This is a genomic window from Mesorhizobium sp. ESP-6-4, assembly GCF_020164735.1.
Lineage (GTDB): Bacteria > Pseudomonadota > Alphaproteobacteria > Rhizobiales > Rhizobiaceae > Mesorhizobium.
The window spans coordinates 1-55,888 of the sequence record NZ_JAIUGS010000016.1 but is presented as its reverse complement, the minus strand read 5'-3'; the positions used below and the strand labels follow the sequence as shown (position 1 = coordinate 55,888).

Below are 55,888 nucleotides of genomic sequence, written 5' to 3'. Positions count from 1 at the left end.
GACGCCGGGTCGCTCGGTCGCGGTCGACCGCCTGTTGCACACATTCGGCACGCCCTTCTATATCGACGCGCCGACGCTCACCGCCTTTGACGAAAAACCGTTCCGGCGGCTGATGATCGCGCAGGACACCGGCTCGGCCATCACCGGTCCGGCGCGCGGCGACCTCTTCGCCGGCTCAGGCGACGCTGCCGGCGAGATCGCCGGCGTGGTCCGCAACGCGGCCGATTTCTATGCGCTGGTGCCGCGTGCGCTTCTGCATGGAGCGACCCGGTGAGCCGCCGCGACGATCATCTCAGCGACGACGACCGCATCCTGTGGAACCTGGTGGCGCGCTCTGCCCGGCCGCTGAAGGGCAAAACGGCCGTCAAGATCCCCGACATCGTCGAGCCCAAGCCTGAGACGCCCCGGCCTGCCGCCAATGGCGTAGCGGCCGTGGCCGCCAAGCCGAAGGCGCCGCATGTGGCGCATTCGCTCGACGACCAGACGCTGCACAAGCTGAAAAAAGGCCGGCTGCCGATCGAAGGCCGCGTCGACCTGCACGGCATGACGCAGGACGAGGCCTATTCGCTGCTGCTCACCTTCCTCAACCGCGCGCATGCCAGCGGAATCCGTTACGTGCTGATCATCACCGGCAAGGGGTCGTCCTCGGGCGGCGACGGCATATTGCGCCGCGCCGTGCCGGCCTGGCTGTCGACGCCCGCTTTCCGGCACCTCGTCTCCAGCCACGACCATGCCGCCCGCAATCATGGCGGCTCGGGCGCGCTCTATGTGCGGCTGCGGCGGATAAGGCCATGAGGATTCGCCAATGAGCCAGCCGACATGACCCCGTTCGGCGAGAAGCTCAGGACGCTGCGCGCCGAGCGCGGCGTCAGCCAGAAGGCGATGGCCAAGGCCATCGGCGTCAGCGCCGCCTATCTTTCGGCGCTCGAGCACGGCCGCCGCGGCGCGCCGACCTGGACACTGATCCAGAAGATCATCGGCTATTTCAACATCATCTGGGACGACGCCGAGGATCTTGCCCGCCTCGCCGAAAGCTCGCATCCGAGGGTCAGGATCGACACATCGGGCCTGTCGCCGGCGGCAACCGAGCTGGCCAATCTGCTCGCCGAGAGCATCGAGAGGCTCGATGAGGCGGAGCTGCGCCGCCTCAGCGCATCGATCCGTGCGGCTCTTGATCGGCGTTAATAATTCAGGCGTCTGGCGCCAGCGGATCGCCATGTCCGCTGGCGCTTGATTCGACTCTGTCTGAAGTCTTGAGATCAGAGCTTGCCGGTGCCGTTGGCGCTGCCGCCATTGGTGCTGCCCCGGCCCTCCTTGCCTTGATGGCCCTGATGATCGCGGCCATTTCCGCCGCCAAGGCAGTTCGCGGAGCTGACGCTGCAGCAACGGCCGCTCCACAGATCGTTGAGATTGGTCTTGGCACAGCTTTTGGTGGTCTCGTCCGCCAGGGCCGATCCGGTCAAGGCCGACACCGCGATGGCGGCAAGCAAGGTGTTTCGCAGGAAAGCAGTCATTGAAATTCTCCATGGTTGGGTTTGTCGTCCACGGCTATGTGTCGCCGACCGGACGCAAAAGGTTCATGGAGTTGCGTGAAAATTTTCGGCAAGGCGATCGGCCGGGCTTTTTTGTTGTCATCGCCCATTGCAATGTGCGGCTACGACTGCTCGGTCGTCATTCCAGGGCGGAGCAAGGAGCGGAGCGACGCGCGCAGACCCTGGAATCCATGCCGTTACGCCAAGGCGTTCCAACGGTTACAGAATTCTGCACCGTTGCACTCTGCGGCAAGGGTCACGGCATGGATACTCGGGTCAAGCCCGAGTATGACGACGTCACGTGGGTTTCGGCCAATCTCCAAGGTTGGCACCAGAAGCGCCCCGCTCAACCCACCGCCAGCCACAGAGCCTTTTCGCCGGCCGTCGAAACCAGCTTGGCATGCGCCGCTCGGTGCACCCACAGCAGAGGGGTAGAGCGCCTTGCGAAGAAAAGCGGGTGTTCGAGGCCTACTGCACCGAGCCCACAAGCACAGGCTGGCCGTCGCGGATCGAGACCCAGCGCCCGGTGTTGTCGATCGCCTGCCGCTTGAGGAAGCGGTAGCCGGTCGCGTCCCAGGCTTTGACCTTGTCGGTCAGGTTGTCGAGCACATAGTCGCCCTTGTCGGTGCGCACCGTCAGCACCGAATGGCCTTCGCCGTCCGGCTTGCGCACGACGGTGATCAAAAGGTCGGCCAGCGACATGCCCAGGCGGTAGAGCTGGCGGCGCTTTTCCAGCACATAGTCCTCGCAGTCGCCATAGCCGTCGTCCGGATAGGCCCAGACTTCGTCCTTGCCGTAGTGATCGAGATCGCTCAACGGCTTGACGGCGGCGTTGACCTTGGCGCTGACGCTGACCAGCCTGCGCCACAGCCCGTCCGTCATGGTGGCCGGCCCGAGAGTGACCGGGCGGATGTTGCATTCGCTTGGATGCGATTTGCAGAAATCATAGTGGCCGATCGGTTGCGAGGTCAGGCCGCCCGTGGCCATCGCGCCAGCCGCCCAGGCCGGCACCGCCCAATGCGCAGAGATCGCCAGTCCTGCGGCTGCGCACAAGCGCAGAATCCGCGTCATCGCTGAGGAAGTCATTGCCCCCGCCCTGTTCTTTATTAACGAAACGTTAAGGGCGATTTACAGTCCGTGTCAATTGGAGACGACGGTCAGTTTGGCGGCATGGTTACCTGCGCGATCCCGTAGCGGCACTTTCGCAACAGAAGCGCGGGTGCAACACCGCTGGCCGCCAGGTGGCGGCTAGGCTGATGCGGGCTCCGGAGCTCAGCTTTTGGCGGAACGGACCAGTTTCGGCTTCGCCGCCACGCGGTGCTGGCGGCCATAGCTGGAAATGAAATCGACGATGCGCGGCACGATCTCCGAGCGGAAGCGCGAGCCGTTGAAGACGCCGTAATGGCCGACGGCCGGCTGCATGTAGTGCGCCTGCCTGTCGGCCGGGATGTTGACGCACAAATCATGCGCGGCCTGGGTCTGGCCGAGGCCGGAAATATCGTCGTTCTCGCCCTCGATGGTCAGCAGCGCGACGTTGCGGATCGCCTTCGGATCGACCGCCTCGCCGCGATGCGTCATCTCGCCCTTCGGCAGAGCGTGGCGCACGAACACGGTGTCGACCGTCTGCAGGTAGAATTCCGCCGTCAGGTCCATCACCGCCAGATATTCGTCGTAGAAGTCGCGGTGCTTTTCGGCGCTGTCGCCGTCATGCTTCACAAGGTGCATGAAGAAGTCCTTGTGCGCGATGATGTGGCGGTCGAGGTTCATGCTCATGAAGCCCGAGAGCTGCAGGAAGCCCGGATAGACCGGACGCCCGAAGCCCGGCACCGGCCATGGCGCCGGCATGATGACATTATCGCGGAACCAGTCGATGCCCTTTTCCTTGGCCAGAAGATTGACCGCGGTCGGGTTGCGGCGCGTGTCGACCGGTCCGCCCATCAGCGTCATGGTGGAGGGCACGAAGGGATCGCCGCGCTTTTCCATCAGCGCCACCGCCGCCAGCACCGGCACGGAGGGCTGGCATACGGCCATCACATGCGTGTCGGGGCCGAGCGCGTGGAACATCTCGATGATGTAGTCGACATAGTCGTCGAGATCGAAGCTTCCTAGCGCCGCCGGCACCATGCGGGCATCGACCCAGTCGGTGATGTGCACGTCGGCATGGGGCAGCATCGCCTCGACCGTGCCGCGCAGCAGTGTCGCGTAATGGCCCGACATCGGCGCCACGATCAAAAGCTTCGGGTCGGGCTTGCGGCCGGCGGGCAGCGCGCGCTCGAAGCGGATCAGGTCGCAGAACGGCTTCGACCATACCGTCTTTTCGGTGACGCCGACGCTTTTCCAGTCGACCACGGCCTTTTCCAGGCCGAACTGCGGCTTGCCGTAGCGACGGGTGGTCCGCTCGAAGAGCTCCGCGGTCGCCGCGACCGAGCGGCCGAAGGGGGTGTGGGAAACCGGATTGAGTGGGTTGGAGTAGAAGAGCCGCACCGCGTCGGCATAGAAGCGGGCCGGCTGCAGCGCCGCATGGTTCATTTCGTAGAGCTGGTAGAACATCGCGAACCCCGCTGCCGTCCGACGACCAAAAGGACGACGAACTGCGCCGAGCCTTGAATGTCTCCCGGCGAGGTTAGCAAGATATTGTTGCGATGCAATACGTCATTTTGTCTGACGAATGCATCTTTCGTTCAACCTGTTGAAAACCGGACCTAAGCGGGCGAGCCGGCTCAATGTGCGCTGCCGAAATGTGAAGGATATGTGTCCGGCCCCTCATGCCGGACACGACCAATGCATATCGCCCTGAAGTGGGCAGCGCTTTGGATGACGACATGCATCAAAAAAAGGCGGCTCAGACGCGCGCCATACAGACGGCGGTATGGCCCGAACCGATGAAGCCCAACTGGCCGGCGGCGCCGCGGGAGAGATCGAGCATACGTCCCTTCACGAACGGACCGCGATCGTTGATGCGCACGACGACGCTGCGGCCGTTGTTCTTGTTGGTGACTCGAAGCTTGGTGCCGAAGGGCAAGGAGCGATGGGCTGCAGTCAGTGCCGAGGGGTTCATGCGCTCCCCTGAGGCGGTTCTGGAATGCAGCGCATACCAGGAAGCGCGGCCGCACTGCGCGGCGGCGGAGGAGGCGGATGAGGCGCCGGCCATCAGGCCAGCCGCGATCGTTACCGCGACAAGCGCAGTCTGGTTAGTTTTCTTCATGCTTTGGGGATGGCTCCGTTAGAGATATGCCCCGCCGATATGTGCCGAATGAGGCGGGAAATGCGGCATTGATCTGGCGGTTCCATGGCGACAGCACACGTTTGGAGTCACCGCGAAACAGTTTGTCATGATATTCACGGCCCCGTTAAGGCGTATTCTCAATGAATATCGGGCCGGTATACGGGACATTCGGGGCAAGATCGGCCCACAAGATTTTAAGTACTGAGGACGGAACTGCTTCGATTCCTCGACGTCTTTTGTTGCGTCCCCATTGCCGTTCAGGATCGACTTCCGGAGGGGGTCCAGCCGATGCGATTGATCAGGTTTGTGCTGGCGCTGATTGTGCTGGGGCTGGGTGCGCTGTGGTCGCTGCAAGGCCTCGGTCTCGTCAAGGGCAGTTTCATGACCGGGCAGACGCAATGGCTCTATATCGGCCTCGTCACCATGCTGGTCGGCATGGTCGGCCTGCGCTGGGCGACCCGCTCGCGCATATGACCTTGCCGGTCGGGGCGGAGACGGCTGCAACCGCTCACTGCAACCGGTACTGCCCGAGTCAGTAGAAGCTCTCGTCGCGCGGCGGCAGCGGTCGCGTTCGCGGAAAGCAGCATCCTTGCGCATTGGCTGAGCGTCTCTTCGTCATTCTAGGGCGGAGCAAGGAGCGAAGCGACGCGCGCAGACCCTAGAATCCATTCCGTGACATAGAAGCGATGCGGCGGTGCAGACTATCCGGTGTCGCGAGGCCTTCGTCTGCACCGGCGTGCCTATCATGGATGTAACGGCATGGATTCTAGGGTCTTCGCTCCGCTTCGCGTCGCTCCGCCCTAGAATGACGAAGGAAGATGGTCGCCGCCCTTCCAAACACCCCAGCGAACAAAAAATCCGCTCGTCCCGCCATTCAGGAAAATCTATGCCACAAAGGGCGGGCGAATTGGAACCATGGTTTCGTGCTTGGTACGGTTAGTATAGTAATCTTATCAACATTGGGAGTGAGAGAACGATGCGCGACCTTCAAAAAACCGCTCCGGCGATCGTTCGTGGCTTGCGGCTGAGGCCGTCCGCGGCGCTCGCCCAGCGCTGATCGCTCGAGTCACGTTCGGCTAGCAGTCATGGTTGGACGCGGCAACTCCATCATCATCGTCGGCGGCGGCGCCAGCGGCGTCGTGCTGGCCGCGCACCTGTTGAAGTCGCCCAATCCGGACCTGCGCGTCACGCTGATCGAGAAGCGGCCGCATTTCGGCCAGGGCATGGCTTACTCGACGCTGCTCTCGGCGCATGTGCTCAACGTCAACGCCTCCGGCATGAGCGCTTACGCCGACGACCCGACCCATTTCGCGCGCTGGGTGCTGGAACGCGGCCTCGCCAGGCCGGACCAGGGACCGTTCTATGCGCCGCGCAGCCTTTACGCCCGCTATCTGCAGGATGTGCTCGAGGGCCTCGAGGAGCGCGAGCGCGAGACCGGGCGTCTCAGGCTGATCCGCGAGGAGAGCCTGTCGATCGCGCCGACGCCGTCGGGCGTGGAGGTCGCGCTTGCTAACGGCACCAGCGTCGTGGCGCATCTCGCCGTCCTGGCCACCGGTCACGACGAGCAGCCCGGCGCCTTCCAAGGTCATGCCGTCCGCATGGGGACGGAGGCCGACACCGCGCTCGATCCTGAAGCCCAGGTGCTGCTGCTCGGCACCGGCCTGAGCATGATCGACGCTTTCCTGTCGCTGGAGCAGCGCGGCCATCGCGGCGCCATCGTCGCGGTGTCGCGTCGCGGCCTGCTGCCGTCGCCGCACCGCAAGGGCAATCCGATCAAGCTCGATATCGCCGATATTCCGCTCGGCACCCAGCTTTCCTATTTCGTCGGCTGGTTCCGCAACCTGATCCGCGAGACCCAGAAAGCCGGCGGCGACTGGCGCGACGTCGTCGACGGTCTCAGACCCTTCAACCAGACGATCTGGCAGAATTGGCCGTCCTCGGCCAAGCGCCGCTTCGTCGAGCACACCAAGGCCTGGTGGGATATCCACCGCCACCGCATGGCGCCGGAAGTCTATGCGCGCGTCACCGAGGCGGTCGCCTCAGGCCGCATCCGTCTCGTCGCCGGCAGGGTGGTGGCCATAGAACCGAACGGCGGCTTCGTGGTGAAAATCCAGCCGCGCGGCACGCAGGATGTCGAGACCCTGGATGTCGCCCGTCTCTATGATTGCATGGGCATCGCCCGCGACATATCGCGGACGTCGAACGGTGTGGTGCGTTCGCTGGTCGAGCGCGGGCTGGCGCGTCCCGATCCGCTGCGCCTCGGTCTCGATGTCACGGCGAAATGCGAGCTGATCGCGGCCGACGGCACGGTGTCGTCGAAGCTGCTCGCCGTCGGACCGCTGACGCGCGGCACCTTCTTCGAGATCGACGCCATTCCCGACATCCGCGTGCAATGCGCGAAGCTGGGCAAGCAGTTGTTGGGATAGCATGGCTTCTCGCTGGCAACAGGAATTCTGACATGCTGGCGGGACAGCACCCCCCCTCTGCCCTGCCGGGCATCTCCCCCGCAAGAGGGGAGATCGGACTTCATCACCGCTTTCGCCAATCGCCAACGTCGAAGGGGAAGCGCCGGCGACGGAACTGTCAATCTCCCCCCTTGCGGGGGAGATGTCCGGCAGGACAGAGGGGGGTGCCTCGCGCTGGCTTCAACAATGAGAGACTGCGAAGCAATCCGCTAGAATTCCATTCCTCCACTCGCCGCCGGATTGGCACGATCTATCTTCTTTCCTGATGAAAAGGGCTGGAAAAGACAGGGCGCGCGATCCGCGAAACCGGAATGGATTCCCGCGGCCTCCCGCGCGTGATTGCCGACATCCGCCTCGAACTGCTTCGATGGAGCACTCAAGATGAGCGAGCAGACAAAAGCGGCGCCGCAGCGCGCGCACATCAACCTGTCGAGATTGCGTCCGCCTTACGCTTCGGTGCTCGACCTGATCGGCCAGACGCCGATCGTCGAGCTGACCAAATTCGACACCGGCAAGTGCCGCCTGTTCATCAAGCTCGAAAGCCAGAATCCCGGCGGCTCGATCAAGGACCGCATCGCGCTGTCGATGATCGCGGCGGCGGAGAAGGAGGGGCGGCTGAAGCGCGGCGGCACCATCGTCGAGGCGACCGCCGGCAATACCGGCCTCGGCCTCGCCCAGGTCGGCATCCCGAAAGGCTACCGCATCATCCTCGTCGTGCCCGACAAGATGTCGCGCGAAAAGATCCAGCATCTGCGCGCTTTGGGCGCCGAGGTGCGCATGACGCGATCCGATGTCGGCAAGGGCCATTCCGAATATTACCAGGACATGGCCGAGAAGATCGCCGCCGAGACCCCCGGCGCCTTCTATGCCAACCAGTTTGCCAACCCGGCGAACCCACTCGCGCATGAGACGACGACCGGGCCGGAGATCTTTTCGCAGCTCGAAGGCGATGTCGACGCGGTAGTGGTCGGCGTCGGCTCCGGCGGCACGCTCACCGGCCTCGGCCGCTTTTTCGCGAAACATTCGCCCAAGACCGAGATGGTGCTGGCCGACCCGGTCGGCTCGGTGCTGGCGCCGCTGATCAAGACCGGCAAGATGGAGGAGGCCGGCAGCTGGACCGTCGAAGGCATCGGCGAGGATTTCGTGCCGCCCAATGCCGATCTGTCGCTGGTGAAAAAGGCCTATTCCATTCCCGACAAGCAGAGCATGCTGGCGGTGCGCGATCTGTTGTCCAGGGAAGGCATCCTGGCGGGCTCGTCCTCCGGCACGCTGCTGTCGGCAGCGCTTCGCTACTGCCGCGAGCAGACGACGTCAAAACGCGTCGTCACCTTGGTCTGCGACAGCGGCAACAAGTATCTGTCGAAAGTCTTCGACGACATCTGGCTGGCCGAGCAGGGCCTTGCCGACCAGGAACAGCATGGCGATTTGCGCGACCTGGTCATGCGCTCGCCGCGCACCGGCGACATTGTGACCGTTGGCCCGGAGGAAACCCTGCTCAACGCCTATGGCCGCATGCGCCGCTCCGACGTTTCGCAGCTTCCGGTGCTGGACGAAGGCAGGCTGGTCGGCATCGTCGACGAGAGCGATATTTTAGCCAAGGTCGACGGCCCCTATGACGGCCGCTGGGACCGTTTCAACGCGCCGGTGCGCACGGCCATGACGTCGAACCTGCACACGCTGCAGGCCAATCAGACGCTGGACGCGCTGCTGCCTGTCTTCGACCGCAACGAGGTCGCCATCATCTTCGATGGCGAAGAGTTCATCGGCCTGATAACCCGTATCGACCTGATCAACCATCTGAGGCGCCGCGCCAAATGACTTCGAACGGCAAGAACCGCCTGGCCTTTTCCACCCGCGCCATCCATGGCGGCCAGAGCCACGACCCGCTGACCGGCGCCGTGATGGTGCCGATCTATGCCACCTCCACCTACGGCCAGCAGTCGCCCGGCGTGCACAAGGGTTTTGAGTACGCCCGCAGCCAGAACCCGACGCGCTTCGCCTTCGAGCGCGCGGTCGCGGACCTCGAAAGCGGCTCGGCCGCCTTCGCCTTCGCCTCCGGCCTGGCGGCGATCGGCACGGTGCTCGAGCTGCTCGATTCCGGCGCCCATATCGTCGCCACCGACGACATCTATGGCGGCTCGTTCCGCTTGATGGAGCGGGTGCGCAAGCGCTCCGCCGGGCTGCAGGTGAGCTTCGCCGACCTCACCGACCTCGCCGCGGTCGAGGCCGCGATCCGGCCGGAGACTAAACTGCTCTGGGTCGAGACGCCGACCAACCCGCTGCTGCGCATCGTCGATCTCGAAGCGGTCGCCGCCCTGGCCAAACGCAAGGGGCTGCTCACCGTCGCCGACAACACCTTCTGCAGCCCCTATATCCAGCGCCCGCTGGAACTCGGCATCGACATCGTCGTGCATTCGACGACGAAATATCTCAACGGCCATTCCGACATGGTCGGAGGCGTGGCGGTCGTCGGCGACAACAAGGACCTCGCCGCCCAGCTGAAATTTCTGCAGAACGCCGTCGGCGCCATTTCCGGCCCGTTCGACAGTTTTCTGGCGCTGCGCGGTATAAAAACCCTGGCGCTCAGGATGGAGCGTCATTCGGCCAACGGCCTGAAAATAGCGCAATGGCTGGAAACGCGAAAAGACGTCCGCCGGGTCATCTATCCCGGCCTCGCCAGCCACCCGCAGCATTCCATCGCCGTCCAGCAAATGCACGCCTTCGGCGGCATGATCTCGGTCGACCTCGACCGCGACCTGGCGGGAACAAAACGCTTCCTCGAACGCACGCAGCTCTTCACTTTGGCTGAGAGCCTCGGCGGCGTCGAAAGCCTGATCGAGCACCCGGCGCTGATGACGCACGGCTCGATCCCGGCCGAAAAGCGCGGTGCGATCGGGATATCGGACTCGCTGGTGCGGCTGTCCTGCGGGATCGAGGACGGGGACGATCTGATCGCGGATCTGGAGCAGGCGTTGCAGACCTGAGAACTCGTAGATACCACGTCATCGTGGTAATCCTTCGCGCCCCCTCTGGCCTGCCAGCCCTTGTCCTTCGTCATTCTAGGGCGGAGCAAGGAGCGAAGCGACGCGCGAAGACCCTAGAATCCATGCCGTGACGCCTGAGCGCCGCCACGGTGCAGAACGGTTCACCAGCCAATCCCGCGGAAGAGCTCGAACCATTCCGGGTTGGCATTCTCTATCAGCTCGACCTTCCATCGGCGAGGCCACCGCTTCAATGACGTCTCACGCTGAATGGCATCGGTGATGTCGAAATATTCTTCGTACCAGACCAGACGCTGCACGCCGTAGCGGCTGGTAAAGCCGGAGCCTTGGCCGGACTTATGCTCAGGCATCCGGCGAGCAAGGTCGTTGGTGACGCCGATATAGATCGTGCCGCCTTTCTGGCTTGCGGTCATGTAGACGTAGCCTGTCATGTGGCGATCTTAGCTGGCGCCATTACCACCGCTATTCTGGACCGTTGCATTCTATGGCCAAGGTCACGGCATGGATTCTAGGGTCTACGCGCGTCGCTTCGCTCCTTGCTCCGCCCTAGAATGACGAAGCGCCATTTGCAATCGCCCTGACTACGAGGCGCGCTGTCCCGCCGACATCTCTCCATGTGTGCCATTGCAGGCTGCAGCCTACACCTTACAGTGAGCCAACTTGCGATCTCCGGAGGCGCCATGCGCGTGATCGTGTTGGGTGGCGGCGTGGTCGGTGTCACCACGGCCTATCAGCTGCAGAAGGACGGGCACGAGGTCGTCATCCTCGAGCGGCGCGCCGAAGTCGCCGCCGAAACCAGCTGGGGCAATGCCGGCATGATCGCGCCGGGGCATTCCTTCGTCTGGTCGTCGCCCAAGGCGCCGATGATCCTGTTGAAATCGCTGGTGCTGAAAGACCAGGCGCTGCGCTTCAAGCTTTCGGCCGATCCTCGGCTCTACAGCTGGTCCTGGCTGTTCCTGATGGAATGCACGGCCGAGAAAGCCAGGCGCAACACGCTGCTCAAGCATCGGCTCGCCGCCTATTCGCAATCCGTCCTGCACGAGGTCGTCGCCGACGAGGCGATCGAATACGACCGCAACGATCGCGGCATCCTTTATTTCTATCGCAGCCAGCAGGCGCTCGACAAAGGCGTCGAGCATATGAAGCTGCTGGAATCCGACGGCCAGCTGATCAAGGTGCTCGACCGCGACGCCATCGTCGCCCTCGATCCGGCGCTGGCTTCCACCAAGGAAAAAATCGCCGGCGGCATCCATTGTCCGACCGACGAGACCGGCGATCCGGCGAAATTCACCCGCGCGCTGGCGGCAAAAGTGGTCGCGCGCGGCGGCGAGATCCGCACCGGCACGACCATCACCGGCATCGAGACGTCCGGCGACGATGTCGCCCGGGTGCTGACCGACAAGGGAAGCGTCAAGGGCGACGCCTATGTGCTGGCGCTCGGCTCCTATAGCCCGCTGGTCGCGAGCACCGTCGGCATCAGCTTGCCGATCTATCCGATCAAAGGCTATTCGCTGACCATTCCGATCGGCAACCGTCCGGCGCCGCCGACCATCGCCGCGATCGACGAGCACAATCTGGTCGCCGTGTCGCGCTTCGGCGACCGGCTGCGCGTCACCGCCACGGCCGAGTTCGCCGGCTACGACACCAGCCACAAACCGGCCGATTTCGCCTTCATGAAAGGGGTGACCGAGGAGCTCTATCCCGAAGGTGCCGACTACGACCGCGCCGAGATGTGGGCGGGCCTGCGGCCGATGACGCCCAACAATCTCCCCGAATTCGGCCGGCGCCGTCTCAGCAATCTCTATCTCAATACCGGGCACGGCCATATCGGCTGGACCATGTCGCATGGCTCGGCCCGCATTACCGCCGACCTGATCGCCGGCCGCAAGCCGGCGATCTCGATGGACGGACTTTTGAACTGAGAGCATGATCCCGGAGGGGATCGAGCAGGAAAGGGAATGCCATGTCTGTCAGCGCGGCCGCTACCCGCCCGCAATCGCCAGGGCCAATCGATTTGGGCGTCCTTCCGTCGGAGATCGACGGCGGCCTCGCCTCGCGCGCGGCGATCGGCTTGGCGATCCTTGCCACCGACCAGACGCTGGAGCACGAGTTTCGCGCGCTGATCCGCATTCCGGGCGTCGCCTTCTACGAGGCGCGCCTGTTCAACGACAACGACATCACGCCCGACACCCTGCGCGCCATCGGCCCGCGCATCGCGCCGACCGTCGATCTGATCCTGCCCAGCATCCCGCTCGACGTCGTCGGCTTCGGCTGCACCTCGGCCACCATGACGCTCGGCGAGGAAGCCGTCTTCGCCGAGATCCGCAAGGCGCGGCCGGGCGTCGCCTGCACCACCCCGGTCACCGGCGCGTTGGCCGCCTTCAAGGCGCTCGGCGCCAGGGGCATCGGCCTGCTGACCCCTTATGCACCCGAGATCAACCAGGGCCTTGTCCGCTATTTCACCGGCCGCGGCCTCGACATATCAGCCGTCGCCACTTTCGACCGGCGCGACGACCGCGAGGCGGCTCGCATCTCGCTTGCCTCGATCGAGGCGGCGGCTGAGACCATGGCCGCCGTGCCGGGGGTGGAAGCGATCTTCATCTCCTGCACCAGCCTGCGCGTGGCGGAAGCGGTCGCCGAGCTGGAGCGGCGCATCGGCATTCCCGTCACCTCCTCCAACCACGCCATGGCCTGGCACTGCCTGCGGCTTGCCGGCATCGATGACGTCGTGCCGGCCGGCGGCCGGGTGTTTGCGCTACCGGCTGTTTGATTGGTGCTTGGCGCATGCATTGTCCAATGTAGCGCTGGTCGACCCCCACTCCGTCTCGGCTTCGCCGAGCCACCTCTCCCCCGATCGACGGGGTAGAGGAAAGGCGCCAAGCCTTTTGCCGTCAACGCCCGTCCGGCAAGGCTCCCTTCCTTTCCCTCCGGAGGGGGGAAAGGTGGCGCTGCGAAGCAGCGACGGATTGGGGGAACCACCTGGCAATCAAGCCTCGGCCTGCAGTCGCGCCAGTCACAGAAGATGTGTGCATAGCGTAGCCACATTCTGGAGGGAGGAAACGCCAACCGCCGAGATTGCGGCCTCGAAAAGCCTGGCTTTCCTCTCCGCCATGAACATGGGTGAGAGGTGAACGCGCAGCGGCCGGAGTGGGGGCTGGCGCTGCCATATGCGATTTACCCTGCCCACTTGGGGGTGCTATCCGCTCACCTTGAAGAAATCCACGAACGCCCTGAGCGCCGGGCGCATTTGCCGGCGGCTCGGATAATAGACGAAGAAGCCGTCGAAGGACGGGCACCAGTCCTCCAGCACGCGGATCAACCTGCCCTCGGCGAGCGGTGCCCGCACATAGGGCTCGAAGACGAAGGCAAGCCCGGCGCCGTCGACTGCCGCCTGGGCGATAAGATGGTCCTCGTCGAGGATCAGCGGTCCTTCCACCGCGATCTCGATTTCCTCGCCGTCCTTCTCGAACTCCCAGCGATAGAGAATGCCGCTGGAAAAACGGAAGCGGATGCAGCGATGGCCTGCGAGATCGCGCGGATGGTCGGGCTTGGGCATGGAAGCGAAATAGGACGGCGCTGCGACCACCGCGCCGCGGATGTCGGGCCCGATCCGCACCGCGATCATGTCACGCTGCAGGCTTTCACCGAGCCTGACGCCGGCGTCGAAGCCGCCCTCGACCACATCGGTGAAGCGATCCTCGATGACGATCTCCAGCACGATGTCGGGATAGGCGGTGGCAAAGGCGCCGAGCCGCGGCGTCAGCACCAGATGCGCGGCGGTGCGCGGTACGCTGAGCCTGAGATTGCCGGCCGGCCGGTCGCGCGCCTCGACCGCCGTTTCCAGCGCGAGGTCGATCTCGGACAGGGCCGGCCGCAGCCGTTCCAGAAGCTGCGCGCCTTCCTCGGTCGGCGCGACGCTGCGCGTGCTGCGCGCCAGCAGCCGCACGCCGAGCCGTGCTTCCAGGCTCGACACCGCATGGCTCACCGCCGACGGCGCGATGCCGAGCTCGCGGGCGGCGCCGCGGAAGCTGGCGCATTGGGCGACCGCGGCCAGCACGGCGAGTTGCGAGAGGTTCGTCCGATTCATCGTTCTATTTTATAGAGCAACCCGTACAAAAGAGAAAGAATTATCGAACGCATCGCGAGGCGCTATCTCTCCCCCATCGCAACAAGGAGATGCGCCATGAAAACCCGCAAACTTGGAACTGAACTCGAAGTCTTCCCCGTCGGCCTCGGCTGCATGGGCATGAGCTTCGGCTATGGCGGCCAGCCGGAGGCGGAAGCGATCGCCACGCTGCGCCGCGCCGTCGAGATCGGCGTGACCTTCTTCGATACGGCCGAAGTCTATGGTCCATACGAGAACGAGATCCTGCTCGGCAAGGCGCTGAAGCCGGTGCGCGACAAGGTGACGATCGCCACCAAATTCGGCTTCAAGATTTCCGAGCACGGCGAGGGCACCGACCGCATGGTCGGCGTCGACAGCCGCCCCGAGCACGTCAAGGCGGTGGCCGAGGCCTCGTTGAAGCGGCTGAACACCGACGTGATCGACCTCTATTACCAGCACCGCGTCGATCCGAACGTGCCGATCGAGGACACGGTCGGCGCCATGGCGGAATTGGTGCGCGAAGGCAAGGTCCGGGCGCTGGGCCTGTCGGAGGTGAGCGGCGCGACGCTGCGCCGGGCGCATGCCGTGCACGCGATCGCCGCGGTGCAGAGCGAATATTCGCTGTGGAGTCGCGATCCCGAGGATGAGGTGTTCGACGTCTGCCGCGAGCTCGGCATCGGCTTCGTCCCCTACAGCCCGCTCGGCCGCGGCCTGCTCACCGGCGCGATCGCCAAGCCGGACGCGCTCGGCGCCGGCGACTGGCGCCTCACTCTGCCGCGCTTCCAGGCCGAGGCGATGGAAGCCAACAACGCGGTCATCGCAGTGCTGGAGAAGATGGCGGCGCAGAAGGGCGTGACAGCGGCGCAGCTGGCGCTCGCCTGGGTGCTGCATCAGGGCGATTTCATCGTCCCGATCCCCGGCGCAAGGAAGATACGCCACCTTGAGCAGAACACGGCGGCGGCGAATATCGGGCTGAGCGCGGCCGAGGTCGCGGCGATCGGTGATGCGCTGTCGCCCGACAAGGTGGTCGGCAAGCGCTATACGGAGGAACTGCTGGCGCTGGTGAACGGGTGAGCGACAATGGAAGGGGCGCTTCGGCGCCCCCCTACCACGGCACCACCTCGATCTCCGGCCAATACTCCTGCGCCCTTCTCCCCTTCGCCTCGTGCGTCCGCTGGTTGTCCAGCACCCGGTTCGGCGTGATGCGAAACGAAAAAAGATCGTCGAGCCCGAACGGTGCCACCAGCTCCAAAGCTCCGTCGGCGTCGTACCGCACCCCGACCGCATGCGTCTTCGACGCGAAATAGCTCACCGACTCGCTGGCGCTCGCATAACGCGGGCACTCCTGCCCGAACTTCACCGGATACCACAAATGCACCCGCGCCTGGTTGCGCACCTCGACCGGCAGCGCCATCCCCGCGAAATGCCCTGCCGCCCGGCGGATCACGGCATCCTCGGCCTCGTAGGACAAGTCGGCGTCGTCGAAATAGAACAGGTCGACGTCCTTGATGCCGTAGCCCGGCGGCTTGCCGGTCAGGTGGTTCCAGACGCTGTTGTAGAGCGCGCCGGAAACCACCAGCCAGTCGGGAAGCGCAAGCTCGCGCACACGCGCCAGCGTTTCATCCTGCAGCGGATCGGCCGCGATGATGGCCAGGAAGGCAGCGCGCTGTTCCTCGAAGGGAAGGCCGGAATAGCGGAGATGGTGCATCGCCCTTTGGAGAGCGATTCGCCACGCTCCGGCAATCCCAAACTACGCCCTCAGCACGCCGCCCGTCTGTTTGTTGACGTTCTCAACGATACGTCTTGCGAGCGCCTCGAAATCCTCGTCGGTCAACGTCTTTTCGACCGGCTGGATCGACACCTCGATGGCGATCGACTTCTTGGCCGTCCCCAGCGAGGCGCCTTCGAAGACGTCGAACACCGAAACGCCGGTGACCAGCTTCTTGTCGGCGGCCAAAGCTGCCCGCACCAGCGTGCCGGCCTCGACCGTCTTGTCGACGACGAAGGCGAAGTCGCGCTTCACCGCCTGGAACGGCGAGAGCTCCAGCTTCGGCTTGGTGCGCGTCGGCTTGGCCTTCGGCTCCGGCACGGCGTCGACGAAAACCTCGAAGCCGCAGATCGGACCTGACGCGTCCAAGCCGTCCAGCGTCCTCGGATGGAACTCGCCGAAAGTGCCGAGCACCGTCTTTGGCCCGAGCTTGATCGTGCCGGAGCGTCCCGGATGATACCAAGCCGGGCCGCCGGGCTCGATCTGCAGCCGGTCGACCGGCGCGCCGCAGGCTTCGAGCGCCGCGAGCGCGTCCGCCTTGGCGTCGAACACGCCCACCGGCCCGGCATTGCCGGACCAGCTGCGGCCCGAGCCGTCGAGCTTGGCCGTGCCGCGCCGCACGCCGGCGGCGACGCGCCGCTGCTGGTCGGCGCCATCGCCTTCATAGGTGCCCGAAACCTCGAACAGCGCCACATCGCCGATGCCCTTGTCGGCATTGCGCTGCGCGGCCGCGATCAGCCCCGGCAGCAGCGACGGCCGCATGTCGGACATGTCTGCGGCGATCGGGTTGGCGAGCTTGAGCGCCGTCTGGCCGCCGCCGAACAGCTCTGCATGTCTGGCGGGAATGAACGACCAGGTGACGGCCTCCATCATGCCGCGCACGGCGAGCGCGCGCTTGGCGGCGCGGGTGCGCACCTGCAGCGTGGTCAGGATCTTGCCGTTGACCGCGTCATGCGAGGTAAGCGGCTGGGCCAAGATGTTGTCGACGCCATGTATGCGCATCACCTCCTCGACCAGGTCGGCCTTGCCGTCGACATCCGGCCGCCAGGACGGCACCTCCACCTTGACGACGTCGCTCAATCCTTTCGGCTCGAAGCCGAGCCGGGTCAGGATGCCAAGGGCTTCCTCCCTAGGCACCTCTATGCCGGTCAGCCGCTTCACTTCCGACAGCGGGAAGGAGACGATTTTCGGCTTGTGGCCGGCATAGCCGGCAACCTCGATTTCAGAAGGCGTGCCGCCGCAGAAATCGAGCACCAGCTTGATCGCCAGCTCGACGCCCGGCACCATGAATTCGGGATCGACGCCGCGCTCGAAGCGGTAGCGCGCGTCGGTGATGATGCCGAGCGCGCGGCCGGTGCGGGCCGTGGCGATCGGATCCCAGAGCGCCGATTCGATCAGCACGTCGGTGGTGTTCTCGTCGCAGCCCGAACGCTCGCCGCCCATGATGCCGGCGATCGATTCCACGCCATTGTCGTCGGCGATCACGCACATCTCCGGCGTCAGCGTGTATTCGCGCCCGTCAAGCGCCAGCACCTTCTCGCCGTCCTTGGCGCGCCGCACCACGAGATTGCCGCCGACCTTGGCGGCGTCGAAGACATGCAGAGGCCGCCCGCGGTCGAAGGTGACATAGTTGGTGATGTCGACAAGCGCGCTGATCGGCCTGAGCCCGATGGCGATCAGCCGCTGCTGCAGCCATTTCGGCGACGGGCCGTTCTTGACGCCCTTCACCAGCGCCAGCGCGAAGCCGGGGCAGAGTTCCGGCGCCTCGATCTTCACCTTGACCGGGCACAGGCCTTCGCCGGCATGCGGCATGATCCCGCCGCCGGTGAGCCGGCCAAGCCCGCTCGCCGCAAGGTCGCGCGCGACGCCGTAGACGCTGGTCGCATCCGGCCGGTTCGGTGTCAGATTGATTTCGATGACCGGATCGTCGAGATGCGCGTAGGCGGCGAAGCTGGTGCCGACCGGCGCATCCTCAGGCAAATCGATGATGCCGTTATGCTCGTCTGAGATTTCCAGCTCACGCTCCGAGCACATCATGCCGTGGCTCTCGACGCCGCGGATCTTGCCGACCGAGAGCGTCACGTCGATGCCGGGAACATAAGTGCCGGGCGCGGCGAAAGCGCCGATCATGCCCGCGCGGGCATTGGGCGCCCCGCATACCACCTGAACCGGCGCGTTGCCGTCGCCGGTGTCGACGGTCAGCACGCGCAGCCGGTCGGCATCGGGATGCTGCACAGCGGTTAGCACTTTCGCGATGACGAAGGGCTTCAGGCCGGCCTTGTCATCGACATGCTCGACTTCGAGACCGATCGCGGTCAGCCGCTCGACGATCTCGGCAAGCGAGGCGTCGGTCTCGAGATGGTCCTTAAGCCAGGAGAGGGTGAATTTCATGACTGTGTTTCCGAGGGTCTTTGTTCTTCGGGCCGGGGCACGCTGGTCTTCAGCTCGCGCGGCAGCGCGTCGGGCATGTGCAGGAAGGGCAATTGCTCGCGCACATGCGCATGCACTGTCGGCCTGAAATAGGCCGGCATGTCCATGGCGCCGAGCATGAAATAGATCTGGTTGTCGAGCCGCTGATCGAGATAGGCGATCGGCGAGCCGCAGATGCCGCAGAACGTGCGCTCCACCGGGCCGTTGCGATAGCTTTTCAGCGATTTGCCGTTGAGCGCGACCTGATCGGCCATGAAGCCGACAAAGGCCGACACCGGCGCGCCGCTGGCGCGCCGGCAATCGCCGCAATGGCAATAGCTGATGTGGTGCGGCTCGGCCGAGGCCTCGAACCGCACCGCGCCGCAGCGACAGCCCCCGGTGTGGGGTGCGGTCATGTCGATAGCCCCCCGAACAGCGTCGGCAGGTCGAGCGGCCGGAAGCCGTAATGCGACAGCCAGCGCACGTCGGCGTCGAAGAAGGCGCGCAGGTCCGGCATGCCGTATTTCAGCATGGCGATGCGGTCGATGCCCATGCCCCAGGCAAAGCCCTGATATTCGTCAGGATCGAGCCCGCCGGCGCGCAGCACGTTGGGATGCACCATGCCGCAGCCCAGTATCTCCATCCAGTCGGAGCCTTCGCCGAAGCGCACTTCACCGGGACGCGAGCGGTCGCACTGGATATCGACCTCGAGACTGGGCTCGGTGAACGGGAAGAAGGACGGACGGAAGCGCATCTTGACCGACGGCACCTCGAAGAAGGCCTTGCAGAACTCCTCCAGCACCCACTTCATGTTGGCGACGTTGGCTGATTTGTCGACCACCAACCCCTCGACCTGATGGAACATCGGCGAGTGCGTGGCGTCGGAATCCTGCCGGTAGGTCTTGCCGGGGATGACGATGCGGATCGGCGGCTTCTGCTTCTCCATGGTGCGGATCTGCACGGGCGAGGTGTGGGTGCGCAACAGCTTGCGCTCACCCTTCTCGTCCGGCTGGAAGAAGAAGGTGTCGTGCATCTCGCGCGCCGGATGTCCCTCGGGAAAATTCAGCGCGGTGAAATTGTAATAGTCGGTCTCGATATCGGGGCCTTCGGCGATGGCGAAGCCGAGATCGCCGAAGATCGCCGCGATCTCGTCGATCACCTGGCTGATCGGATGAATGCGGCCGCGCTCGGCCGGCGATTGGCGAACGGGGAGCGTGACGTCGACCTTCTCAGCCGCGAGCCGGGCCGCGATCGCCACATCCTTCAGTTCCGCCTTGCGCTGGGTGAGCGCTTCGGTGACGCGGTTCTTCAGGCCGTTGATCGCCGGCCCCTTCACCTGGCGCTCCTCGGCGCTCATTGCGCCCAGCGTCTTCAGCATTTCGGAGACGGAACCCTTCTTGCCCAGCGCCGAGACGCGCACCGCCTCGATCGCGGCCTCGTCCGCCGCCGCCGCGATTTCGGCGAGCAACGAGCCTTCCAGGGCTTCAAGATTTCCAGCAGTGGCGTTCACGGCGAAGCTCTCTCGGTCGGGCGACTGTCACCATTTTGGTTTCGTCGTCGCCATTTTGGTTACATCAGGCATAAGAAAAACCCGCGCCAGCCGTGCCAGCGCGGGTTCCCCAAATCAGAATTGCGTATGCTTGGGAAGCGCTGGCTTAGGCGACAGCGCTCTCAAAAGCATTCGGCGTGGTGTTCTTCAGATATTCGAGCGCGACCTTGGCCTTGGCGACCAGCGCAGCGAAAGCCTGCGGCTCGTGGATGGCCATGTCCGAAAGGACCTTGCGATCGATTTCGATGCCGGCCTTGTTGAGGCCGTCGATGAAACGGCCATAGGTCAGGCCATGCTCGTGGGTCGCGGCGTTGATGCGCTGGATCCACAGCGCGCGGAACGAGCGCTTGCGGTTCTTGCGGTCGCGGTAGGCGTATTGCAGCGACTTCTCCACCGCCTGCTTGGCGATGCGGATGGTGTTCTTGCGGCGGCCGTAGAAACCCTTGGCGGCCTTCAAAACCTTCTTGTGCTTGGCGTGGGCGGTAACGCCTCTCTTTACGCGTGCCATGTCATGATCTCCTTAAAACGTTGTCCAAGCCGAGGGATTAGAGGCCGTTCGGCAGAAAATTCTTGATGACCTTCTTGCCGTCCGGTTCAGCCAGAACCATCGTGCCGCGGGCATCGCGAATGAACTTGTTGGAACGCTTGATCATGCCGTGGCGCTTGCCGGCGGCAGCCGACAGCACCTTGCCGGTGGCAGTAATCTTGAACCGCTTCTTGGCGGCCGATTTGGTCTTCATCTTGGGCATTTTGCTACTCCGTATTGGTGGCGCACCATCGCGCTTCTTGTCTCGCTTCGGGCCGACCAAAGCCCGAAAAGCAAATGAAACCGCCACGGCATGCCCTGCCGGGCGGTTTTCTTGGAACGGCGGTCCTATAGATCAAAGATGGCCGGCGTGCAACACCTCGCCGTGCGACGCGCTGTCCCGCTGGGTAGGGTGGTTGAGATTCAGGTCAGGCCGAGTCGAAAATGGTGGCTTCCGAGAACCGGAGCGGAGCGTACTTAAAGTACGTGAGCACCGGAAGCGCAGGAAGCCGCCATTTTCGACTCGGCCTGACCTGAAGATCACCGTTCCTAAGGCAACGTGAACCACACCGGCAGCATCCCCGACTGCTGCATGCCGTCGATCAGCTCAAAGGCGGGCAGCGCCACCAGGAAAACCAGGCCGTCGAGCAGCGTGTTCAAGAGCAGGCGCGGCCTGAAGCTGCCGGTATCGCCTTCCTGGTAGAGCGCAAGGTTCGGGAAGAACCGCGGCACTTTGGCCAGATACGCCTGGTAGGGCGCGCCGAGCAGTTCCTTCAGATAACGCTCCTCCCGCAGGATGACGATGTGGAAGGCGCCGGCGCAGAGCAGCGAGAACAGGATGATGCCGCTGAACGAGCCGATCTGCGCCCCGACCCCGGCGGCAGCCAGGGTCGAAAACAAATAGAGCGGGTTGCGGGTGATCGAATAGGGTCCGCCGGTGACCACCTCGGCCGATTTGCGCCCGCCGATATAAAGCGTCGACCACAGCCGCCCGACAATGCCGAGAAAGATCAAAAGCACGCCGAACATCTCGATCGACTCGTGCACGGACGTGTCCGGGGGAAAGGAAGACTGGCCGAACAGAAGCGCGCAGAACAGCGCCACGATCAGCACCGCCAGCACGATCCGGCGCATGTGCTGGTAGCCGCCCAACCCCTCAGTCTGGTTGTCGGCTGAGACCTTCACTTCATCGACCATGACCCATCCGATCGTCGATTGGTTCGCGATCGGCAAAAGCCGATCGTCGATTGCTCGCGATCGCGAAGGGATCGTCGAGGTGGCTGGCGATCGGGCTGAAAACAGGCGCCCCGCCGATCGTCGGGACGCCGTGCCCGGCAATTCGGGCGGATTTTAGAGCGGGATACAAAGAGCCCGGCAACTCTCGAAACCGTGATGGACGCGACGCTTTGGCGGCCGCGCCATCCCTGGTCAGCGCGGCGCCAGAACCATCATCATCTGGCGGCCTTCGAGCTTCGGCTCCGCCTCGACCTTGGCGATCGTCGCAACTTCCTCGCGCACCTTGTTCAGAAGCTGCATGCCAAGTTCCATATGCGCCATCTCGCGGCCGCGGAAGCGCAGCGTCAGCTTGACCTTGTCGCCTTCCTCGAAGAAGCGCCGCACGGCCTTCATCTTGGTCTCGTAGTCATGGCTGTCGATGTTCGGGCGCATCTTGATCTCCTTGATCTCGATGACCTTCTGGTTCTTGCGCGCTTCGGCCGCCTTCTTCTGGTTGGCGTATTTCAGCTTGCCGAGATCGAGGATCTTGACGACGGGCGGCACCGCATTGGGCGAAATCTCGACGAGATCGAGCCCGGCCTCTTCGGCCAGCAGCAACGCGTCGTTGATGGAAACATCGCCTCGGTTCTGGCCGTCGGCGTCGATAAGCTGGACCCGGGGCACCCGGATGTCTCGGTTGGAGCGCGGCCCGTCCTTGGTGGGTGCCGCTGCTTTGAAAGGTCTGCGAATGGTCGTGGTCTCCTCGGCCGTTTCGTTCTGGGTTCTTTAGACAAAAGTAGGTGGACGCGCCTATGTGGGAAGCGCGGGGCGTGAGTCAATAGCATAGCCGCGCCGCAAAATCACCTGCTGCCTGGTAATTGTCTGCACCAAGCAAAGAAACGCCGCGAGCACTTTTCGTTGAACCACCGCCTGTGCCAAAAGACCGGCGGGAAGGACAAGCTCATGGCCGCCAGCGCTCCGGTTTTCATCGATGTGGACGGGTCGGGCATCGCCGTCAGGCAGGTGCCGGGCGCGGCGCCCGGCGTGGTCTGGCTCGGCGGCTACAAGTCCGACATGCAGGGCACGAAGGCGCAGACGCTTGCCGCCTGGGCTGCGAGCGAAGGCCACGCCTGTCTGCGCCACGACTATTCTGGCCATGGCGAGTCGGGCGGCGAATTCGCCGACGGCACGATCTCGAAGTGGTTGGCCGAGAGCCTCGCCGTCTTTCGCCGGTTCAGCAAGGGCAAGCAGGTATTGGTCGGCTCCTCGATGGGGGCGTGGATCGCGTTGCGCATGGCGCAGGAACTGCGCAAGGCGGGCGACATGAGGGTTGCCGGCCTGGTGCTGCTCGCCCCGGCGCCTGATTTCACCGTCGAGCTGATCGAGCCGGTGCTGACTGACGCGCAGCGGCAGGATCTGAGGGAAAAAGGCTTCTTCGCCGAGCCGTCCGACTATTCGGACGAACCTTATATCTACACGCGCGCGCTGATCGAGGACGGCCGCGCCAATCGGGTGATGACCGGGCCGATCGACACCCATTGCCCGGTGCACATCCTGCAGGGCCTGGCCGATCCGGACGTGCCGTCCGGCCATGCCTTGAAGCTCGCATCCATGCTGCCGGCCGACGATGTGACGCTGTCGCTGATCCCGGACGGCGATCATCGCCTGTCCCGCCCCGAGGATCTCGACATGCTCAAACGGGCCGTCGGCGACATGGTCAGGCGGGCGGCCGAATAATGCGCGTCTCCATCCCGATATCCGCCTTCGTCGCGGCGATCGTCGGCTTCGGCGGCACTCTGGCCCTGGTCATTGCCGCCGCCGAGGCGGTCGGCGCCACGCAGATCGAGACCGCGAGCGGCGTGACGGCGATCTGCCTGGCCATGGTCGTTGAGTGTCTGTGGTTGTCCTGGCGCACCAAGATGCCGGTCATCACCGCCTGGTCGACGCCCGGCTTGGCGCTGATCGCGGCCTCCAGCGGATTTACGATGCCGCAGGCCGTCGGCGCCTTCATGGTCACCGGCGTCCTTCTGGTCGCCACCGGCCTGTTCAAGCCGTTGACCAGACTGATCGCGAAAATCCCGGCCTCGGTCGCGTCCGGCATGCTGGCAGGCATTCTGGTCAGCTTCGCCGTCAATGCGGTGAAGGCCATTCCCGCCGACCCTTGGCTGATCCTGCCGCTGATCGCCGCCTTCTTCGTCATCCGCCTGTTCAATCCGGCTCTGTCGGTGCTGGTGGTGCTGATCGGCGGCGGCCTCGCCGCTTTCCTCACCGGCCGCGTCGGCAGCCTGCCGGCGCCGGAACTGTCGACATTGACATTGATTGCGCCGCAATTCACCGCATCGGCGATCATCGGCCTCGCCCTGCCTCTCTATCTGGTCACCATGGCCTCGCAGAACCTTTCCGGTCTCGCGGTGCTGCGCGCCGCGGGCTATCATCCGGAGCCTGGTCCGCTGATCGGCGTCACCGGTCTGTTTTCGCTGCTCTCGGCGCCGTTTGGCGCCGCGACCACCAATCTTGCAGCCATCTCGGCCGCAATCTGCACCGGCCCCGATGTCCATCCCGACCCGGCCGAACGCTGGAAGACCGGCCCGTTCTACGCGCTCGCCTATCTCATCTTCGCGATCTTCGGCGCCTCGCTGGTGGCGATCTTCGCCGTCCTGCCGCAAAGCCTGATCGTGCTGGTCGCGGGGCTCGCCTTGACGGCGCCCTTGGCCAACGCGCTGTCGATCGCGCTGAAGGACGAGGCCGAACGCATGCCGGCCACCGTCACCTTCGCCGCGACGGCTTCGGGGCTCACGCTCTTCGGCGTCGGCGCGGCATTTTGGGGGCTGGTCGCCGGAATGGCGGTGCTTTTCCTGGAGAAACTCAAAAAGCGATAATCATTTCAGGTGCTTCGCCGGTTTTGGCGGGGTTTGTCTTGAATCGCCGATTTCGCCTTCCCATTTCGATTCCACGCAGCCGGTTTGGCTGTCTCCAATGGAAGGATTGGGAGAAAATGAACACAAGTGCATTGATCCGTCCGGCCTGGACGCCGGCCACCATCGCGCTGATGGTCATCGGCTTCATGGTGTTCTGGCCGCTCGGCTTCGCCATGCTCGCCTACATCATCTGGGGCGATCGGTTGGAAGGCTTCAAGCGCGACGTCAACCGCGCCACGGACGGCATCTTCGCCGGTTGCCGTCGTCGCTCCGAGAAGGCGGCCCGCTGGGGCCACGGTTCGGCCCGCACCGGCAACGTCGCCTTCGACGATTGGCGCGAGAAGGAGCTGGAGCGCCTCGCCGAGGAGCGCCGCAAGCTCGACGAGATGCTCTCCGAGTTCGACGAGTACGCCCGCGAACTGCGCCGCGCCAAGGACCAGGAAGAGTTCGACCGCTTCATGGCCAACCGCAACAAGTCGACCGCGCCGAGCTCGACCGGCTCGAGCGACAAGGCGGGTCCGGAGGGCGGCAAAGGCACCAACCTGCTCGACGACTGAGATCCGGCGACACGTCTCGGTATGATAAGCGGCGTCGCGTTCAGCGGCGCCGTTTCTTTTTTGTTCTCTATGTAGCTTCCCTCCACTGGCCGTTTTTTTCGAATCGCGTATCGTCCAGCCATGACCCTCGGCTTCCTTCGCAACCTGACCAAGCCAAAGCCCACGCCTGTCGTCGAGCGCGAGCATTGCGTCGCCGGCCGCACGCTGCCGCTCAAGATCGTTGAGAGCGCCAGGGCCCGGCGGCTCACGCTGCGCATCGATTCCGGCGGCCAAGGCCTGCGCGTCACCGTGCCGCCCGGCCTGCGCCGCGGCGAGGTGGAGAAATTCCTCGACCGCCACCAGGACTGGCTGGAGCAGCGGCTGGCCAAGGTGCCGACGAGGCCGCAGGTGCGCCCGGGCATCCGGATCCCGATCCGCGGCGTGCCGCACCGCATCGTGCACGAGCCTTCGAGGCGCGGCACCGTCACCGTCGCGCGCGACGATCGCGGCCCGCTCCTGATCATCCACGGCGAGCGCATCCATTTGCCGCGCCGCATCGCCGACTATCTCAAGCGCGAGGCCAAGAAGGAGATCGAGAAGCTGGTGGTCAAGCACACCGAAACGATCGGCAAGCGCGCCAAGGCGATAAGGTACAAGGATACCTCCAGCCGCTGGGGGTCATGCACCTCGGAGGGCAATCTCTCCTTCTCGTGGCGCATCATGATGGCGCCGCCGGCGGTGATAAACTACCTCGTGGCGCATGAGGTGGCGCATCTCAAGGAGATGAACCACGGCCCGAAATTCTGGAAGTTGTGCGAAAAACTCTGCCCGGATACCGACCGCTGCAAGGACTGGCTGAAGCGCAACGGCGGCGCGCTGCAAGCGATTGTTTTTGAGTAACTCCTCTGATGTTGCGCGCGGATGCGCGCGCGCAACATCTAGACGCCGAGTTCCTTCGCGCCGGGTTCACGGCATAAGCAGTTCAATCGTCATTCGCCGCGTTCAGCTCCTCCGGCCGCAGTCCTTCCTCGGAGTGCGGCCACGGCAAAAAATCCCGGTCGAACGTATCGCTGCCGAAATATTCCAGCGCGCGGTGCGCCTCGGCGCCGTTGAAGGCGGCCTTGTCCATCAGATGCACGATCACCTCGCGCGCCTGCGCGATCTTCTGCTTCAGTTCGGCGACGGTCCGGTCGGCCATGATTATTCTGCTCCCGCCTGTGGTTCCTATATGAAGGTAGTGTTTTCCGCCGGACCGGCAACAGCATGCTTTTTCTCGACTCTTTTCCCGTTTCGTGCCAAGCCCGCGCCATGACGCTCGACATCAAGATCTGCGGATTGAAGACCGACGCTGCGATGGCCGCCGCGCTTGCGGGCGGCGCCAGCCATGTCGGCTTTATTTTCTTCGCCAAGAGCCCGCGTTATGTCGAGCCCGCCGAGGCCGGCCGTTTGCGTCAGGCGGCGCGCGGCAAGGCCCTGGCGGCAGCCGTCAGCGTCGACGCCGATGATGGCTTTCTCGACGAGATCGTCGCGAAAATGCAGCCCGACATGCTGCAAATGCATGGTTCGGAAACGCCTGAGCGCGTGGCCGAGATCAAGGCGCGTTACGGGCTGCCGGTGATGAAGGCGCTGCCCATCAGCGAGGCGGCGGATCTCGACCGCATAAAACCCTTCATCGGCATCGCCGATCGCTTCCTTCTGGATTCCAAGCCGCCGAAGGGGTCGCAATTGCCGGGCGGCAATGGCGTTTCCTTCGACTGGCGCATCCTTGCCGGCCTTGACGCCGGGCTCGATTACATGCTTTCCGGTGGGCTCAACGCCGCCAATATCGGCGATGCCCTGAGACAGGCCGACCCGCCCGGAATAGACGTTTCGTCCGGCGTGGAAAGCGCTCCGGGCATCAAGGATCCGGCGCTGATCGAGCAGTTTTTCCGGGCCGTCAGGGCCGCGCGCGACGACCGCGCCGCCTGAATACAATTCACATCAGGAGATCGGCGATGAACAAGCCGGCAATGCCCAATTCCTTCCGTACCGGGCCCGACGAGCAGGGCATGTTCGGCATTTTCGGCGGCCGCTTCGTCGCCGAGACGCTGATGCCGCTGATCCTCGATCTGGAAGAGCAGTGGAACAAGGCCAAGACCGATCCCGAGTTCAAGGCCGAGCTGCAGAACCTGTCCACCCACTATGCCGGGCGGCCGTCGAAGTTGTATTTCGCCGAGGGCCTCACAAAGCATCTTCGTGAGGTTTCCTCGGCCAAGGGCCTCGGAGGCGGCGCAAAAGTCTATTTCAAGCGCGAGGACCTCAACCACACCGGCTCGCACAAGATCAACAACTGCCTCGGCCAGATCCTGCTCGCCAAGCGCATGGGCAAGAAGCGCATCATCGCCGAGACCGGCGCCGGCCAGCATGGCGTCGCCTCGGCTACCGTCGCGGCGCGCTTCGGCTATCCTTGCGTCGTCTACATGGGCGCCACCGATGTCGCCCGCCAGAGCCCGAATGTCTTCCGCATGAAGCTGCTCGGCGCCGAGGTGCGGCCGGTCACCGCCGGTCACGGCACGCTGAAGGACGCCATGAACGAGGCCCTGCGCGACTGGGTCACCAATGTCGAGGACACCTATTACCTGATCGGCACCGCCGCCGGCCCGCACCCCTATCCGGAACTGGTGCGCGACTTCCAGTCGGTGATCGGCACGGAAGCCCGCGCCCAGATGCTGGAGCAGGAGGGCCGGCTGCCCGACGTCATCATCGCCGCCGTCGGCGGCGGGTCCAATGCCATCGGCCTGTTCCATCCCTTCCTCGACGACAAGGATGTGCGCATCATCGGCATCGAAGCCGGCGGCCGCGGCCTCGACGGCATCGAGCATTGCGCCTCGATGAGTGCCGGCAAGCCCGGCGTGCTGCACGGCAACCGCACCTATCTGTTGCAGAACTCGGACGGCCAGATCCTCGACGGCCATTCGATCTCGGCCGGCCTCGATTATCCCGGCGTCGGCCCCGAGCATTCCTGGCTGCGCGATTCCGGTCGCGTCCAGTATGAGCCGATCCTCGACGACGAGGCGCTGGAAGCCTTCCAGCTCACCACCCGCGTCGAAGGCATCATCCCGGCGCTGGAATCGGCGCATGCCATCGCCCATGCGATGAAGATCGTGCCAAAGATGGACAAGGACCAGATCGTCATCGTCAATCTGTCCGGCCGCGGCGACAAGGACGTGCACACGGTGGCGAACATGCTGGGCATGGAGATCTGACAATGACCACCCGCATCGACCGCCGTATGGCGAAGCTCAAGGCCGAAGGCCGCCCGGCTTTGGTCACCTATTTCATGGGCGGCGACCCCGATTACGACACCTCGCTGTCGATCATGAAGGCGCTGCCGATCGCCGGCGCCGACATTATCGAGATGGGAATGCCCTTCTCCGACCCGATGGCCGACGGCCCGGCGATCCAGGCCGCCGGCTTGCGCGCGCTGAAGGGCGGCCAGACCCTGGTCAAGACGTTGAAGCTGGCGGCCGACTTCCGCGCCGGCGACGACGAGACGCCGATCGTGCTGATGGGCTACTACAATCCGATCTACATCTATGGCGTCGACCGCTTCCTCGCCGACGCCAAGGCGAGCGGCATCGACGGACTGATCGTCGTCGACCTGCCGCCGGAGATGGACGAGGAGCTTTGCATTCCGGCGCTGAAGGCCGGCGTCAACTTCATCCGCCTGGCGACGCCGACCACCGACGACAAGCGCCTGCCCAAGGTTTTGGAAAACACCTCCGGCTTCGTCTACTACGTCTCGATGACCGGCATCACGGGCTCGGCCTTGGCCGACACGGGCAAGGTAGCCGCGGCCGTCAACCGCATCAAGGGCCACACCGACCTGCCGGTCTGCGTCGGCTTCGGCGTCAAGACCGTCGAGCAGGCGCGTGTGATCGGCGCCAATGCCGACGGCGTCGTCGTCGGCACCGCGATTGTCAATGCGGTCGCCAATGTGCTCGGCCCCAAGGGCGACAAAACAGCCGATCCGGCCGAAGCCGTCGCCACTTTGGTCAGCGGTCTTGCCCAGGGCGTCCGCTCGGCCCGCCTTGCTGCTGCCGAATAGCCCGACTATTTGTTCTTGAGCAATTCCGGCCGGAAAACCCCACAGACTTTCCCTGGAATTGCTTGAAGTCCTTTCCAGGACAGGAGCCGAAGCCATGAACTGGATCACCAATTACGTCCGCCCGAAGATCAATTCGATGCTCGGCCGGCGCACCGACATGCCGGAAAACCTCTGGATCAAGGATCCCGAGACCGGCGAGATGGTCTTCCACAAGGATCTCGAATCCAACCAGTTCGTCATCCCGGCTTCCGGCCACCACATGAAGATCTCGGCCAAGGAGCGGCTGAAATATTTCTTCGATGACGGCAAATACGAGGTGCTGGAAAACCCGAAGGTCGTCCAGGACCCGCTGAAGTTCCGCGACGAGAAGCGCTACACCGACCGCCTGAAGGAGGCCAAGGCCAAGACCAACCTCGAGGATGCGATCCTCAACGGGGCCGGCACCATTGACGGGCTGCCGGTCATCGTCACCGTGCAGGACTTCGCCTTCATGGGCGGCTCGCTCGGCATGGCCGCCGGCGAAGCCATCGTGCATGCTTTCGAGGTCGCGCTGCAGCGCAAGCGGCCGCTGATCCTGTTCGCCGCTTCCGGCGGCGCCCGCATGCAGGAAGGCATCCTGTCGCTGATGCAATTGCCGCGCACCACGATCGGCGTCGACCGGCTGAAGGAAGCCGGCCTGCCCTATATCGTGGTGCTGACCAACCCGACCACCGGCGGCGTCACCGCCTCCTACGCCATGCTGGGCGACGTCCATATCGCCGAGCCCGGGGCGCTGATCGGCTTTGCCGGCCCGCGCGTCATCGAGCAGACCATCCGCGAAAAACTGCCCGACGGTTTCCAGCGCGCGGAGTATCTGATGGAACACGGCATGGTCGACATGGTCGTGTCGCGCCTCGAGATGCGCCGGACCATTTCCCGTCTCTTGAAGATGCTGCTCAAGATGCCGGAGGCCGAGAAGCCGCTGGAGCCGGAGATCCTGCCGCCGGCGGTGGTCAATGCCGAGGCGCGCGCGCAAGCCTGACGCGATATCGGCTTGACGCGACATCGCTCGCCGCGAACCGCGAGTTGCGCCGCCTGTTGCGTGCTGTAGCCTCTGATTTGCGCACGGCTCGTTCGAACCGATTCCCGGTTTCGGGAACCGCCCGCCAAAGCAATTCCAGGAAAAGTGTGGAACGGTTTTCCGTTCGGAATTGCGCCAACAAAAAAGAGAGAGCGGTTCTGCATTCCATGAGATGATGAACCGCTCTAGGATTCCATCATGACAACGCTTTCCGCCGAACGCGAAATCGAACATCTGATGACGCTGCATCCGAAAGGCTTTGACCTTTCGCTGGACCGCGTCACGGGGCTTCTCGAGCGCCTCGGCAATCCGCAGGATCGGCTGCCGCCGGTCATCCACATCGCCGGCACCAACGGCAAGGGCTCCTGCGCCGCCTTCGCGCGCGCGCTGCTGGAGGCCGCCGGCCACCTTGTCCACGTCCACACCTCGCCGCATCTGGTAAACTGGCATGAGCGCTACCGGCTGGCGGCCGAAGGCGGCGGCAAGCTCGTCGAGGACGATATTTTCGCCGAGACCATTGCGCGTGTCGCCGAGGCCAATGGCGGCCAGAAGATCACCGTCTTCGAGATCCTCACCGCCGTCACTTTCATCCTGTTTTCGGAGCATCCGGCGGAGGCGGCGATTATCGAGGTCGGCCTCGGCGGCCGCTTCGACGCCACCAATGTCATCAAGCGGCCGGCCGTTTCGGTGATCATGCCGATATCGATGGACCATGAAGCCTATCTCGGCGACCGGGTCGAGCTGATCGCCGCCGAGAAGGCCGGCATCATGAAGCGCGGCTGCCCGGTGGTGATCGGCGCCCAGGAAAGCGACACTGCGCTTCAGGTGCTGATCGAGTCGGCCGAGCGGCTGGATTGCCCGACCGTGGTCTATGGCCAGGATTTCCTCGCCTTCGAGGAAAACGGCCGCATGGTCTATCAGGACGGGGACGGGTTGATGGACCTGCCTTCGCCGCGCCTGCCGGGGCGCCATCAATACGCCAATGCCGCGGCGGCGATCGCGGCCGTCAAGGCGGCCGGTTTCGAGATCGGCCACCGCGCCGCCGAGCGGGCGATGACCCATGTCGCCTGGCCGGCACGCATGCAGAAGCTGACCCAAGGCAAATTGGTTGACCTGGCGCCGAAGGGCGCCGAGATCTGGCTGGACGGCGGCCACAACCCCGGCGCCGGCATCGTCGTCGCCGAGGCGCTGGCCGAGCAGGAGGAAAAGAACCCGAGGCCGCTGGTCCTGATCTCCGGCATGATCAACACCAAGGACCAGACCGGCTATTTCAGTGCCTTCAAGGGGCTTGCCCGCCACGTCTATACCGTGCCGGTGACCAGCAGCGACGCCGGCGTTCCCAACGACGAGCTGGCCTTGCGTGCCGAAGAGGCCGGCCTGTCGGCCGAGCCGGTCAGCTCCGTCGCCAACGCGCTGATGCTGTTGCGCGACTCTTGGGACGGCCCGGCGCCGCGCATCCTGATCGGCGGCTCGCTCTATTTCGCCGGCGCCGTGCTGGCCGAAAACGGCACGCCGCCGACCTGAGGCGAAACCGGGACAGCATTGCGGATTTCGGCGGGGGCCGAAAGGAACCGGCCATGATCAAGGTGAAGCAGCTCGCCCATGTTTGCATCTTCGCGCACGACCTGGAGGCGACGCGCGGCTTCTACCGCGATGTTCTCGGCATGGACACGCGGTTCAATTTCCTGCGCGACGGCAAGATCTTCGGCTTCTACATAGACTGCGGCGGCCGCAGCCATGTCGAGGTGTTCGAGAAACGTGAATCCAGCTACAGCGAGGCAAACCAGATCAACCACTTCTGCCTCGAGGTGGAAGACATCGATGCGGCGATCCTTCATATCCGGTCGAAAGGCGTCGCGGTCACGCCAAAGAAGCTTGCCTGCGACGACACATACCAAGCCTGGATCGCCGACCCCAACGGCGTAAAGATCGAGCTGTTCGAATACACCGCCAAAAGCGCGCAATTCACCGGCGGCGACCGTGTCGCCGACTGGTAAATTGGAGCGACACGTCGCCCGCATGAGCAGTTGAAGTTAGACGGCAAGGTGCATCGCGGCAGGCAGTGCCAGCGAGAGCCCTGACAGGAAAAGCAGAACAAAGACGATCTTTCGCATTGTCCCTTGCGACAATGACGGTGGCCAGCGGCGTGCCGCATAGGTCATCAGCATTACGGCCGGTATGGCGACGACGAGCGCGACAGGCGACATGGTCGGCAGGTTGCCGCTTGCCGTCACCAGGATAAGCCGCACCACCTGCGCGGCGCCGAAAGCGGCGACCAGCGTTTCGCGGACACAGTTGTGCGGCATTGGCTGGCGAAAGAGATGATAAACGAGCGGTGGGCCGCCGGTCGCAAACAGCCCACTCATCAGGCCCGAAACGACACCGAAGCCGACGAAACTCGCGTCCGACGACCGTTTTGCCAAGCCGGCAGGCCTGATGGCCAGTTGCAGGCTGGACATCATGATGACCAGACCGAGTCCGATTTTCAGCAGGTCGGCCCGCGTGTCCGCCAGCCATTCCAGCAGGGCATACCCCAAGAGCAGCGAAGGGAGGCTTGCGACCAGGATAAGCCGCAGCTCCCGGCGCGCAATCTCGCGCCAGCCGCCTTGGATCAGCATCTGCGTGGCATTGACCAGGGTCAGCATGCCGACCATGGCGGCGGCGTCGGGCAGCGGCAGCAAGCCGACAAGCGCAATCGCGCCCATCATCACCAGGCCGAAGGCGAAGCCCGTCAGAGTCTGGACATAAGCGGCCACCGCCGCAAAACCGGCAAAGGCGAGGAGAGGCGTTAGACCCACGACATCCCGCACGAGGCCGGAAAGGGACCGTGCAAGCCGGCAATCACGGCCGGCCTACTTCAGCTCGATTTCGATGAAGGCATACTCGCCGTCATTGGCATTGATGACGTCGTGCTCGACGCCTTCCCGGCGGAAATAGGGCGCGCCTTGCTTCATCTCGGCGAAGGATTCGCCGTCCTTGGTCACCAGCTTCACCTTGCCGTCCATCAGCGGCACGACGACATAGTCGTGGCCATGGCGGTGCCAGCCGGTGTTGGCGCCCGGCGCGAAGCGGTATTCGGTGACGATGACGCGCTCATTGTCGACGTGAACTATGGCCTTGGCGGTTCCGGTCATGGAGCTCTCCCTTTCCTGCGAACAGAGAACACGGAGTGCCCGCAGGCGAGAGCCAGAGCGCGACGAGCCATGACGCCAAAGAAAAGCCCGGCGCGATGGCCGGGCTTGGATCTTGAAAACTTCAGATTGGCTCAGGCGAGGCTGCCGTTGATCCAGTGCGACAGCGCGGTCTTCGGCGCGGCGCCCACTTTCATGTCGGCCACTTCGCCGCCCTTGAAAATCATCAGCGTCGGGATCGAGCGCACGCCGTACTGCGCGGCAAGCTCCGGGTTCTCGTCGATGTTGAGCTTGGCCACCTTGATCTTCGCGCCGAGTTCGTTGGCGATGTCTTCCAGCGCCGGAGCGATCATCTTGCACGGGCCGCACCATTCCGCCCAGAAATCCACCACGACCGGCTCCTTGGCGTTGAGCACATCGGCCTGGAAATTGCCCTTGTCGACCTTGACGGTGGCCATGCTGAAATCCTTTCGAAAATTCGGGTTGCACCAAATGTGGTGGTTGTGGCGGCGATGTTCAAGCAGTTCTTGTGTCACGCTGCCGTGAGTCGGGCAAGGGCGTCATCCATGGCGGGGGCGGGCAGCTCGATCAGTCGCGGCGCCTCGGTGAACAGCAGCGCCGCCGTCACCTCGCGCCCCGGATAGAGCGGCTGGAGCAGAGCGCGGTAGAGCGCAAGCTGCAGCACATAGGCCGGCGGCACCTCCGCCAGGTCTTTGGGGGCCGGCCGGTTGGTCTTGTAGTCGATGATCGACACCTTTTCGGGCGTGACCGCCAGCCGGTCGATCTTGCCGGAGATCGAGCGCAGCCTGCCCTTCACCTCGAGGCTGCCCATGACGGCGACCTCCGCTCGGGAGGATGGCGAGAACAGCGCGCCGAAGCGGGTGTCGGACAGGATGGAGAGCACGGCGTCCAGCGCCCTGTCGCGCTCGCCATCCGGCCAATCCGCGCCGGCGCGCGCCAGGTAGCGCTCGGCGGCGCCCCGCCTTTCCTCCTCCGCGATGCCGGGCAGCATCTGCAGCAATTTGTGCAGGGCAAGGCCGCGCAGGATCGCTAAGCCGGGCTCGGCCTCGGCATCGAGCACTGGCGAGCGAGGGTCGGGCACGGCTTCTTTCGCCTCGTCGATCAACGCCGAAGCGCCGGAAGGCGAAAGCGGCCGCGGCAGCTCCTCATAGGGCGGCAATGGCCGGAATAGGGTGTCGGGCAGCGGCGCAAGATGCTCGATTCTATGCTCGGCTTCGCCCTCTGCCAGCGCGACGGGTGGCAATTTCGTCATATGGAAGCGATGTACCGCCACCTCGGCCGTCGCCGGATGCCGGCGCTCGGAGCTCTCGGGCGCGCCGAGCAACGCGCGGCTGACGATCGAATGCCAGGTGCCGGTGCTGGGCTGCCGCTTGCCGTGATAGCCGCAGACGACCAGCCGGTCCTCGGCACGCGTCATGCCGACATAGAGCAGCCGCCGGTATTCGTCGTCGGCCAGTTCGCGCGCCCGGACCGAGGCCGCCTTCGAGACGCCATTGGCGACATCGCTGGCCGAGCGCCACAGATAGCCCTTGCCTTTCCATTGCGTGCCGGAGCTCTCGAACGGCATCAGCCGCGGCAGATGCTGGTCGCTGAACGGCGCCGAGCCGCCATCGACCAGGAAGACCACCGGGGCTTCGAGACCCTTGGCGGCATGCACGGTCATGACCCGCACCTCGTCGCGCGTCTGGTCCATCTCGCGCTTGATCTCGGGGCCGGCATTTTCCAGCGTCGACAGGAAGGACTCCAGCCCCGGCAGGCCGGTGCGTTCCTCGGTCAGGCAAAAGCTCAGGAACTCGTCGAGGATATCGCCGGCTTCGGGTCCCAGCCGCGCCGTCATCTTGCGGCGCAGGCCGTCGCGCGCCAGCGCGGCGGCGTAGAATTCGAAAACCGGCTTGAAGGCCACTTCGGTTGCCCAGCCATCGAGCCGGCTAACGACAGCGGCGAGGGAAACATCCTCGGCCGCATGTTGCCTGAGCGAGGCGACCAGCGGCTGGCCCTTCGGCCTCGAGCCAGCGAGCGTCAGCAAGGTCTCCTCCGAAACCTCGAAGATCGGGCTGCGCAGCACCGCGGCCAAGGAAAGGTCGTCTTCCGGCTGGATCAGGAAATGTCCAAGCGCGATCAGGTCCTGCACCGCGATATGGCCGGGCAGGCTCAGCCGGTCGGCGCCGGCGACCGGGATCTGCCGGTTCTTGAGGCTGCGCGACAGCGCATGGACGAAACGGTCGCGTTTGCGCACCAGCACGAGGATGTCGCCGGCGGTCAGCTTCCTGCCCTTGCCTTCGATGACCTCACCGTTGCGCAGCCAGGTCTGGATGGTGGTGGCCACATGCTCGGCGACGCGTACCGCGGGCGCGCTGGCATGGTTGACCGGCAAGGTCCAGTCGTCGGGCTCCTCGACCATTTCGGCGCCGACCGACGGCCACACCTCGACATAGCCCGGCGCATCATTGCGGATAGCCTTGTGGCTCAGCGGATCAGGATCGTGGCTGATGCCGCGCCTGACACCGGGTTCGGCGAAGACGCGGTCAACCGCAGCCAGCACGTCGTCGCTCGACCGGAACGACCAGGTGAGCTTGAGATTGGCGAAGGCGGCCTCCGCGTCGCGCACGCGGCCGGCGAACAACAGCCGGCTTTCGGCAAAGGAATCAGGCGCCGCGCCTTGGAAGGAATAGATCGACTGCTTCTCGTCGCCGACGGCAAAGACAGTTCGGCGCACCGCTTCGCGTTGGCCAAGCCCGGCAAAGAACTCTTCCGTCAGCTTCTTCACCACTTCCCACTGGTCCGGGCTGGTGTCCTGTGCCTCGTCGAGCAGGATGTGGTCGATGCCTTGGTCGAGCTTGAACTGCACCCACGGCCCGGCATCCGGTCGCGACAAGAGACTGACCGTGCGGGTGATGAGGTCGTTGAAGTCGAGGAAACCCCGCCCGCGCTTCAACTGCTCATAGCGCGCGATCAGCCAGCCGGCGACGGTGAGCGCTGCCGCTGTCCCTTCCAGCATGCGGAACAGCGCCAGCCGGTCGGTTACGTCGAGGATTGCCTTCGCCACCACGAAATAGCGGTCCGGCAGGTCGGGCAGGCGGTCGATCAGCGCCTTCCTGAAGATTTTGGGCGGATCGTAGGGGTCGCCGTCCGCACGCAGGAATGCCTTGGCGAGCAGGCGCAGCCGCCGGATCGGATCGGCCTCGGCAAAGGCGCTCTGCGCATACGGCAGCACATTGTTCAACACCTGCTTGGCGTCGGCTGCCTCGGCGGCACGGGCAAATTCGGCGAGCTGGCCAGGCGAAAAGCCAGGCAGCGGCCACAGCGAAGCAGCGATGTCCTCGGCCGTCTGTCCAGGCCTGAAGCCGAATTCGGCGAACAGTGGCCGGAAGTCCCGATCCTCGCCGAACTTGGCGATGAAACCGCGCAGTTCATCGCGCTTGCCGACGATCTCGGCAAGCAGCGTATCGAGCCCGAACTCGCCGCCGCGTTCCAGCACGGTGGCAAAGGCTTCCGCCAGCCCTTCGACGCCGGCGCCTGCGCCGGAGATCATGTCGCGGCGGGCATCGGCGAACAGCGAGGCCTCCATCTGCGGATCGAGCATCTCGAAATGCGCCGGGATATTGGCTTCGAGCGGGAACTGGTGCAGCACGGATTCGCAGAAGGCATGAATGGTCTGGATTTTCAGTCCGCCCGGCGTCTCGAGCGCCTCGGCAAACAGCCGGCGTGCGCGCCGCATCATGTCGCGGTCGGCGCCGCGGCCGTCCAGAGCCGCGATCCTGACCGCCAGCTCGGCATCAGGCAGCGCCGTCCATTCCGACAGGGTCGAGAACACGCGGTTCGACATATTGGCGGCGGCAGCCCGCGTGTAGGTGAGGCACAGGATCTTCGACGGATCGGTGCCGTTGAGCAGGAGCCGGATGACGCGCTGCGCCAAGACATGCGTCTTGCCCGAACCGGCATTGGCCGACACCCAGGCGGAATAGGCGGGATCGGAGGCGCGCGCCTGGCTGGCGGCGGTATCGGAGGGGATCGGATATTTCATCCTTCCGCCTCGTCCTCGCTGGCGCCGCCGGCCGACCATTCGAGCACCCGCGCCAGATGATCGTAGTCGCCGTCGGCCTCGCCCTCGCGGAAGGGCAGCGCGCGCGACAAATAGCCGGTGGTCGGGTCGGCATAGTGGAAGAGCAGCCGTTCCAGCCGCGCCCAGGCTTCCTCGGAAAGGTCGTTGGCGGTGCGGAACTTGCGGTTGTATTCGAGGATCGATTCCTCGAATACCTCGCCATTCGGCTTCAGCCGCACGAAGGCGAGCTGCGAGGGTTCGCGGATGCCGAGTTCCTTGAAGGCGCCGCGCCTGAGCAACGCGCCCTCCAGCGCGAGCTGTGGCGACAGCAGCGTGTGCGCCTGCGCTTTCGAGGGCGAGGATCCTGTCTTGTAGTCGAGAATGTCGGCCATGCCGCCGGCAAGCAGATCGATGCGGTCGGCATAGCCGGAAAGCGTCACCCCGGTGCGGCCGACGACCGTTTTGTCGGCGCGCTCCTCGGCATAGCGTCTCGCGACCGCCTCGGCGCGGCCATGCTCCCATTCGATGATGTTTTCGGCGAGCTTTTCGAAGCGCGGCCACCAGATAGCCTCGATATCCGGCGGAAGCTTTGCCTCGGCAAAGCAGGTACGGCCCGCTTCGATGAGGCTGGCCAGCGCGTTCGGCGCCCTCGGATCCTCGACCCGCCGCGAGAACAAATGCAGGATTTCGTGGAACAGCGTGCCGCGTTCGGCGGCGCCCGGATCGCGGATCAGCGGCTCCAGCGGCATCAGGCCGAGGATGCGCCGCGCGTAGACCGCATAGGGGTCGCGGCGCAACGTCTCGATCTCGGTGACCGAGAAATGCTGCGGGCGCAGGCTGAGCGGCGGCTTCGGCTGCGGGCGGGAGGCAAAATCCTTCTTCTCGCCGGCATCGAGCGCGCGCGCCCAGGCAAGCAGCGCGTCGCCGCGGCCGCGAAGTGCTGACGCCGGCTCCTTGCCGAGGAAGGTCAGGATGCGCTGCAGCCAGCGCGACGGCACCGCCGGCGCGTCGCCGGAGCGCGCCGAACGCGTCAGCACGACCTCTTTTGTGCCCATCGCCATCTGGAAGTCATGCGCGGCAAGGCCGATGCGCCGCTCCGGCGGCTCGAGGTCGATGCCGGTCTTCATCAGCCGCGACATGAAGCGGTCGCTCTCGGGCTTGCGCGGCCAAACCCCTTCATTGAGCCCGCCGATGACCAACATGTCGACATGCTGCAGCCGAGCCTCCAGCGCGCCCCAGATGGCGATGTTGCGATCGGTGCCTTGCGCCGGCTTGACCGTCTCCGGCGCGATCAGGGCCTCCATCACGTCGGGCCACTCCAAAGCGGCGAAGGTGAAGGGCGACGACGCCGCCACCAGCCCGCGCAACAGCTCGGCGAGTTTCTCGCCCGCATCGCCGGCATAGAGCTCCGCCAGGCCGTCGTCGACGGCGCGACCGAGACTTTCCAGCGCGACCACGCTCGCGCGCGTCAGCGTCGCAATATCGGCGCCTTTCTCGTCGCGCATCGCGGTGAGCGGCAACAGCGACTTGGTAAGGCGGCTAAGCATATCTTGGGCCTGCTCGATGCCGCGCACGGTCAAGCGCGAGAACCAGAAAGGCTGCCTTGTGTCGCCGCTCAGTTCCGCCAGCCGTGTCTCGAACAGCGCGCCGAGCGATGCGACATCGGGCCGGCCCGTGCCGCCGCGCAGCGCCACCAGCTCGACGAGCTCGGCAGCCTTGCGCATGGCCTGGCGTTCGAGACCGAGCGCGAGTAGCGGATGCTTGAGCAAGGCAAGCAGGCCTACGGGGTCGCCGGGTCGGAACGCAGCGCTCAGCGCGAGCCTGAGCAGGCTGGCGGCCGGTGTGTTGATTAAAGGCGCGCCGCCGGAATCGTCGGCGACGACGCCGAAACGCAAAAGCTCGGCCGAAACCCGCCGGGCCAGCGCGCGGTCACCGGTGACGAGCGCCGCGCGCTTGCCTGGGGCCTCCACGGCGCGCTTCAGCGCGATGGCGATTGCCGCCGCCTCGTCGCGTTCGTTCGCCGCTTCCACCAGCGTCACGCCGGCCAGCGCCTGTTCGATGTCATATGCCGTGAAGCGCGGCCGCGTCTCGGTCCAGTATTCGGTGGTTTCGGCCGGCCGCAGCGCCTCGCCGACCAGGGCCGCGCGCAACGCAAGCGGCGATGGCGCCGCAACAAGGTCCTCGACGTCGCGGCGCGGAATGCCGATGCCGCCGATCAGCTTGGCGAGGCCGTATTGCGGGTGGCCGAGCGTTGCCGGGCGCGCGCCAGGCGCCGTGATCGCCGCGAAGGATGCGTCGTCCAGGTTGCGGTCGAGCCCGGGCAGCACGACGGCGCCGTTGGGCAGGCCGGCGATCACTGCAAGCAGTTCGGCGGTGGCGGGGATGGAGCCGGTCGAACCGGCGGCAATCACCGGTCCGGCCGGCGGAGTGCGCTTCAGCCGCGCCGCCTCCAGCCGGATCAGCGCGCTGCGATGCGCGGCTGGATTGGAGCGGTCCCGCTCCTTGAGAAGTTCCGGCCAGTTGTCGGTGACGATGCCGAGGAAATCGAGCGTCACTTGCCACCAGCCGGCGAGATTGCCGGTGACCAGCGTCGCGAGCTTCGCCCAATCCGTGCCCTCGGTCTCGATCTCATCCATCAGCCGGGCAAGGTCGCGCGCCAGCCAGATGGCGTCGGCGGCCGAGCTCGGCACGACGAATTCCTCGTTGAACCGTGCCCTGACATGGTCCGGCAGGCTTTCCTTCCAGGCACGCACCAGCGGTGCCAGCAACAGCAACCGCTCCTGCGCGGCGATCGGCGGGGCGAGATCTATTGCCGGCGCCGCTTCCGCGTCGAAGGCGGCCTCGTCCTCGTCGAATTCGCCAAGCGGCTGCACCGTCGGCAGGATGGCCGAGTGTTTTCCCCCGTCCATTTCGGAGAGCATGTCGACGAAAGCTCCACGCAGCGCACGCGCCGCGCGCCGCGTCGGCACATAGATGGTGGCGTCGGCAAGCGCCAGCGGGTCGCCGTCGAAGCGGAAGCCGGGGATCAGGCGCCCGTCGAGCAACGCCCCCGCCAGCGTCGGCAGGAACGGCGCTCCGGGCGGAATGGAAAAGACGCGGCGCGTGCCGCTCATACCGCCTTCGCTAGGGCGCCGGCCACGGCTGCCTCGGCCGCCGGAATGGCGTCCGGAGTGCCGACGGTGATCCAGCGTCCGTTCATCTTCATGCCGAACAGGCGCCCTGCGGCGATCGCCTTGTCGAAATAGACATTGAGCGAATGCGAGCCCATGGGCGCATCCTTGAAGATGCGCGGATGGATGATGGCGGCGCCGGCATAGATCAGGCCCGCCGGATCGCCCCTCGAGCGCCGTAGGGCTCCATCAGGGGCAACAAGGAAATCCGTGCCGACGCAATGCCCGGTCGCTGAGTCGAGATCGGTAAGCATCAGCAGAATATCCATTCTCGCGGCGTCCCATGCAAGGGCAAGACGCTCTAGGCTGGGCTGGCCACTGTCGATCCAGAAGGTGTCGGCATTGATGATGTAGAAGGGCTCGCCACCCAGAAGCGGCAGCGCCTTGACGATGCCGCCAGCCGATTCCAGCAGCGCCTGGCGCTCGTCGGAGATGACGATCTTCGGTGCGCGCCTATGGGCAACATGCGCGACGATCTGCTCGGGCAGATAGTGCACGTTGACGACGGCCTTGGCGACGCCGGCGGCTTCCAGGCTGTCCAGCCCCCAATCGAGCAAGGTCTTGCCGGCGACCTTCACCAGCGGCTTCGGCATCGTGTCGGTGATCGGCCGCATGCGCTTGCCGAGCCCGGCCGCCAGCACCATCGCGGTCGTCGGCTTCATGGGACCCGTTCCTCGAGCAGGCCGTGGGCCATGTAGAAATCCTTCAGACCGGAAAGCGCCGGATGCGCCAGCGCCCGCCTCAGATAATCGCGGATGCGCGGCAGGTGTTTCAGATAGTAAGGCTTGCCGTCGCGTTTTTCGAGCCGCACGAAGATGCCGAGGATCTTCGAATTGCGCTGCGCGGCCATGATCGCATAGGCCTCGGCGAAGCCGGCCTCGTCGAAAGCGCCGGCGGCGCGCCGCGCTGCGACATAAGCCGCGACGGTGCGCCGCTCGATTTCGGGTGAGACGGTGACGCGCGCATCCATGGCCAAAGAAGCGACGTCATAGGCGGCGGGCCCGATCAGCGCGTCCTGGACGTCGACGATGCCCAGCCGGTCGAGGCCGGCGCGCTCGCCTCGCCAGATGATGTTGGGCGAATGGAAGTCGCGCAGCATCAGCGTGTATTCGCTGCCTGCCAGACGATCGAGGAGCGCGTTCCATACCTTGTGGTAGCCTGCCCGCAACGCGTCGTTTGCCGGTTCGCCGGTGATCCATGGCACATACCAGTCGACCAAAAGGTCGGCTTCGATCAGCATGGCTTCCCGGTCGAAAGGCGGCACGTCGTGAAATACGCCGGGCGACGCTTCCAAGCGCGTAGGCCAAGTCTTGCCATGCATCATGGCCAGCAATTCGGCCGCCGCTTCGTAGCGTTTGGCGATGGGCTGGCCGTCGCGACCGAGGAAACCTTCCGAGCCGAGATGCTCGGTGAGCAGAAAGCCCTGGTCGAGATCCTGGGCATGGATCGCCGGCACGCTGACGCCGGCCCCAAGCAGCGCCCGGTCGATGGCGACGAAGGCGGCGACGGATTGCGCCGTGTGGGCGATCACCGCATAGGGCTTGCCGTCGCGAACCGGCGGCCCGAGCACGAGCCGCGGCGAGTTCATCAGCACGCGCGGCGCCTTGCCGGGCAGCGAGACGATTTCGTAGGAGCGGGCGGAAGCATCGCCGACGAAGTAGCGGCGGCTGGCTTCGCCCCATCCGGCGGAGGCCAGAAAATCGCGCATCGCGAGCGATCGCGCCACGCGATCATAGATCGGTCCCTGCCCGGAAAGCCGCGCCACGCGGCCATCGCCCTGCTCGGCAAGATCGACCCACAGCGCCGTTTCCGGCAAGCGGTCTGCGGCCCGTTCCGGCCATTCGATGAGCGCCGCGCCTTGGCTTAGCGCGTCGTCGAGGCCGAGCTCGTCGAGCTCGTCCGGAGCGGACAGCCGATAGAGGTCGAAATGATGCACCGGAACGCGCGTCTCGTAGCTCTGCACCAGGGTGAAGGTCGGGCTCGGCACTTCGAGATTGGCGTCGTCGGCGAGCGCCCGGATCAGCGCGCGGGCCAACGTCGACTTGCCGGCGCCGAGATCGCCTTTCAGCGCGATCGCGTCGCCCGCGCGCAACGCCATGGCGAGGTCCTCGCCAAGCCTTGCCGTGGCCGCCTCGTCGGCGAGAAAACGTTCCAACACTGGTCCAGCCATATAGTCCGCGCTACTCGGCCGCGTCGCGGATGCCCGCCGGCGTATCGGGGATTCCGGAAGGCTTGTCCGGGAAGGTGCAGATCACCGTGGTGCCCCTGTCCTGGCCGGTCTCGATGCGCACGGTTCCGCCATGCAGTTCGACGAAGCTCTTGACGATCGAGAGCCCCAGCCCGGCGCCGCGCCTCCGCCCGCCATTGGCGCGCGGCTCGAAGCGGCGGAAGACCGATTCCAGCACGTCCGGCGGCATGCCAGGGCCATCGTCATGCACCGAGAACTCGACGCCGTCGGCCAGCCGGCGGCAGGTGAGCCGGATCGTGCTTGCCTGCGGCGCATAATTCGCCGCGTTGCTGAGCAGGTTGTAGAGGATCTGGCGGATGCGGGTCTCGTCGCCATGGAAGCTCGCCGGCGCCTCCGCTGCATCGATCTCGAGCTTGATTTGATGCTCGTCCAGCCGGTCGGCGACCAGCTCGGCGGCCGCGGCGATCGTCCGGTCGATGTTCATTTCGGAGATGTCGAGCTGCATGATGCCGGCATCGACCGTCGCCAGGTCGAGGATGTCGTTGACGATGGTGAGCAGCACCGACGATGACGAGCCGACATGCTCGACATATTCGCGCTGCTTGGGCGTCAGCGGCCCGGTCGCGGGCAGCGACAGTAGCTCGGTGAAGCCGATAATGTTGGTCAGCGGCGAGCGCAGCTCATAGGAAACGTGCTGCACGAATTCGTTCTTCAGCTGGTCGGATTTCTCCAGCGCCTCGTTCCTGTCCTTCAGCGCCCGCTCGACATTGACGGTGTCGGTGACGTCGACGAAGGTGATCATCACCTGGCCGTTGGGCAGGTGGATCACCGCGTAGCTCAGCACCGTCCCGTCGACGAGCTCGATCTGGCCGCGGCGGTCGCGGCGCTCGTCGTCGAAGCCGGTGACCGCGGCGACGAAGCCGCCCCAGGGGCTGTTCGCGGCGCGCTGGTCGCACAGGTCGCGGATCGCCGAAACATGAACGTTCGGCTTGACCGCTTCCACCGTCAGCCCCCACAGCGCGACGAAGGCCGGATTGGACAGGCGCAGCCGCCCGTCCGGACCGAACACGACCACGCCTTCGGCGAGATTGTCCAGCGTCTCGCCCTGCACTCGCACGGCGGTCTGGTAGCGGCTTTCGAGGTCCATCTTCTCGGTCAGGTTCTCGAACACCCAGGTGACGCCGCCCTTCGGCTGCGGGTTCGCCACGACGCGGATCGTCTTGCCGTCCGGCAGGTGCCACCAGTGTTCCTGCGATTCGACGGCGCGATAGGCGCTGAGCAGGTTTTCCTTCCAGCGCCGCCATTCCGGCTGCTCGGCGATCCTGCCTTCGCTGCGCAGCCGGTCGAGCAGCAGCGTGTTGGAGGGAGCGCTGAGCAGGAAGCCCGAGTCGAGACCCCACAGCTTCTGGAAGGCCTGGTTGAAGAAGCGCAGCTTTTCCTCGGTGTCGAAGATCGCCACGGCGGTGTTCAACTGGTCGAGCGTGTCGGCATGGCTGCGCACGGTCCGCTCGTATTCGGCGCGGATCGTCTCGGCCGCGCTGGTGTCGCAGGCGAGCCCCGCCGAACCGTCGGCGCCGGCGAAGTCGGTGACCGCGAACATGCGGCGATCGCCTTCGATCACGGTGGATAGCGTCTGTTCGAAGACCGGGTGCGACTTGTGCTGCTCGGCGATTTGATCGCGCGCCTGGCCGCCAAGGAATTCCGTCGCGTCGCGCACGGCCGCGGCGGCGCTTCCTGCTTCCACGGCCTCGGCGTAGGCGCGGTTGACCCATTGCAATCGCCCGTCCGCGCCGCGCAGCCATGCCGGCATCTTCAACGCGTCGAGCAGGCCGATCAAGGTGTCGTAGTCGGCGCTGAGCCGCTGGTTCTCGATCTTCAGCCTGGCCTGGTTGCGCAACGTCTCCGACAGCGAGACGAAACGCACCAGCACATGCGCCGCGCTCTTGCGCCCATGCACCTCCAGCGGCACGCCGGCCTGCGTTTCGATGACCAGGTCGAAGGTCTTCGCCTGTTCGCGCAACGCGGCAACCGCGTGCTCCAACGCCGCCGCCGAGCGCGGCATCAGCCAACGGCCGAAAGCGAGGAAGGCGGACCTGTCGTCAGGCGCGCCGCTTTCCAGCGGCAGGCTGCCGATGAGCTCGGGCTTCTTGTTGTCCGTTGTCCACACGATCAGGCGCTGGTCGCGCAGGTTGAGCAGCGCTTCGGAGCGCTGCAGCGCAGCGTTGACGTCCGCGATGCGGGCCCTGAGCTGCAGGTTCTGCGAGGCGGTGCGTGCGCGCTCGCGGATAAGGAATATGGCCGAAACCAGCGCCGCGCCCATGACGCCCACGAACATGGCGAGCTGCATGACCTCGAGCGTGCTGACCGGCGCCGCGGCCTTTGCCGGAATGCCCGTCTCGGCGTGGGCCGCAAAGGCGAGGAGCGGGCCGGCAAGCGTCGAGGTCGCAAGCAGCAAGGCCAGCCGCGAGCCGGCACGAAAACCGCCGCGGCTCACACCGGGGCCGGCATCATTCGAATCCTCATGGCCGCCGGAAACGGCCTTTCCCGCGCGTGGCGGGTAATCCCCCGGCATGTCTTGGTCCTCTTCGCCGCTTGAATGCAAGACCGCCCTGATGCGTCCCCGGCCCAACATGTCCCCGGACCGCGAATCACAACAATAACGCTTGCTGGAATCGGCGTGAAGAATCATTGGCGCAAAAAATAAAGCCGGATGGAAAGTCAACCACCCGGCTTCAATATATGGTAGATAATTTCGCTTTGGTTAATAGCGGTAGTGTTCAGGCTTGTACGGGCCCTGCGGCGTCACGCCGATATAGGCGGCCTGTTCGCCGGACAGCTCGGTCAGCTTGGCGCCGAGCTTGTCGAGATGCAGCCGCGCGACCTTCTCGTCGAGGTGCTTGGGCAGCACATAGACCTGGTTCTCGTACTGGCCGTGCTTGCTGAAAAGCTCGATCTGCGCCAGCACCTGGTTCGTGAACGAGGCCGACATGACAAAGCTCGGATGACCGGTGGCGTTGCCGAGGTTGAGCAGGCGGCCCTCGGACAGAAGGATCATACGCTTGCCGTCCGGGAAGGTGATCAAATCCACCTGCGGCTTGATGTTGGTCCATTTCAGGTTGCGCAGCGCCGCCACCTGGATCTCGTTGTCGAAGTGGCCGATATTGCCGACGATCACCATGTCCTTCATCGACCGCATATGGTCGAGCGTGACGACGTCCTTGTTGCCGGTGGTGGTGATGACGATGTCGGCGGTGGGCGCGGCGTCTTCCAGCGTCACCACCTCATAGCCGTCCATCGCCGCCTGCAGCGCGCAGATCGGGTCGACCTCGGTGACTTTCACACGCGCGCCAGCGCCGCGCAGCGAGGCCGACGAGCCCTTGCCGACATCGCCATAGCCGCAGACCACCGCGACCTTGCCGGCCATCATGGTATCGGTGCCGCGGCGGATGCCGTCGACCAGCGATTCCTTGCAGCCGTATTTGTTGTCGAATTTCGACTTGGTGACGGAATCGTTGACGTTGATCGCCGGGAAGGGCAGCAGACCCTTCTTCTGCAGCTGGTAAAGACGGTTGACACCGGTGGTGGTCTCCTCGGTGACGCCGCGGATCGCTTCCCGCTGCTTGGTGAAGAAGCCTGGCGAAGCCTTCAGGCGCTTCTTGATTTGGGCGAACAGGATCTCTTCCTCCTCGCTGCCAGGATTGGACAGCACGTCCTCGCCGGCCTCGGCGCGCGCGCCGAGCAGGATGTACATGGTGGCGTCGCCGCCATCATCCAGGATCATGTTGGAGGTACCGCCATCGGTCCACTGGAAGATCCGGTCGGTGTAGTCCCAATAGTCTTCCAGCGACTCGCCCTTGATGGCGAAAACCGGAATGCCGGCCTCGGCTATGGCCGCGGCCGCGTGGTCTTGGGTCGAGAAGATGTTGCAGGAGGCCCAGCGGATGTCGGCGCCCAGCGCCTTCAGCGTCTCGATCAGCACCGCCGTCTGGATGGTCATGTGCAGCGAGCCGGTGATGCGCGCTCCCTTCAGCGGCTGCTTGGCGCCGAACTCCTCGCGGCAGGCCATCAGGCCCGGCATTTCGGTTTCGGCGATCTCGATCTCCTTGCGGCCCCAGCCGGCAAGCGAGATGTCGGCGACCACATAGTCCTTGCTACCCGTCATGGCAGTGCTCCGGTGTGATTTTTTCTCAAGGCGCGCCGACGCCGGGAGGCGCATGGGAGGGCGCGGTTGCCGGCTTGACTACCAGATCGGTCGTCGCACGACAATGGGACATAAAGAAATCTTTATGCGCGCATGTCTTGCGTTTCGTCCAAAAGCGCGGAACGATTTTGGGAAGACGACATGTATCCAACAAAAAGCGTGACTAGATTTCCTCGCCGAAACGTGAGGCGATCAGCTGCTCCAACGCGTCCATCGCCGGCACGGCTTCCGGGCCGCTGGCGATGACGCGGATCGAATAGCCTGGGCTCGCCGCCAGCATCATCAGGCCCATGATCGAGGTGCCGCCGACCTTCACGCCGTCCTTCTCGACATGGATGGTGGCGTCGAAGCCGCTGGCGACCTGGACGAACTTGGCCGAAGCGCGCGCATGTAGGCCGCGCTGATTGATGATCGGGAACTCCCGCACCACCTCATCCGTCCGCTGCGCCGATGCGTTCATTTGCTGCTCAGGAGCTGGCTGGCGACGTTGATGTATTTACGGCCCGCCGCTTGCGCTTCGTCGAGCGCGGCTGCCATGTTGTCGCCCTTGCGGATCGAGGAGAGCTTGATCAGCATCGGCAGGTTCATGCCGGCGATGACCTCGGTGCGGCCGGATTCCATCACCGAGATGGCGAGGTTGGAAGGCGTGCCGCCGAACATGTCGGTGAGAACGATGACGCCTGCGCCGGTGTCGACGCGCGCGACTGCGTCGACGATGTCGGCCCGGCGCTGCTCCATGTCGTCGTCGGCGCCGATCGCCACGGTTTCGAAATTGTCTTGCGGCCCGACGACATGCTCTACGGCATGTCGGAACTCGGTAGCGAGTTGACCGTGCGTCACGAGCACGAGTCCGATCATTCTCTGGTGGCTCCCGTCATCGCCGCTTCACAGGCGTATCTTATGTTCGCCAGCCATTCCAGGCGGCGGGAGCGCTATCTTGTCGACGCACGGCCGGTTGACAAGCCCAAAATTGCGGCGGCCCGGGCCATTTTGACGCATCGCAGCAAAAAACCCGGGCCGGATCATGAAAAAGGCTGGATCGACAGCCGCGCCATCAGCATGGGCAACGCGGCGGTGACATTTCGCCGGGCGATGTCGACGCGGGGCAGTCGGCATCCGCCGATCGTCTCCGTGGTCTCGTCCTGCAGACGCGCCATGTCCGCCGGTTCGACAAGCCGCGCCACAAGGTCGATCACGGCGGCCGGTTCGAAAGCCAGCGGCCGCGGTCCGATGCCGTGCACCTCGGCGAGGCCGGCGATGCTCACCGGCGCGCGGCACACCAGCCGGCCGCTGTGCGCGGCCGCAAACAACTGGTCGTCGCCGACCAGCCGGGCAAAAAGGCCCTGCGCGCGGCAATGATCGACAAGCGCCAGCGCCAGCGTCGTCTTGCCGGCGCCGGACGGCCCGGTGATCAGCACGCCGCGCTCGCCGGCCAGTATGGCCGTCCCATGGATGTTGCGGGGCTTTGCGGCGGCGCCTGGCATGTCGGTTCGGCGATCAGCCTTCCGCCGGCAGCGTCACCACGAAACGCGCGCCCTTGATCTCGCCGGGCTTGGTGCCGGGGATGTTCTCGGCCGTCAGCGTGCCGCCATGTGCCTCGACGATCTGACGGCTGATCGACAGCCCGAGGCCGGAGTTCTGGCCGAACGCCTCGCCGGCCGGCCGGTCGGTATAGAAGCGCTCGAAGATGCGGTCGATCTTCTCGGCCCGGATACCCGGGCCGTTGTCGTCGACGGTGATGATGTTGAACTTGCCCCCGCGCGCCAGCGAGATCGCGATGTGGCCATGCTCGTCCGGCACAAAGGAACGCGCGTTCTCGATCAGGTTGGTGATGACCTGGCCGATCCTGAGGTCATGGCCGACGACGAAATAGCCTTTGGCGCCGGCCGGCAGCTTGGCGACCTTGAGGTCGATCTCGACGGCCTTCTTGTTGCGCGTCGTCTCGCGCGAGACGGCGATGAGGTCGGTGATGAACTTCTTCAGGTCGACGGTCGCGGCATCGTCGCGCGCCAGCTCGGCATCGAGGCGGGACGCATCCGAGATATCGGTGATCAAGCGGTCGAGCCGCCTCACGTCGTGCTGGATGATCTCCATCAGGCGTGCGCGAGAAGCATCGTTTTTCGCCAAAGGTAGCGTTTCCACGGCGCTGCGCAGCGACGTCAGCGGGTTCTTCAACTCATGCGACACGTCGGCGGCGAAACTTTCGATCGCCTCGATTCTCGCATACAGCGCATTCGTCATATCGCGCACGGCAATGGACAAATTGCCGATCTCGTCCTGACGATCGGAAAAGTCGGGGATTTCCTCGCGGCTCTTGACGCCGCGCCGCACCCTGACGGCGGCGGCTGAAAGCCGGCGCAGCGGATTGGCGATGGTGGAGGCGAGCAGCATCGACAGGATCGCGGTGACGAGCGCCGCCACCCCGAACACGCGCAGGATCGCCTTGCGCTCGGCCGCGACGATCTTGTCGATGTCGCCGCCTTCGGTGGACAGCATCAAGACGCCGAGCACGGCGCGGAAGCGCTGGATCGGCACCGCGACGGAGACGATCTGTTCGCCCTGCTCGCTCACCCGCACGATGGTCGAAGGGCTGCCGGTCAGCGCCTTGACCACTTCGGGAAAGGCCGCGCCGTTGCCGCCGGGCTGCTCGTGGTAGACCGGCAGGTCCTTGTTGCGGAAGAAGTCGAAGATGAACTTCTCCACTCGCTCCACGACGCCCGGCTGCTCCTCGTCGACGGGCGGCAGGTCGTAGCGCAGGATCTGGCCGCGCGAATAAAGATGCCGCGAATCGAGCAGCAGGTTGGCGTCGCGGTCATAGATGCGGGCGCGGGTGCGCGTCGGCGAGATCAAGCGTCGTAGCACCGGCGCGACGCGCTCGGGATTGATCGGGAAATCGAGGTTGTCGAGCTGGTCCGACCCCGGCCCCAGGCTTTCGCCCGCCTGCAGCTCCAGCAGCTTTTCCGGATCGATGCTGATCGAATCGGTCTCGACGGTCGCCGAAGCCGCGATGGCACCGGCGATGATCTCGCCCTGCGTCATCAGGCTTTCAACGCGCGCGTCGATCAGCCCGTCGCGAAAGGTGTTCAGATAAAGGATGCCGGTGACCAGCACGGCGAGGCCGGCCAGGTTAAGGAACAGGATGCGCCGCGTCAGACTGGAGAAGATGTGATGGCCGAGAAACCGGCGCATCGGCACCGTGATTTTCGAAACGAAGGCAGGCACGATCCGCGGCGGACGCCTTGCCGCGCCCGCCCGTCTGCCTCGCTCTACTTCCACTGCCATCGAATAGCAGGCCCTGTTTAGTTAGTGAGTAGTGAGTAGGCAGTAGGGAAGTGGTTGGCTGACTTCGGCTATGGGTGGCCGCCCGCATCATTCAAAACTGACTACTGACTATTCCCTACCTATCTTACGCTTCGCGGAACCGGTACCCGACTCCGTAAAGGGTTTCGATCATCTCGAAGTCGTCGTCGACGGCCTTGAACTTCTTGCGCAGCCGCTTGATGTGGCTGTCGATGGTGCGGTCGTCGACATAGACCTGTTCATCATAGGCTGAATCCATCAGCGCATCACGGCTTTTTACCACACCGGGGCGCTGCGCCAGCGAATGCAGGATGAGGAATTCGGTCACCGTCAGCGTCACCGGCTCGCCCTTCCAGGTGCAGGTGTGCCGCTCCTGGTCCATCACCAACTGGCCGCGTTCGAGCGAGCGGGCCTGCTGGCTGGGCGCCTTGGCCGCCGCCTCGCGGGCGCTGGTGCGGCGCAGCACTGCGCGCACGCGCTCGACAAGCAGGCGCTGCGAGAACGGTTTGCGGATGAAGTCGTCGGCGCCCATCTTGAGGCCGAACAACTCGTCGATCTCGTCGTCCTTCGACGTCAGGAAGATGACCGGGAGATCCGACTTCTGGCGCATGCGGCGCAACAGCTCCATGCCGTCCATGCGCGGCATCTTGATGTCGAGGATGGCGAGGTTCGGCGGCCGTGCCGCCAGGCCTTCCAGCGCCGACGCGCCATCGGTGTAGGTTTCGACCCGATAGCCCTCGGATTCGAGCGCGATCGACACCGAGGTCAGAATGTTTCGGTCGTCGTCGACAAGCGCGATTGTTGCCATTTCAAGCGGCTCCCTCATGAGCTGTCCCTTCTGTCGTCGAGAAGGGGCTTTTGCAGGACAAATTGGGTACAAAATGTGGCACGGGCCTTGTCCGAAGTCACGGGCGGCCTGCCGTCACACGCCATCGCACCCATAGTGGGATTGGACGAACCGAGCCTGCCAATCCTTTGGGCAACCTCTACGGTTTTTTGCACATATAAACGATTTAAACAACTTTCAAATTTTTTAAATCGATTAATGATTTGATATCATTCGGCTTTTCTGGTTCTGAACCTGACGGCCCCAGCGCGGGCTCCGGGAAGTAACCCGTCAGATGCGGCCAAATCCAGAGAGGAAATTTGATGTCGGAAGCCGGCAAACGCAACCCCGACTGCGCCATCGACGCGATCGGCCTGAAGACAATGGGCATGGTACGCTATAATTTTGGCGCGGCCGAACTCTACGAGGAAGCGATCCGGCGCGGCGAGGCGAGGTTGACCGCGCAGGGCGCGCTGGTCGCCGAGACCGGCCAGCATACCGGGCGTTCGCCGAAGGATAAATTCGTCGTGCGCGACGAGGCGACCGGCGGCCAGGTCTGGTGGGACAACAACAAGGCGATCTCGCCGGGTGAGTTCGAAGCGCTGCTGGCGGATTTCAAGGCACATGCAGCCGGCAAGGACCTCTACGTGCAGGACCTCGTCGGCGGCGCCGACGCCAATCTGAAGCTGCCGACCCGGGTCATCACCGAATTCGCCTGGCATTCGCTGTTCATCCGCAATCTTTTGATCCGTCCCGAAGCCGCGGAAATCGAGCGTTTCGTGCCGCAGCTGACGATCATCGACCTGCCCTCCTTCCGCGCCGATCCGGCGCGTCACGGCACCCGCACCGAAACGGTGATCGCGGTCGACCTCACCCGCAAGATCGTTCTGATCGGCGGCACCTCCTATGCCGGCGAGATGAAGAAGTCGGTTTTCACCATGCTGAACTATCTGCTGCCGGCAAGGGGCGTGATGCCGATGCACTGTTCCGCCAATGAAGGTGCGGACGGCGACGCAGCCGTCTTCTTCGGCCTGTCCGGCACCGGCAAGACGACGCTGTCGGCCGACCCGTCGCGCACGCTGATCGGCGACGACGAGCATGGCTGGGGCCCGCACGGCATCTTCAATTTCGAAGGCGGCTGCTACGCCAAGACGATCAGGCTGTCGGCGGAGGCCGAACCGGAGATCTTCGCCACCACGCAGCGCTTCGGCACGGTGCTGGAGAACGTGGTGCTCGACGCCGGCCGCGTTCCGGATTTCAACGATGGCAGCCTGACCGAGAACACGCGCTGCGCCTATCCGCTGGATTTCATCCCCAATGCCTCGAAGACCGGCCGCGCCGGGCATCCGAAGAACATCATCATGCTGACCGCAGACGCCTTCGGCGTCATGCCGCCGATCGCCAGGCTGACGCCGGCGCAGGCGATGTACCATTTCCTGTCGGGCTATACCGCCAAGGTTGCCGGCACGGAAAAGGGCGTCACCGAGCCGGAGGCGACGTTCTCGACCTGCTTCGGCGCCCCGTTCATGCCGCGCCATCCATCCGAATACGGCAATCTGCTGCGCGAGCTGATCGCCGGCCATGGCGTCGACTGCTGGCTGGTCAACACCGGCTGGACCGGCGGCGCCTACGGCACCGGGCGCCGCATGCCGATCAAGGTGACGCGCGCCTTGCTGGGCGCCGCGCTCGACGGTTCGCTGAAGTCGGCCGAGTTCCGCACCGACGCCAATTTCGGCTTTGAGGTGCCGGTGGCGGTCCCGGGTATCGACGGCGCCATTCTCGACCCCCGCTCGACCTGGGCGGACAAGGCCGGTTACGACCGCCAGGCCGCGAAGCTGGTCAACATGTTCGCCGTCAATTTCGAGAAGTTCGAACGCCATGTCGACGCGACCATCCTCGGCGCGGCGCCGCGGATGCAGGAAGCGGCTGAATAGCAGTCACTGCTAATTTCTTCCTCCAGGGCCTGGCTCGCGCCGGGCCTTTTCTTTTTGCCGCCGTCGCGTCATGAGTGCGTGTATGGCAAGCGATGACGATATTACCATCTCCGGCGAAGCGGTCATCCGTCCTGGCGACCTGCATGAGGACTTCATCCGCTCGTCCGGTCCGGGCGGCCAGAACGTGAACAAGGTGGCCACCGCCGTGCAGCTGCGCTTCGACGCGGCGAACGCGTCCGGCCTGTCCGAGCGCGTGCGCGAGCGCGCCATCAAGCTGGCCGGCCAGCGCGCCACCAAGGACGGCGTCATCGTCATCGAGGCAGGCCGCTTTCGCACCCAGGAGCAGAACCGCGCCGACGCGCGGGCGCGGCTGACTGCATTGATCGCCAAGGCGGCCGAGCCGCCGCCTCCGCCGCGCAAGAAGACCAGGCCGTCCAAAGGCGCCGTGGAGCGCCGCCTGAAAAGCAAGGCAGGCCGGTCGACGGTGAAGAAGCTGCGCGGTCGGGTGGAAAGCGACTGATCCGGCCAAAGCCGCTGGTTTCGGGTCGCCGCCTTCTTTGAAGGATGGCATGGCTTGGAGCATGATGCCGACCAGTGTGAAGCGGTTTTCGGAACATCATGCCCTATCTCTCTGATTTAAAGACGGATTCAGATTTCATGTCGAACAGACCCGAAACCATCCAGCTCTAGGGAGCAACGGATCGATCCATGCTCGTTCTGCCCAAAGGCGTCCGCCATATGCCGGGTTACCTCCCGCGCCCGGCCCAGGAAGCGCTGGTCGAGGAGATCAGGCGCGTCGTGCAGGCCGCACCACTCTATGTGCCGGCCATGCCGCGCACCGGCAAGGAGATGAGCGTGCGCATGACCAATTGCGGCGCGCTTGGCTGGGTGACCGACAAGGAGCGCGGCTATCGCTATCAGCCGATGCATCCGGTGACCGGCGAGCCCTGGCCGCCGATCCCGGAAGCCCTCTTGGAATTATGGCGCGAGGTCTCGGCCTATCAGCATCCGCCCGAGGCATGCCTGGTCAACTTCTATTCGGCGGATGCCAAAATGGGCCTGCATCAGGACCGCGACGAACAGGATTTCGCCGCGCCCGTGGTGTCGGTCTCGCTGGGCGACGACTGCCTGTTCCGGGTCGGCCAGGACAGGCGCGATGGCGGCACCAAGTCGTTCAGGCTGAAGAGCGGCGACGTCGTCGTGCTTGGCGGCGAAGGCCGCCTCGCCTTCCACGGTGTCGACCGCATCTATCCGGCGACATCGGCGCTGCTGAAGAACGGCGGCCGCATCAATCTGACGCTGCGGCGGGTGACGGTGCCTGGCTGAGCATATTGGGGCAAGACGATCTTAAGGACACCTGGGCTACAATCGCGGTTGCTATAACCGAGATCGCCATGCAACCGGATTGGATCAGGACCAGGAGCCTTTTGGACGTGGCCATTGTCACGGTCGTGTCGATCATCGCCGCATGGATGACTTGGTTCTACCTGAGCTTTCTGTGGACCTTGGACAGCCGAGGCTTTTCCGCGCTGTCGCACAGGCTCCCCTACTGGGATTTCACCAACCTCTGGGCAGGTTCGCGCATGGCCATCGAGGGCCACGTTGCCGTTCTCTTCGACGTGGAGGCCTACCGCGCGGCGCTGCGCGCGATGTTCTCACCCGACCTTCCAAATCAGGAATGGAGCTATCCGCCGAACATCCTCCTGCTCGGCGTTCCGCTTGCCACCTTGCCGATTCTGCCCGCCTATCTGATCTGGACGTTCGGGACCGTGCTGTGCCTGTGGCTGGCTGTCCGGCCGCTGAAGCTCGGAGCGGCCGTGGAACTGGCGATTGTCTTGAGCCCGGCGGTTATCTGGAACTCCTTGTTCGGCCAGAACGGCGCGCTGACCGCCGCGCTGTTGATCGGAGGCCTCGCCGTGGCGCCAAGGCGTCCGCTGCTGGCCGGAATCCTGTTCGGCCTGCTGACGATCAAACCGCATCTCGGCATTCTCGTGCCCTTCTGCCTGCTCGCCAGCGGCAACTGGCGCGCCATTCTCGCGGCGATTGGCACCAGCGTCGTGATCGCCCTCGCCACCGGCCTGTTCTTCGGCTTCGATGTCTGGCGGCTGTTCCTGACCGAAACCCGCCCCTTGATGACGGCGATCATGGAGGCGCCTTATCCGCAGCCCTATCAGTACAACGCGATAACGGTGTTCTTCACGGCGAGAGCTTTCGGCGCCGGGGTGACCTCCGCCTATGGCGTGCAGGCGGTCGCGACCATCGCTTCCATCGCCGCGGCGATCTGGCTCTGGCGGCCGGGCCGCGTGGTCTCGCATCAGGAACGCGTGGTGCTTACCGCTGTCCTTGCGATCCTGGCCACGCCCTATGGCTACACCTACGACACGATCGGTGTAGCCGTAGCGGTGGCGATGCTCGCCGCGATGGTTTCCAGGCCGCCTCGGCTGATCCTGGCGATTTGCTGGCTCGCGCCTTTCGTCGTGAATTTTTTCACCTGGGGCGGATATTGCGTCGCTGTCCTGATCCCGCTGTTTCTTGCCGCGTGGATGCTGCATTCGATATGGACGAGAGGCCGGAAGGCTGAACTCTCGGGAGAACCGTCCCTAGAGTCTTTCACGTTTTGACGGAAGCGTATCCGGCGTTTTCGAAGTAGTTCTTGCATTCGGCTGCCTCGATGGTT

54 protein-coding genes (1 of these 54 cut by a window edge) are annotated in these 55,888 nt (G+C 64.8%); 25 read left to right on the top strand and 29 right to left on the bottom strand.

What is annotated here, in order from left to right; all coding sequences use genetic code 11:
• The 3 genes in view from LB523_RS22855 to LB523_RS22845 are tightly spaced (at most 24 nt apart) and all read left to right on the top strand, a layout consistent with a single transcriptional unit that may run on beyond the window.
• On the top strand, positions 1-274 hold the end of the coding sequence (locus tag LB523_RS22855) for a murein transglycosylase A (RefSeq protein WP_224607193.1). The gene continues 830 nt to the left of window position 1, outside the view; only the last 274 of its 1,104 coding nucleotides appear in the window; its start codon lies off the left edge, out of view; its stop codon occupies positions 272-274.
• The gene (locus LB523_RS22850) at positions 271-795 is read left to right on the top strand and encodes a Smr/MutS family protein (RefSeq protein ID WP_224607190.1); all 525 of its coding nucleotides are present in this window, start codon (positions 271-273) and stop codon (positions 793-795) included. The genes LB523_RS22855 and LB523_RS22850 overlap by 4 nt, the downstream gene beginning before the upstream one ends.
• A 24-nt stretch (positions 796-819) precedes the next feature.
• On the top strand, positions 820-1,185 hold the full coding sequence (locus LB523_RS22845; RefSeq protein WP_224526075.1) for a helix-turn-helix domain-containing protein: 366 nt from the start codon (positions 820-822) through the stop codon (positions 1,183-1,185).
• A 74-nt stretch (positions 1,186-1,259) separates the two neighbouring features.
• On the opposite strand, the gene LB523_RS22840 is transcribed toward LB523_RS22845, so the two are convergent.
• The 4 genes from LB523_RS22840 to LB523_RS22825 all read right to left on the bottom strand — a co-directional run bounded on the left by LB523_RS22840 (position 1,260) and on the right by LB523_RS22825 (position 4,737).
• Positions 1,260-1,514, bottom strand: coding sequence for a hypothetical protein (locus LB523_RS22840; protein ID WP_224526073.1), 255 nt, complete (start codon positions 1,512-1,514; stop codon positions 1,260-1,262).
• A gap of 486 nt (positions 1,515-2,000) precedes the next feature.
• Positions 2,001-2,618: a transglutaminase-like cysteine peptidase gene (locus LB523_RS22835; protein WP_224526059.1), complete on the bottom strand. Its 618-nt coding sequence runs from the start codon at positions 2,616-2,618 to the stop codon at positions 2,001-2,003.
• A gap of 186 nt (positions 2,619-2,804) precedes the next feature.
• The gene (locus LB523_RS22830; protein ID WP_224607188.1) at positions 2,805-4,082 is read right to left on the bottom strand and encodes a polyhydroxyalkanoate depolymerase; all 1,278 of its coding nucleotides are present in this window, start codon (positions 4,080-4,082) and stop codon (positions 2,805-2,807) included.
• Positions 4,083-4,374: 292 nt separating this feature from the next.
• The gene (locus LB523_RS22825; protein ID WP_095767965.1) at positions 4,375-4,737 is read right to left on the bottom strand and encodes a septal ring lytic transglycosylase RlpA family protein; all 363 of its coding nucleotides are present in this window, start codon (positions 4,735-4,737) and stop codon (positions 4,375-4,377) included.
• A gap of 309 nt (positions 4,738-5,046) precedes the next feature.
• On the opposite strand from LB523_RS22825, the gene LB523_RS22820 reads away from it, so the two are divergent.
• The 4 genes from LB523_RS22820 (at position 5,047) to LB523_RS22805 (ending at position 10,207) form a co-directional block, all read left to right on the top strand.
• A complete protein-coding gene (locus tag LB523_RS22820) occupies positions 5,047-5,232 on the top strand; it encodes a hypothetical protein (RefSeq protein WP_224607186.1) in 186 nt (61 codons plus the stop codon).
• 611 nt (positions 5,233-5,843) lie between these two features.
• Positions 5,844-7,184, top strand: a complete 1,341-nt coding sequence (locus LB523_RS22815; protein WP_224607184.1) for an FAD/NAD(P)-binding protein — start codon at positions 5,844-5,846, stop codon at positions 7,182-7,184.
• A 420-nt stretch (positions 7,185-7,604) separates the two neighbouring features.
• Entirely contained in the window at positions 7,605-9,041 is a 1,437-nt protein-coding gene (locus LB523_RS22810) for a pyridoxal-phosphate dependent enzyme (protein WP_224607182.1), read from the top strand.
• Positions 9,038-10,207: a cystathionine gamma-synthase gene (locus LB523_RS22805; RefSeq protein WP_224607180.1), complete on the top strand. Its 1,170-nt coding sequence runs from the start codon at positions 9,038-9,040 to the stop codon at positions 10,205-10,207. Before LB523_RS22810 ends, LB523_RS22805 begins: the two co-directional genes overlap by 4 nt.
• A 161-nt stretch (positions 10,208-10,368) precedes the next feature.
• On the opposite strand, the gene LB523_RS22800 is transcribed toward LB523_RS22805, so the two are convergent.
• Positions 10,369-10,656, bottom strand: coding sequence for a GIY-YIG nuclease family protein (locus LB523_RS22800; RefSeq protein WP_140843464.1), 288 nt, complete (start codon positions 10,654-10,656; stop codon positions 10,369-10,371).
• Between the two features lie 249 nt (positions 10,657-10,905).
• Between LB523_RS22800 and LB523_RS22795 the strand changes: the two genes are divergently transcribed.
• Entirely contained in the window at positions 10,906-12,147 is a 1,242-nt protein-coding gene (locus LB523_RS22795; protein ID WP_224607178.1) for a D-amino acid dehydrogenase, read from the top strand.
• 41 nt (positions 12,148-12,188) lie between these two features.
• Positions 12,189-12,995 (top strand): aspartate/glutamate racemase family protein, encoded by an 807-nt coding sequence (locus tag LB523_RS22790; protein ID WP_224607175.1) that lies wholly within the window; start codon positions 12,189-12,191, stop codon positions 12,993-12,995.
• Positions 12,996-13,421: 426 nt separating this feature from the next.
• Here the strand turns inward: LB523_RS22790 and LB523_RS22785 are convergent, their stop codons facing one another.
• A complete protein-coding gene (locus LB523_RS22785; RefSeq protein ID WP_224607173.1) occupies positions 13,422-14,312 on the bottom strand; it encodes a LysR family transcriptional regulator in 891 nt (296 codons plus the stop codon).
• 96 nt (positions 14,313-14,408) lie between these two features.
• On the opposite strand from LB523_RS22785, the gene LB523_RS22780 reads away from it, so the two are divergent.
• The gene (locus LB523_RS22780; protein ID WP_224607171.1) at positions 14,409-15,404 is read left to right on the top strand and encodes an aldo/keto reductase; all 996 of its coding nucleotides are present in this window, start codon (positions 14,409-14,411) and stop codon (positions 15,402-15,404) included.
• Positions 15,405-15,435: 31 nt separating this feature from the next.
• Here the strand turns inward: LB523_RS22780 and LB523_RS22775 are convergent, their stop codons facing one another.
• The 7 genes from LB523_RS22775 to LB523_RS22745 form a co-directional block, all read right to left on the bottom strand.
• Complete coding sequence (locus LB523_RS22775) at positions 15,436-16,038, bottom strand: nucleotidyltransferase family protein (protein ID WP_224607168.1); 603 nt, start codon at positions 16,036-16,038, stop codon at positions 15,436-15,438.
• 42 nt (positions 16,039-16,080) lie between these two features.
• Positions 16,081-18,489 carry a phenylalanine--tRNA ligase subunit beta gene (gene pheT, locus LB523_RS22770; protein ID WP_224607166.1) on the bottom strand — a complete coding sequence of 803 codons (2,409 nt, stop codon included), beginning with the start codon at positions 18,487-18,489 and terminating at the stop codon, positions 16,081-16,083.
• Positions 18,486-18,923 carry a GFA family protein gene (locus LB523_RS22765; protein ID WP_224526030.1) on the bottom strand — a complete coding sequence of 146 codons (438 nt, stop codon included), beginning with the start codon at positions 18,921-18,923 and terminating at the stop codon, positions 18,486-18,488. Before LB523_RS22765 ends, pheT begins: the two co-directional genes overlap by 4 nt.
• Entirely contained in the window at positions 18,920-20,017 is a 1,098-nt protein-coding gene (gene pheS / locus LB523_RS22760) for a phenylalanine--tRNA ligase subunit alpha (protein WP_224526026.1), read from the bottom strand. Before pheS ends, LB523_RS22765 begins: the two co-directional genes overlap by 4 nt.
• 145 nt (positions 20,018-20,162) lie before the next feature.
• Positions 20,163-20,564 carry a 50S ribosomal protein L20 gene (gene rplT, locus LB523_RS22755; protein ID WP_042637600.1) on the bottom strand — a complete coding sequence of 134 codons (402 nt, stop codon included), beginning with the start codon at positions 20,562-20,564 and terminating at the stop codon, positions 20,163-20,165.
• A gap of 37 nt (positions 20,565-20,601) precedes the next feature.
• A complete protein-coding gene (rpmI, locus tag LB523_RS22750) occupies positions 20,602-20,805 on the bottom strand; it encodes a 50S ribosomal protein L35 (protein WP_027166935.1) in 204 nt (67 codons plus the stop codon).
• Positions 20,806-21,131: 326 nt separating this feature from the next.
• Positions 21,132-21,779 carry a methyltransferase family protein gene (locus LB523_RS22745; RefSeq protein ID WP_224607164.1) on the bottom strand — a complete coding sequence of 216 codons (648 nt, stop codon included), beginning with the start codon at positions 21,777-21,779 and terminating at the stop codon, positions 21,132-21,134.
• Between LB523_RS22745 and LB523_RS22740 the strand changes: the two genes are divergently transcribed.
• Complete coding sequence (locus LB523_RS22740) at positions 21,778-21,936, top strand: hypothetical protein (RefSeq protein ID WP_176477052.1); 159 nt, start codon at positions 21,778-21,780, stop codon at positions 21,934-21,936. The genes LB523_RS22745 and LB523_RS22740 overlap by 2 nt on opposite strands.
• 74 nt (positions 21,937-22,010) lie before the next feature.
• Here LB523_RS22740 and infC read toward each other — a convergent pair whose 3' ends face one another.
• The gene (infC, locus tag LB523_RS22735) at positions 22,011-22,547 is read right to left on the bottom strand and encodes a translation initiation factor IF-3 (RefSeq protein WP_095767981.1); all 537 of its coding nucleotides are present in this window, start codon (positions 22,545-22,547) and stop codon (positions 22,011-22,013) included.
• A gap of 213 nt (positions 22,548-22,760) precedes the next feature.
• Between infC and LB523_RS22730 the strand changes: the two genes are divergently transcribed.
• From LB523_RS22730 to LB523_RS22715, 4 genes are all read left to right on the top strand, one after another.
• Positions 22,761-23,534: an alpha/beta hydrolase gene (locus LB523_RS22730; RefSeq protein ID WP_224607162.1), complete on the top strand. Its 774-nt coding sequence runs from the start codon at positions 22,761-22,763 to the stop codon at positions 23,532-23,534.
• On the top strand, positions 23,534-24,676 hold the full coding sequence (locus tag LB523_RS22725; RefSeq protein WP_224607160.1) for a benzoate/H(+) symporter BenE family transporter: 1,143 nt from the start codon (positions 23,534-23,536) through the stop codon (positions 24,674-24,676). The genes LB523_RS22730 and LB523_RS22725 overlap by 1 nt, the downstream gene beginning before the upstream one ends.
• A gap of 116 nt (positions 24,677-24,792) precedes the next feature.
• A complete protein-coding gene (locus LB523_RS22720; RefSeq protein ID WP_095767983.1) occupies positions 24,793-25,272 on the top strand; it encodes a DUF2852 domain-containing protein in 480 nt (159 codons plus the stop codon).
• A gap of 120 nt (positions 25,273-25,392) precedes the next feature.
• Positions 25,393-26,151 (top strand): M48 family metallopeptidase, encoded by a 759-nt coding sequence (locus LB523_RS22715; protein ID WP_140843495.1) that lies wholly within the window; start codon positions 25,393-25,395, stop codon positions 26,149-26,151.
• 82 nt (positions 26,152-26,233) lie between these two features.
• Here the strand turns inward: LB523_RS22715 and LB523_RS22710 are convergent, their stop codons facing one another.
• On the bottom strand, positions 26,234-26,449 hold the full coding sequence (locus LB523_RS22710) for a hypothetical protein (RefSeq protein WP_224607157.1): 216 nt from the start codon (positions 26,447-26,449) through the stop codon (positions 26,234-26,236).
• Positions 26,450-26,559: 110 nt separating this feature from the next.
• Between LB523_RS22710 and LB523_RS22705 the strand changes: the two genes are divergently transcribed.
• The 6 genes from LB523_RS22705 to LB523_RS22680 all read left to right on the top strand — a co-directional run bounded on the left by LB523_RS22705 (position 26,560) and on the right by LB523_RS22680 (position 32,395).
• Positions 26,560-27,219 carry a phosphoribosylanthranilate isomerase gene (locus tag LB523_RS22705; RefSeq protein WP_224607154.1) on the top strand — a complete coding sequence of 220 codons (660 nt, stop codon included), beginning with the start codon at positions 26,560-26,562 and terminating at the stop codon, positions 27,217-27,219.
• Between the two features lie 26 nt (positions 27,220-27,245).
• Positions 27,246-28,496 (top strand): tryptophan synthase subunit beta, encoded by a 1,251-nt coding sequence (gene trpB / locus LB523_RS22700; RefSeq protein ID WP_224607151.1) that lies wholly within the window; start codon positions 27,246-27,248, stop codon positions 28,494-28,496.
• 2 nt (positions 28,497-28,498) lie between these two features.
• On the top strand, positions 28,499-29,338 hold the full coding sequence (gene trpA, locus LB523_RS22695; protein ID WP_224607148.1) for a tryptophan synthase subunit alpha: 840 nt from the start codon (positions 28,499-28,501) through the stop codon (positions 29,336-29,338).
• A 94-nt stretch (positions 29,339-29,432) separates the two neighbouring features.
• Entirely contained in the window at positions 29,433-30,359 is a 927-nt protein-coding gene (accD, locus tag LB523_RS22690; RefSeq protein ID WP_140843501.1) for an acetyl-CoA carboxylase, carboxyltransferase subunit beta, read from the top strand.
• A gap of 237 nt (positions 30,360-30,596) precedes the next feature.
• A complete protein-coding gene (locus tag LB523_RS22685; protein ID WP_224607145.1) occupies positions 30,597-31,922 on the top strand; it encodes a bifunctional folylpolyglutamate synthase/dihydrofolate synthase in 1,326 nt (441 codons plus the stop codon).
• Between the two features lie 53 nt (positions 31,923-31,975).
• Entirely contained in the window at positions 31,976-32,395 is a 420-nt protein-coding gene (locus LB523_RS22680; protein ID WP_224607143.1) for a VOC family protein, read from the top strand.
• A gap of 36 nt (positions 32,396-32,431) precedes the next feature.
• Here the strand turns inward: LB523_RS22680 and LB523_RS22675 are convergent, their stop codons facing one another.
• The 14 genes from LB523_RS22675 to LB523_RS22610 form a co-directional block, all read right to left on the bottom strand.
• Complete coding sequence (locus LB523_RS22675; protein WP_224607141.1) at positions 32,432-33,196, bottom strand: TSUP family transporter; 765 nt, start codon at positions 33,194-33,196, stop codon at positions 32,432-32,434.
• Between the two features lie 54 nt (positions 33,197-33,250).
• Positions 33,251-33,532 (bottom strand): cupin domain-containing protein, encoded by a 282-nt coding sequence (locus LB523_RS22670; RefSeq protein ID WP_140546375.1) that lies wholly within the window; start codon positions 33,530-33,532, stop codon positions 33,251-33,253.
• A gap of 131 nt (positions 33,533-33,663) precedes the next feature.
• On the bottom strand, positions 33,664-33,987 hold the full coding sequence (trxA, locus tag LB523_RS22665) for a thioredoxin (RefSeq protein WP_095767992.1): 324 nt from the start codon (positions 33,985-33,987) through the stop codon (positions 33,664-33,666).
• 74 nt (positions 33,988-34,061) lie between these two features.
• Positions 34,062-37,574: a double-strand break repair helicase AddA gene (addA, locus tag LB523_RS22660; RefSeq protein WP_224607139.1), complete on the bottom strand. Its 3,513-nt coding sequence runs from the start codon at positions 37,572-37,574 to the stop codon at positions 34,062-34,064.
• Entirely contained in the window at positions 37,571-40,705 is a 3,135-nt protein-coding gene (gene addB, locus LB523_RS22655) for a double-strand break repair protein AddB (RefSeq protein WP_224607137.1), read from the bottom strand. The genes addA and addB overlap by 4 nt, the downstream gene beginning before the upstream one ends.
• Positions 40,702-41,424, bottom strand: a complete 723-nt coding sequence (locus LB523_RS22650) for a nucleotidyltransferase family protein (RefSeq protein ID WP_224607135.1) — start codon at positions 41,422-41,424, stop codon at positions 40,702-40,704. Before LB523_RS22650 ends, addB begins: the two co-directional genes overlap by 4 nt.
• Complete coding sequence (gene tsaE, locus LB523_RS22645) at positions 41,421-42,932, bottom strand: tRNA (adenosine(37)-N6)-threonylcarbamoyltransferase complex ATPase subunit type 1 TsaE (RefSeq protein WP_224607133.1); 1,512 nt, start codon at positions 42,930-42,932, stop codon at positions 41,421-41,423. Before tsaE ends, LB523_RS22650 begins: the two co-directional genes overlap by 4 nt.
• Positions 42,933-42,942: 10 nt before the next feature.
• The gene (locus tag LB523_RS22640; protein WP_224607131.1) at positions 42,943-45,522 is read right to left on the bottom strand and encodes a sensor histidine kinase; all 2,580 of its coding nucleotides are present in this window, start codon (positions 45,520-45,522) and stop codon (positions 42,943-42,945) included.
• 189 nt (positions 45,523-45,711) lie between these two features.
• Entirely contained in the window at positions 45,712-47,112 is a 1,401-nt protein-coding gene (ahcY, locus tag LB523_RS22635) for an adenosylhomocysteinase (RefSeq protein WP_224607129.1), read from the bottom strand.
• Positions 47,113-47,314: 202 nt separating this feature from the next.
• Entirely contained in the window at positions 47,315-47,611 is a 297-nt protein-coding gene (locus LB523_RS22630) for an HPr family phosphocarrier protein (protein WP_224607126.1), read from the bottom strand.
• Positions 47,608-48,009: a PTS sugar transporter subunit IIA gene (locus LB523_RS22625; RefSeq protein WP_027166957.1), complete on the bottom strand. Its 402-nt coding sequence runs from the start codon at positions 48,007-48,009 to the stop codon at positions 47,608-47,610. The genes LB523_RS22630 and LB523_RS22625 overlap by 4 nt, the downstream gene beginning before the upstream one ends.
• A gap of 164 nt (positions 48,010-48,173) precedes the next feature.
• Positions 48,174-48,635 (bottom strand): HPr kinase/phosphorylase, encoded by a 462-nt coding sequence (locus LB523_RS22620; RefSeq protein ID WP_224607123.1) that lies wholly within the window; start codon positions 48,633-48,635, stop codon positions 48,174-48,176.
• 13 nt (positions 48,636-48,648) lie between these two features.
• Positions 48,649-50,433, bottom strand: coding sequence for a sensor histidine kinase (locus tag LB523_RS22615; RefSeq protein ID WP_318011989.1), 1,785 nt, complete (start codon positions 50,431-50,433; stop codon positions 48,649-48,651).
• 124 nt (positions 50,434-50,557) lie between these two features.
• A complete protein-coding gene (locus LB523_RS22610; RefSeq protein WP_006201274.1) occupies positions 50,558-51,259 on the bottom strand; it encodes a response regulator transcription factor in 702 nt (233 codons plus the stop codon).
• 341 nt (positions 51,260-51,600) lie between these two features.
• Between LB523_RS22610 and LB523_RS22605 the strand changes: the two genes are divergently transcribed.
• The 4 genes from LB523_RS22605 (at position 51,601) to LB523_RS22590 (ending at position 55,832) form a co-directional block, all read left to right on the top strand.
• Positions 51,601-53,211 (top strand): phosphoenolpyruvate carboxykinase, encoded by a 1,611-nt coding sequence (locus LB523_RS22605; RefSeq protein ID WP_224607120.1) that lies wholly within the window; start codon positions 51,601-51,603, stop codon positions 53,209-53,211.
• 82 nt (positions 53,212-53,293) lie between these two features.
• A complete protein-coding gene (gene arfB, locus LB523_RS22600; protein WP_140843521.1) occupies positions 53,294-53,731 on the top strand; it encodes an alternative ribosome rescue aminoacyl-tRNA hydrolase ArfB in 438 nt (145 codons plus the stop codon).
• Positions 53,732-53,919: 188 nt separating this feature from the next.
• Positions 53,920-54,537 carry an alpha-ketoglutarate-dependent dioxygenase AlkB family protein gene (locus LB523_RS22595; protein ID WP_224607117.1) on the top strand — a complete coding sequence of 206 codons (618 nt, stop codon included), beginning with the start codon at positions 53,920-53,922 and terminating at the stop codon, positions 54,535-54,537.
• A gap of 107 nt (positions 54,538-54,644) precedes the next feature.
• Positions 54,645-55,832, top strand: coding sequence for a glycosyltransferase family 87 protein (locus LB523_RS22590; protein ID WP_224607114.1), 1,188 nt, complete (start codon positions 54,645-54,647; stop codon positions 55,830-55,832).
• The last annotated feature ends 56 nt before the right edge of the window (positions 55,833-55,888 follow it).

Excerpts from the sequence above, each read along its gene's own strand:
- LB523_RS22650 (WP_224607135.1), bottom strand. The coding sequence starts at position 41,424 with ATGAAGCCGACGACCGCGATGGTGCTGGCGGCCGGGCTCGGCAAGCGC.
- LB523_RS22830 (WP_224607188.1), bottom strand. The coding sequence starts at position 4,082 with ATGTTCTACCAGCTCTACGAAATGAACCATGCGGCGCTGCAGCCGGCC.
- rplT (WP_042637600.1), bottom strand. The coding sequence starts at position 20,564 with ATGGCACGCGTAAAGAGAGGCGTTACCGCCCACGCCAAGCACAAGAAG.
- LB523_RS22625 (WP_027166957.1), bottom strand. The coding sequence starts at position 48,009 with ATGATCGGACTCGTGCTCGTGACGCACGGTCAACTCGCTACCGAGTTC.
- LB523_RS22715 (WP_140843495.1), top strand. The coding sequence starts at position 25,393 with ATGACCCTCGGCTTCCTTCGCAACCTGACCAAGCCAAAGCCCACGCCT.
- LB523_RS22795 (WP_224607178.1), top strand. The coding sequence starts at position 10,906 with ATGCGCGTGATCGTGTTGGGTGGCGGCGTGGTCGGTGTCACCACGGCC.
- LB523_RS22790 (WP_224607175.1), top strand. The coding sequence starts at position 12,189 with ATGTCTGTCAGCGCGGCCGCTACCCGCCCGCAATCGCCAGGGCCAATC.
- trpB (WP_224607151.1), top strand. The coding sequence starts at position 27,246 with ATGAACAAGCCGGCAATGCCCAATTCCTTCCGTACCGGGCCCGACGAG.
- LB523_RS22785 (WP_224607173.1), bottom strand. The coding sequence starts at position 14,312 with ATGAATCGGACGAACCTCTCGCAACTCGCCGTGCTGGCCGCGGTCGCC.
- LB523_RS22780 (WP_224607171.1), top strand. The coding sequence starts at position 14,409 with ATGAAAACCCGCAAACTTGGAACTGAACTCGAAGTCTTCCCCGTCGGC.
- LB523_RS22845 (WP_224526075.1), top strand. The coding sequence starts at position 820 with ATGACCCCGTTCGGCGAGAAGCTCAGGACGCTGCGCGCCGAGCGCGGC.
- LB523_RS22745 (WP_224607164.1), bottom strand. The coding sequence starts at position 21,779 with ATGGTCGATGAAGTGAAGGTCTCAGCCGACAACCAGACTGAGGGGTTG.
- rpmI (WP_027166935.1), bottom strand. The coding sequence starts at position 20,805 with ATGCCCAAGATGAAGACCAAATCGGCCGCCAAGAAGCGGTTCAAGATT.
- LB523_RS22595 (WP_224607117.1), top strand. The coding sequence starts at position 53,920 with ATGCTCGTTCTGCCCAAAGGCGTCCGCCATATGCCGGGTTACCTCCCG.
- LB523_RS22740 (WP_176477052.1), top strand. The coding sequence starts at position 21,778 with ATGACCCATCCGATCGTCGATTGGTTCGCGATCGGCAAAAGCCGATCG.
- LB523_RS22815 (WP_224607184.1), top strand. The coding sequence starts at position 5,844 with ATGGTTGGACGCGGCAACTCCATCATCATCGTCGGCGGCGGCGCCAGC.
- LB523_RS22765 (WP_224526030.1), bottom strand. The coding sequence starts at position 18,923 with ATGACCGCACCCCACACCGGGGGCTGTCGCTGCGGCGCGGTGCGGTTC.
- LB523_RS22835 (WP_224526059.1), bottom strand. The coding sequence starts at position 2,618 with ATGACTTCCTCAGCGATGACGCGGATTCTGCGCTTGTGCGCAGCCGCA.
- trxA (WP_095767992.1), bottom strand. The coding sequence starts at position 33,987 with ATGGCCACCGTCAAGGTCGACAAGGGCAATTTCCAGGCCGATGTGCTC.
- LB523_RS22725 (WP_224607160.1), top strand. The coding sequence starts at position 23,534 with ATGCGCGTCTCCATCCCGATATCCGCCTTCGTCGCGGCGATCGTCGGC.
- LB523_RS22670 (WP_140546375.1), bottom strand. The coding sequence starts at position 33,532 with ATGACCGGAACCGCCAAGGCCATAGTTCACGTCGACAATGAGCGCGTC.
- arfB (WP_140843521.1), top strand. The coding sequence starts at position 53,294 with ATGGCAAGCGATGACGATATTACCATCTCCGGCGAAGCGGTCATCCGT.
- addB (WP_224607137.1), bottom strand. The coding sequence starts at position 40,705 with ATGAGCGGCACGCGCCGCGTCTTTTCCATTCCGCCCGGAGCGCCGTTC.
- LB523_RS22710 (WP_224607157.1), bottom strand. The coding sequence starts at position 26,449 with ATGGCCGACCGGACCGTCGCCGAACTGAAGCAGAAGATCGCGCAGGCG.
- LB523_RS22620 (WP_224607123.1), bottom strand. The coding sequence starts at position 48,635 with ATGCCAGGCGCCGCCGCAAAGCCCCGCAACATCCATGGGACGGCCATA.
- LB523_RS22820 (WP_224607186.1), top strand. The coding sequence starts at position 5,047 with ATGCGATTGATCAGGTTTGTGCTGGCGCTGATTGTGCTGGGGCTGGGT.
- ahcY (WP_224607129.1), bottom strand. The coding sequence starts at position 47,112 with ATGACGGGTAGCAAGGACTATGTGGTCGCCGACATCTCGCTTGCCGGC.
- LB523_RS22640 (WP_224607131.1), bottom strand. The coding sequence starts at position 45,522 with ATGCCGGGGGATTACCCGCCACGCGCGGGAAAGGCCGTTTCCGGCGGC.
- LB523_RS22615 (WP_318011989.1), bottom strand. The coding sequence starts at position 50,433 with ATGGCAGTGGAAGTAGAGCGAGGCAGACGGGCGGGCGCGGCAAGGCGT.
- LB523_RS22630 (WP_224607126.1), bottom strand. The coding sequence starts at position 47,611 with ATGAACGCATCGGCGCAGCGGACGGATGAGGTGGTGCGGGAGTTCCCG.
- accD (WP_140843501.1), top strand. The coding sequence starts at position 29,433 with ATGAACTGGATCACCAATTACGTCCGCCCGAAGATCAATTCGATGCTC.
- LB523_RS22685 (WP_224607145.1), top strand. The coding sequence starts at position 30,597 with ATGACAACGCTTTCCGCCGAACGCGAAATCGAACATCTGATGACGCTG.
- LB523_RS22775 (WP_224607168.1), bottom strand. The coding sequence starts at position 16,038 with ATGCACCATCTCCGCTATTCCGGCCTTCCCTTCGAGGAACAGCGCGCT.
- LB523_RS22730 (WP_224607162.1), top strand. The coding sequence starts at position 22,761 with ATGGCCGCCAGCGCTCCGGTTTTCATCGATGTGGACGGGTCGGGCATC.
- LB523_RS22800 (WP_140843464.1), bottom strand. The coding sequence starts at position 10,656 with ATGACAGGCTACGTCTACATGACCGCAAGCCAGAAAGGCGGCACGATC.
- addA (WP_224607139.1), bottom strand. The coding sequence starts at position 37,574 with ATGAAATATCCGATCCCCTCCGATACCGCCGCCAGCCAGGCGCGCGCC.
- LB523_RS22720 (WP_095767983.1), top strand. The coding sequence starts at position 24,793 with ATGAACACAAGTGCATTGATCCGTCCGGCCTGGACGCCGGCCACCATC.
- tsaE (WP_224607133.1), bottom strand. The coding sequence starts at position 42,932 with ATGGCTGGACCAGTGTTGGAACGTTTTCTCGCCGACGAGGCGGCCACG.
- LB523_RS22825 (WP_095767965.1), bottom strand. The coding sequence starts at position 4,737 with ATGAAGAAAACTAACCAGACTGCGCTTGTCGCGGTAACGATCGCGGCT.
- pheT (WP_224607166.1), bottom strand. The coding sequence starts at position 18,489 with ATGAAATTCACCCTCTCCTGGCTTAAGGACCATCTCGAGACCGACGCC.
- LB523_RS22705 (WP_224607154.1), top strand. The coding sequence starts at position 26,560 with ATGACGCTCGACATCAAGATCTGCGGATTGAAGACCGACGCTGCGATG.
- LB523_RS22680 (WP_224607143.1), top strand. The coding sequence starts at position 31,976 with ATGATCAAGGTGAAGCAGCTCGCCCATGTTTGCATCTTCGCGCACGAC.
- LB523_RS22805 (WP_224607180.1), top strand. The coding sequence starts at position 9,038 with ATGACTTCGAACGGCAAGAACCGCCTGGCCTTTTCCACCCGCGCCATC.
- trpA (WP_224607148.1), top strand. The coding sequence starts at position 28,499 with ATGACCACCCGCATCGACCGCCGTATGGCGAAGCTCAAGGCCGAAGGC.
- LB523_RS22610 (WP_006201274.1), bottom strand. The coding sequence starts at position 51,259 with ATGGCAACAATCGCGCTTGTCGACGACGACCGAAACATTCTGACCTCG.
- LB523_RS22605 (WP_224607120.1), top strand. The coding sequence starts at position 51,601 with ATGTCGGAAGCCGGCAAACGCAACCCCGACTGCGCCATCGACGCGATC.
- LB523_RS22840 (WP_224526073.1), bottom strand. The coding sequence starts at position 1,514 with ATGACTGCTTTCCTGCGAAACACCTTGCTTGCCGCCATCGCGGTGTCG.
- LB523_RS22810 (WP_224607182.1), top strand. The coding sequence starts at position 7,605 with ATGAGCGAGCAGACAAAAGCGGCGCCGCAGCGCGCGCACATCAACCTG.